The 57,671-nt window shown below is 38.4% G+C and carries 51 protein-coding genes and 1 pseudogene (1 of these 52 running past the window's edge); 19 read left to right on the top strand and 33 right to left on the bottom strand.

Going from position 1 to position 57,671, the window contains the following annotated elements:
* From C1721_RS15475 to C1721_RS15485, 3 genes are all read right to left on the bottom strand, one after another.
* The coding region (locus C1721_RS15475; protein WP_159063605.1) for a Gfo/Idh/MocA family oxidoreductase at positions 1-782 on the bottom strand (782 nt) is incomplete at its 3' end.
* A gap of 294 nt (positions 783-1,076) precedes the next feature.
* Positions 1,077-2,282, bottom strand: coding sequence for an LpxZ family protein (gene lpxZ / locus C1721_RS15480; RefSeq protein ID WP_102409576.1), 1,206 nt, complete (start codon positions 2,280-2,282; stop codon positions 1,077-1,079).
* A 210-nt stretch (positions 2,283-2,492) separates the two neighbouring features.
* On the bottom strand, positions 2,493-2,738 hold the full coding sequence (locus C1721_RS15485; RefSeq protein ID WP_102409077.1) for an RNA recognition motif domain-containing protein: 246 nt from the start codon (positions 2,736-2,738) through the stop codon (positions 2,493-2,495).
* 467 nt (positions 2,739-3,205) lie between these two features.
* Here C1721_RS15485 and C1721_RS15490 point away from each other — a divergent pair, with 467 nt between their 5' ends.
* The 6 genes from C1721_RS15490 (at position 3,206) to C1721_RS15515 (ending at position 7,968) form a co-directional block, all read left to right on the top strand.
* A complete protein-coding gene (locus C1721_RS15490; protein ID WP_102409078.1) occupies positions 3,206-3,907 on the top strand; it encodes a nucleotidyltransferase family protein in 702 nt (233 codons plus the stop codon).
* Positions 3,908-3,924: 17 nt separating this feature from the next.
* On the top strand, positions 3,925-4,782 hold the full coding sequence (locus C1721_RS15495; protein ID WP_102409079.1) for an ATP-grasp domain-containing protein: 858 nt from the start codon (positions 3,925-3,927) through the stop codon (positions 4,780-4,782).
* 31 nt (positions 4,783-4,813) lie between these two features.
* A complete protein-coding gene (locus tag C1721_RS15500; protein ID WP_102409080.1) occupies positions 4,814-5,725 on the top strand; it encodes a CDP-alcohol phosphatidyltransferase family protein in 912 nt (303 codons plus the stop codon).
* Between the two features lie 10 nt (positions 5,726-5,735).
* A complete protein-coding gene (locus C1721_RS15505) occupies positions 5,736-6,458 on the top strand; it encodes an HAD family hydrolase (protein WP_102409081.1) in 723 nt (240 codons plus the stop codon).
* A gap of 96 nt (positions 6,459-6,554) precedes the next feature.
* Positions 6,555-7,361 (top strand): metallophosphoesterase family protein, encoded by an 807-nt coding sequence (locus tag C1721_RS15510; protein ID WP_102409082.1) that lies wholly within the window; start codon positions 6,555-6,557, stop codon positions 7,359-7,361.
* Positions 7,342-7,968, top strand: a complete 627-nt coding sequence (locus C1721_RS15515; protein WP_102409578.1) for a hypothetical protein — start codon at positions 7,342-7,344, stop codon at positions 7,966-7,968. Before C1721_RS15510 ends, C1721_RS15515 begins: the two co-directional genes overlap by 20 nt.
* A gap of 79 nt (positions 7,969-8,047) precedes the next feature.
* Here the strand turns inward: C1721_RS15515 and C1721_RS15520 are convergent, their stop codons facing one another.
* The 14 genes from C1721_RS15520 to C1721_RS15585 all read right to left on the bottom strand — a co-directional run bounded on the left by C1721_RS15520 (position 8,048) and on the right by C1721_RS15585 (position 24,802).
* Entirely contained in the window at positions 8,048-8,677 is a 630-nt protein-coding gene (locus tag C1721_RS15520; RefSeq protein ID WP_102409580.1) for an outer membrane beta-barrel protein, read from the bottom strand.
* A 31-nt stretch (positions 8,678-8,708) separates the two neighbouring features.
* Positions 8,709-9,359: a DUF4136 domain-containing protein gene (locus C1721_RS15525; protein ID WP_102409083.1), complete on the bottom strand. Its 651-nt coding sequence runs from the start codon at positions 9,357-9,359 to the stop codon at positions 8,709-8,711.
* 196 nt (positions 9,360-9,555) lie between these two features.
* Positions 9,556-10,614, bottom strand: coding sequence for an endonuclease/exonuclease/phosphatase family protein (locus tag C1721_RS15530; RefSeq protein ID WP_102409582.1), 1,059 nt, complete (start codon positions 10,612-10,614; stop codon positions 9,556-9,558).
* A 93-nt stretch (positions 10,615-10,707) separates the two neighbouring features.
* Positions 10,708-11,388, bottom strand: coding sequence for a YiaD family glycine zipper/OmpA-like lipoprotein (locus tag C1721_RS15535; RefSeq protein ID WP_102409084.1), 681 nt, complete (start codon positions 11,386-11,388; stop codon positions 10,708-10,710).
* Positions 11,389-11,435: 47 nt separating this feature from the next.
* Entirely contained in the window at positions 11,436-11,762 is a 327-nt protein-coding gene (locus C1721_RS15540; protein ID WP_102409085.1) for a hypothetical protein, read from the bottom strand.
* 259 nt (positions 11,763-12,021) lie between these two features.
* Complete coding sequence (locus tag C1721_RS15545) at positions 12,022-12,501, bottom strand: hypothetical protein (protein ID WP_102409086.1); 480 nt, start codon at positions 12,499-12,501, stop codon at positions 12,022-12,024.
* Positions 12,502-12,512: 11 nt separating this feature from the next.
* The gene (locus tag C1721_RS15550) at positions 12,513-13,064 is read right to left on the bottom strand and encodes a hypothetical protein (RefSeq protein WP_102409087.1); all 552 of its coding nucleotides are present in this window, start codon (positions 13,062-13,064) and stop codon (positions 12,513-12,515) included.
* Positions 13,065-13,083: 19 nt separating this feature from the next.
* Positions 13,084-14,109 (bottom strand): hypothetical protein, encoded by a 1,026-nt coding sequence (locus tag C1721_RS15555; RefSeq protein ID WP_234347532.1) that lies wholly within the window; start codon positions 14,107-14,109, stop codon positions 13,084-13,086.
* Between the two features lie 214 nt (positions 14,110-14,323).
* A complete protein-coding gene (gene clpB / locus C1721_RS15560) occupies positions 14,324-16,912 on the bottom strand; it encodes an ATP-dependent chaperone ClpB (RefSeq protein WP_102409089.1) in 2,589 nt (862 codons plus the stop codon).
* A 337-nt stretch (positions 16,913-17,249) separates the two neighbouring features.
* On the bottom strand, positions 17,250-18,890 hold the full coding sequence (locus C1721_RS15565) for a RagB/SusD family nutrient uptake outer membrane protein (protein WP_102409090.1): 1,641 nt from the start codon (positions 18,888-18,890) through the stop codon (positions 17,250-17,252).
* 21 nt (positions 18,891-18,911) lie between these two features.
* On the bottom strand, positions 18,912-22,310 hold the full coding sequence (locus C1721_RS15570) for a TonB-dependent receptor (RefSeq protein ID WP_234347534.1): 3,399 nt from the start codon (positions 22,308-22,310) through the stop codon (positions 18,912-18,914).
* 163 nt (positions 22,311-22,473) lie between these two features.
* Positions 22,474-23,463, bottom strand: a complete 990-nt coding sequence (locus C1721_RS15575; RefSeq protein WP_102409091.1) for a FecR family protein — start codon at positions 23,461-23,463, stop codon at positions 22,474-22,476.
* 76 nt (positions 23,464-23,539) lie between these two features.
* A complete protein-coding gene (locus C1721_RS15580) occupies positions 23,540-24,046 on the bottom strand; it encodes an RNA polymerase sigma-70 factor (protein WP_234347542.1) in 507 nt (168 codons plus the stop codon).
* Between the two features lie 153 nt (positions 24,047-24,199).
* Positions 24,200-24,802, bottom strand: a complete 603-nt coding sequence (locus tag C1721_RS15585) for an HU family DNA-binding protein (protein ID WP_102409092.1) — start codon at positions 24,800-24,802, stop codon at positions 24,200-24,202.
* 340 nt (positions 24,803-25,142) lie between these two features.
* On the opposite strand from C1721_RS15585, the gene C1721_RS15590 reads away from it, so the two are divergent.
* From C1721_RS15590 to galE, 9 genes are all read left to right on the top strand, one after another.
* Positions 25,143-26,717 (top strand): DUF3078 domain-containing protein, encoded by a 1,575-nt coding sequence (locus tag C1721_RS15590; protein ID WP_102409093.1) that lies wholly within the window; start codon positions 25,143-25,145, stop codon positions 26,715-26,717.
* 101 nt (positions 26,718-26,818) lie between these two features.
* Entirely contained in the window at positions 26,819-27,238 is a 420-nt protein-coding gene (locus C1721_RS15595; protein ID WP_102409094.1) for a SoxR reducing system RseC family protein, read from the top strand.
* 6 nt (positions 27,239-27,244) lie between these two features.
* A complete protein-coding gene (locus C1721_RS15600) occupies positions 27,245-28,177 on the top strand; it encodes a Fe-S cluster domain-containing protein (RefSeq protein WP_102409095.1) in 933 nt (310 codons plus the stop codon).
* 16 nt (positions 28,178-28,193) lie between these two features.
* Complete coding sequence (gene rsxC, locus C1721_RS15605; protein WP_102409096.1) at positions 28,194-29,525, top strand: electron transport complex subunit RsxC; 1,332 nt, start codon at positions 28,194-28,196, stop codon at positions 29,523-29,525.
* Positions 29,526-29,536: 11 nt separating this feature from the next.
* On the top strand, positions 29,537-30,508 hold the full coding sequence (locus tag C1721_RS15610; protein WP_102409097.1) for an RnfABCDGE type electron transport complex subunit D: 972 nt from the start codon (positions 29,537-29,539) through the stop codon (positions 30,506-30,508).
* A gap of 2 nt (positions 30,509-30,510) precedes the next feature.
* Complete coding sequence (locus C1721_RS15615) at positions 30,511-31,146, top strand: RnfABCDGE type electron transport complex subunit G (RefSeq protein WP_102409098.1); 636 nt, start codon at positions 30,511-30,513, stop codon at positions 31,144-31,146.
* Positions 31,143-31,727, top strand: coding sequence for an RnfABCDGE type electron transport complex subunit E (locus tag C1721_RS15620; RefSeq protein ID WP_102409099.1), 585 nt, complete (start codon positions 31,143-31,145; stop codon positions 31,725-31,727). Before C1721_RS15615 ends, C1721_RS15620 begins: the two co-directional genes overlap by 4 nt.
* Before the next feature lie 18 nt (positions 31,728-31,745).
* Positions 31,746-32,318, top strand: coding sequence for an electron transport complex subunit RsxA (gene rsxA, locus C1721_RS15625; protein WP_102409100.1), 573 nt, complete (start codon positions 31,746-31,748; stop codon positions 32,316-32,318).
* 26 nt (positions 32,319-32,344) lie between these two features.
* Positions 32,345-33,385, top strand: a complete 1,041-nt coding sequence (gene galE / locus C1721_RS15630; protein WP_102409101.1) for a UDP-glucose 4-epimerase GalE — start codon at positions 32,345-32,347, stop codon at positions 33,383-33,385.
* Positions 33,386-33,500: 115 nt separating this feature from the next.
* On the opposite strand, the gene C1721_RS15635 is transcribed toward galE, so the two are convergent.
* From C1721_RS15635 to C1721_RS15675, 9 genes are all read right to left on the bottom strand, one after another.
* Positions 33,501-34,748, bottom strand: coding sequence for a DUF1015 domain-containing protein (locus C1721_RS15635; protein WP_102409102.1), 1,248 nt, complete (start codon positions 34,746-34,748; stop codon positions 33,501-33,503).
* Between the two features lie 29 nt (positions 34,749-34,777).
* Entirely contained in the window at positions 34,778-35,701 is a 924-nt protein-coding gene (locus tag C1721_RS15640) for an NAD(P)-dependent oxidoreductase (RefSeq protein WP_102409103.1), read from the bottom strand.
* 1 nt (position 35,702) lies between these two features.
* Positions 35,703-36,770 (bottom strand): 3-phosphoserine/phosphohydroxythreonine transaminase, encoded by a 1,068-nt coding sequence (gene serC / locus C1721_RS15645; protein WP_102409104.1) that lies wholly within the window; start codon positions 36,768-36,770, stop codon positions 35,703-35,705.
* Between the two features lie 133 nt (positions 36,771-36,903).
* A complete protein-coding gene (locus tag C1721_RS15650; RefSeq protein WP_102409105.1) occupies positions 36,904-38,175 on the bottom strand; it encodes a replication-associated recombination protein A in 1,272 nt (423 codons plus the stop codon).
* A gap of 43 nt (positions 38,176-38,218) precedes the next feature.
* Positions 38,219-38,752: a ferredoxin domain-containing protein gene (locus tag C1721_RS15655; RefSeq protein ID WP_102409106.1), complete on the bottom strand. Its 534-nt coding sequence runs from the start codon at positions 38,750-38,752 to the stop codon at positions 38,219-38,221.
* Positions 38,753-38,795: 43 nt separating this feature from the next.
* Positions 38,796-40,922 carry a KamA family radical SAM protein gene (locus C1721_RS15660; protein ID WP_102409107.1) on the bottom strand — a complete coding sequence of 709 codons (2,127 nt, stop codon included), beginning with the start codon at positions 40,920-40,922 and terminating at the stop codon, positions 38,796-38,798.
* A 197-nt stretch (positions 40,923-41,119) separates the two neighbouring features.
* Positions 41,120-44,176: an ATP-binding protein gene (locus tag C1721_RS15665; RefSeq protein WP_102409108.1), complete on the bottom strand. Its 3,057-nt coding sequence runs from the start codon at positions 44,174-44,176 to the stop codon at positions 41,120-41,122.
* The gene (locus C1721_RS15670) at positions 44,169-46,712 is read right to left on the bottom strand and encodes a sensor histidine kinase (RefSeq protein ID WP_159063607.1); all 2,544 of its coding nucleotides are present in this window, start codon (positions 46,710-46,712) and stop codon (positions 44,169-44,171) included. The genes C1721_RS15665 and C1721_RS15670 overlap by 8 nt, the downstream gene beginning before the upstream one ends.
* 625 nt (positions 46,713-47,337) lie before the next feature.
* Positions 47,338-47,919 carry a hypothetical protein gene (locus tag C1721_RS15675; protein WP_234347545.1) on the bottom strand — a complete coding sequence of 194 codons (582 nt, stop codon included), beginning with the start codon at positions 47,917-47,919 and terminating at the stop codon, positions 47,338-47,340.
* Between the two features lie 594 nt (positions 47,920-48,513).
* On the opposite strand from C1721_RS15675, the gene mobA reads away from it, so the two are divergent.
* The 3 genes and pseudogenes from mobA (at position 48,514) to mobC (ending at position 52,155) form a co-directional block, all read left to right on the top strand.
* The gene (gene mobA, locus C1721_RS15685) at positions 48,514-48,876 is read left to right on the top strand and encodes a conjugal transfer protein MobA (RefSeq protein WP_199830416.1); all 363 of its coding nucleotides are present in this window, start codon (positions 48,514-48,516) and stop codon (positions 48,874-48,876) included.
* A complete protein-coding gene (gene mobB, locus C1721_RS15690; protein ID WP_102409113.1) occupies positions 48,855-50,123 on the top strand; it encodes a conjugal transfer protein MobB in 1,269 nt (422 codons plus the stop codon). The genes mobA and mobB overlap by 22 nt, the downstream gene beginning before the upstream one ends.
* A gap of 26 nt (positions 50,124-50,149) precedes the next feature.
* A pseudogene (gene mobC / locus C1721_RS15695) lies at positions 50,150-52,155 on the top strand (conjugal transfer protein MobC).
* 71 nt (positions 52,156-52,226) lie between these two features.
* On the opposite strand, the gene C1721_RS15700 reads toward mobC, so the two are convergent.
* The 4 genes from C1721_RS15700 to C1721_RS16370 all read right to left on the bottom strand — a co-directional run bounded on the left by C1721_RS15700 (position 52,227) and on the right by C1721_RS16370 (position 54,966).
* Entirely contained in the window at positions 52,227-52,610 is a 384-nt protein-coding gene (locus C1721_RS15700; RefSeq protein ID WP_102409114.1) for a hypothetical protein, read from the bottom strand.
* Between the two features lie 291 nt (positions 52,611-52,901).
* Positions 52,902-53,444: a hypothetical protein gene (locus C1721_RS15710; RefSeq protein ID WP_199830417.1), complete on the bottom strand. Its 543-nt coding sequence runs from the start codon at positions 53,442-53,444 to the stop codon at positions 52,902-52,904.
* Between the two features lie 114 nt (positions 53,445-53,558).
* Complete coding sequence (locus C1721_RS15715) at positions 53,559-54,182, bottom strand: RteC domain-containing protein (protein WP_234347547.1); 624 nt, start codon at positions 54,180-54,182, stop codon at positions 53,559-53,561.
* Positions 54,183-54,519: 337 nt separating this feature from the next.
* On the bottom strand, positions 54,520-54,966 hold the full coding sequence (locus tag C1721_RS16370) for a helix-turn-helix domain-containing protein (RefSeq protein WP_234347549.1): 447 nt from the start codon (positions 54,964-54,966) through the stop codon (positions 54,520-54,522).
* On the opposite strand from C1721_RS16370, the gene C1721_RS16375 reads away from it, so the two are divergent.
* Positions 54,952-55,284, top strand: coding sequence for a hypothetical protein (locus tag C1721_RS16375; protein ID WP_234347552.1), 333 nt, complete (start codon positions 54,952-54,954; stop codon positions 55,282-55,284). The genes C1721_RS16370 and C1721_RS16375 overlap by 15 nt on opposite strands.
* Positions 55,285-55,545: 261 nt before the next feature.
* On the opposite strand, the gene C1721_RS15725 is transcribed toward C1721_RS16375, so the two are convergent.
* The 3 genes from C1721_RS15725 to C1721_RS15735 all read right to left on the bottom strand — a co-directional run.
* On the bottom strand, positions 55,546-56,259 hold the full coding sequence (locus C1721_RS15725) for a dihydrofolate reductase family protein (protein ID WP_102409116.1): 714 nt from the start codon (positions 56,257-56,259) through the stop codon (positions 55,546-55,548).
* Between the two features lie 174 nt (positions 56,260-56,433).
* The gene (locus C1721_RS15730) at positions 56,434-57,366 is read right to left on the bottom strand and encodes an EamA family transporter (protein WP_102409117.1); all 933 of its coding nucleotides are present in this window, start codon (positions 57,364-57,366) and stop codon (positions 56,434-56,436) included.
* A gap of 57 nt (positions 57,367-57,423) precedes the next feature.
* Positions 57,424-57,671: the 3' end of a MalY/PatB family protein gene (locus C1721_RS15735; protein WP_102409118.1), read on the bottom strand. The gene runs 922 nt beyond the window's last position; 248 of the gene's 1,170 nt are visible here — the last part of the coding sequence; its start codon lies off the right edge, out of view; its stop codon occupies positions 57,424-57,426.

Genomic DNA, 57,671 nt, shown 5'->3' on the forward strand with positions numbered 1-57,671 from the left:
TGTACCGGGTCTATATAATGCTGTCCCATATCTCCTAAACCGCCACCATCATAATCCCAATAACCACGGAATGTTTGATGTACACGGTGGGCATTATAAGGTTTATATGGAGCCGGACCTAACCAAAAATCATAATCCAGTTCTTTTGGCACTGGCTGTGGTTCAAGGTATTCTTTACCTACCCAAAAGAATTTCCAGTCGAAACCGGTATGTTTGCTGATTGTTACCTTCAATGGCCAACCCAACATGCCACTCTGAACTAATTTCTTCAATGGTTTTACCGGAGTTCCCAATCCATAAAATGGATCTTTAAAACGGAACCAAGTGTTTAAACGGAACATACGCCCGTTTTGCTTTACAGCCTCCATTACCCGTTTACCTTCTCCGATAGTACGGGTCATCGGTTTTTCGCACCAAATATCTTTGCCTGCTTTCGCTGCTTCTACCGACATGATGCCATGCCAATGAGGTGGAGTAGCTATATGGACAATATCGACATTCGGGTCTAGAATTAAATCACGAAAATCATGATAAGCTGCAATCTTTTCATTCACTAGTTGTTTACCCAATTCCAAGTGGTTTTTGTCTACATCACAAACGGCAACCAGACGTGTACCTGCATAATTTACATGACCGCGTCCCATACCGCCGGTTCCGATAATTCCTTTTGTTAATTGATCACTCGGAGCAATAAATCCCTTCCCCAACACGTGACGCGGCACAATAGTAAAGGCCGCAACTCCTCCAAGGGTTTTAAGAAAATCTCTTCTATTTGTTCCCATAGTATTGATTATAATGAATTAAATATTGACTATTATTTAAGGACGGACAAATATAACAAATTTATAGAACTAATATATTATACAAACAATTTATTTCATTGTTCGCATTTAATAAATAAATTTACTAATAAAAAACAGATGATTATTATCATTGTGATTTTTCATGCGAACGATTTATAATTTGTACAAATTATTCGGTTAAAATACATTCGAGAGAAATTCCAATTCCTTTCGGAAGAAAATTTAATTTCTCTCGGAAGAAATATTTATTAACATTAGATTACCATTCTAACACTAGAATTTTTTAATCAGGAAAGAAGGGTTTATTCGTAAATAAATACCGGCAGAAAAACTGGTAGACGGTGCATCATCTGTAGGGGAGCTATATTCTCCTCCCGATTTATAACAAAATAATCTTCTATAAATATCCAAATCTATCCCTATAGAAAAACCTTTTCCAAGACTATGAGAATATTCTGCTCCCCAATAAAGCATCTGTGGGTTATTATATGTAACATCCTCTTCTTTTGTGGAAACGCTTCCATAAAAAGGCAAACCGAACATTGATATAAAATTATGACTTTTAATATACGACATCTTAATCCGAAAATCATGAATATCAGCAGAAGCACGGGCATAAAGTGCCGAACCGCTATCAAACGGCCACAAACTACCAGCCTGTTGATAATACCCCAAACCATCTAATTCCAAATTTACATTTTTAAATATCGGATGATTAATATTCCAGACAACGCCAATACCTGCGGCACCGTTCATTAATGTTTGAACCGAATTTGTCATTATGGTATCAATCTCACCACCTCGATGTTGGGCTAAACCTTGTATTGGCATATAAAAATGGAAACGGGATTCCGGAGTATTAAACTTAACACGGGTAGACAATCCAACCGTAAACGCCTCTTGATGTACATCTTCCCGATAAATAAAACTTTCCCAATTTACCCACATATCAAAATCCAGTAAACGGGAATTATACAAAAGCTGAAGTCCTGTTTCCGGATCTGATGTTAGATTTAATTCCGGGCTGTATAATGGTTCTATTAAATTATGATTTGCCTTTCCGTATAATGTGCCTAATACAATATTCACTCTAGAAATTGCCACTTGCGCACGAAAAAGCAAATAGGCATGAACCCCCTTTTGATTTTTCTCTCCTTTCCATGTTGCGATATCTTGATAAGCCATATTCGGATATTTATCAGCTCCCCAATAACGAAGTAAATGTGCCCCTAATTCCAGTTTTATATTCTGAAGAGGAAAGAAGACCAGTTTCGGTTGTAACCATAATCCGGGCAGAGAATATCCCTTCATTACGGATGTAGAATATTCATTATCTTTGAAAAAACTGATATTATCTAATTCAAATAGTAATTCCCCTTTCCTTTCCGGATTTATCCGGTAATCCGATTTATATACCAAATTATTAATACCTGAAGAATCTATCGAAGCAATATTTGTATCCACATCCTCTGCTTGCATTGAGAAACAAAATAAAGAAAAAACGCAAATCAATATCGCTACAAGCTTATCATTAATAGTATCATAAAATGTTTTCATTCGTCTTTTATAAATTTCATGCAAACGTAAGAAAATACATCAATAAATAAAAACGGGGAAATAGAAGTTTTTTATTCTATTTCCCCGTATAAGTTATAAAGATACGATCTTCTTAAAATATCTTATCTAAAATCAACGTCTTGGAGTTGCTTCCTTTACGACCATTTGACGGCCTTCATATTCTGCTCCGTCTAATTCTTTAATCACGTTTTGAGCCTCAGCATCATTTGGGATCTCTGCAAAAGCAAAGCCTTTAGATCTGTTTGTGTCGCGATCGATAATTAACTTAACAGAATCTACTGTTCCATACTCTTCCAGAATCTGTTGTAAATCTGATTCTCTAACCCTGTAATTCAGGTTACCAATGTAAATATTCATACGAAAATGATATAAAATAAATAATTAAAAAATAAACAAGGGATTGTTTGGTGAAAGTCATTTTCTACAAGAATATATAATCATCGCTGAAAATAAATACCGGGAGAGAAAAACTATATAAACTATCTTTTGTTTACGGAAGCAAAGGAAAGCATAATAAATGAATTACCAACTATAAAAACCAATTCTTTTTCAATAAATACATTTTTTATATCTTCGGGACGTTTTTTCAATATCATCAGGGACATTTGAAAAAAACATCCCGATGATTTCAAATCCCCTTCAACAGAGATATTCAGAATTGTCTATAATTTATAGTACTTTTGACCAATTATTATAAACATACTACCTTTTTTATCCACTAAAAAAGTGTAATTTTGCACGATTATTCAATATCATATATGAGAAATATTCTCAATATTGAATAAGAATGGTAAAATTTATTTGAGGAGGTAATAATATAAAACATGGATTATGCAATAATTGCCGCCGGTGAGGGTTCTCGACTGGTGCAAGAAGGTGTTAAATGTCCCAAACCATTGGTTAAACTAAACGGCACCACTCTAATTGATCGCTTAATAGATGTATTTCTCAGGAATGAAGCGTCATCTATAAGTATTATTGTAAATGAGGAAATGACAGAAGTGCAAGAATACCTGAACGCCTTGCAACTGCCTGTACCTTTTTATTTACTTGTAAAATCAACTCCAAGTTCGATGCATAGTTTTTATGAACTAAGCAGATATTTAGATGGGGATAAAGTATGCCTTACAACAGTCGACACAATTTTCAAAGAAGATGAATTCAGCGGATATATTCATACGTTTCAGAAAGAACATCATCTAGATGGGCTTATGGCTGTAACCGATTTTATTGATGATGAAAAACCTCTTTATGTCAAAACAGACAGAAATTTAATGATCCAGAATTTCCTGGACAAAGCAGACAATAATGAGTGTAAATATGTATCCGGTGGTATCTATTGTCTGAAACGCTCAGGTTTATCGGTATTAAATAATGCGATTGACCAAGGCATGTCCCGCATGAGAAATTACCAACGCCAACTAATTGCCGAAGGGTTAAAACTGCAAGCATATCCATTTGGCAAAATTATTGATGTAGATCACGCAGACGATATTTTAAAAGCCGAACAATTTCTTAAATCATAATAGAAGAAAAATATAAAATGAGCGAATTAGTTATAGCAGGTATACGCAGAGGAAACCAATTTTCGCCTAATCATATAGGTAACGATGCCGCCATCTTTTCATTGGTGACAGAACACTTACGCCATTTAGGTTGCCATGTAAACGAGTATATTGAATCAGACTTGATTACACAAAACATTCAGGAGAAATCCATTTTTAATATGGTACGCGACTGGCAATCCATTCACAAATTACAAAAGATGGAAGACGAAGGTTACACTGTCATTAATTCAGGCTATGGTATAGAAAACTGTACGCGCGAAAAAATGACGCGGCTTTTAATGTCTAATCATATTTCACATCCACGTAGTTTGATTCTGCCAACAAACGAAGACCCTACAAATGAATTGGAAAAAGCCGGATTCTATAACTGTTGGATCAAACGTGGTGACTTCCATGCCATCCACCGTGAAGATGTAACCTATGTTCGTAATCCGGAAGAAGCTAAAAGCATTTTAAAAGAATATGCTATCCGAGGTATTCCTAACGTGGTTATTAATGAACATCTGGTAGGCGATCTTATCAAATTTTACGGAGTTACCAATTCCGATTTCTTTTATTGGTTCTATCCTTCAAACTTACATCATAGTAAATTCGGGTTAGAAATAATAAACGGTACGGCCAAAGGAATACCTTTTGACGAAGCATTGCTTCGTCAAACTTGCAGTGACGCTGCAAAAGTATTAAATATTCATATCTATGGAGGAGATTGCATTGTTTCCGAAGACGGAAGTATCCGTCTAATAGATTTCAATGATTGGCCAAGTTTCGCACCTTGCAGGAATGACGCCGCCCCATACATCGCCAAACGTATCCGGGATTTAATTACAAAATAATCTTTTTTTTTGCAATAACACTATTTTGATCATGAGTGAAAAGAAAATATCTCCGGAATTGGAATCGACATTGAAATCAATGGATACAGAGGAGTTTATTGATATATATTTCTACCGCCCTATCGGTTATCGGTGGGCTTTATTTTTCAACAAATTTGATATTTCGCCCAATAGCATCACAATAGCCAGTATATTCATAGGTATTGCTGCAGGCATTTGTTTTTACTATCAGAATTTGACAATCAATGCAATTGGTATGCTATTACTTGTATGGGCCAATTCTTATGATAGCGCCGACGGACAATTAGCTCGCATGACAGGAAAAAAGACACCGCTTGGACGCATATTAGACGGAACAGCAGGAGATTTCTGGTTTATTGCTATCTATGCTGCCATTTGTTTACGTTTAACTCCTACCTGGGGTATCGGGATATGGATACTAGGTGCAGTTACTGGATTTTTCCATAGCAAACAAGCTGCCATGGCCGATTACTATCGTAATATTCATTTATTATTTTTGAAAGGAAAAGCCGGCAGTGAATTGTCTTATTCTCCCATATTAAAAGAAAACTATAAGAAACTAAGCTGGAAACACGACTTTATCTACAAACTATTCGAAACTTTCTACATTAATTATACAGTAGGACAAGAAAGGTTAACTCCTAAATTCCAGCGAATGATGAATATCATCCGGACAAAATACAACGATGAAGCTCCCGAATGGTTTCGTACGGCATTTAGGACAAAAAGCCTTCCGTTAATGAAATATACAAATATGTTATCTTTCAATACACGTGTAATCGCGTTGTTTATCAGTTTCTTCATTGACATGCCCTGGCTTTATTTTGTATTTGAACTAACAGTATTGAACATTATGTTAGTTTATATGATCATAACACATGAGCGTTTTTGCGAAATATTTAGTAAAGAACTAGAATCTTAATCAGAATAATATGTTTGATTTAGAAAAAGTAAAAGGAATTATATTCGATTACGGTGGAACAATAGACAGTAACGGCATGCATTGGGCAGAAGTCATTTGGATGGCTTATGAATCTATCCATATGCCGGTCTCAAAAGAAATATTCCGGGATGCTTATGTATACGGAGAAAGGACAATGGGTAAAAATCCTTTAGTTCAGCCTAATCACACATTCCTTGACATGCTTCGCATAAAAGCTGATTTACAAATTGAATGGCTAAAAACAAACGGATACATATCAGAAAGCCTGGCTACCACTGAAATTAAAAACCAAATAGCTGGATGGTGTTATGCTTATGCGCAAAAGTCAGTAAATGCTGCCCGCTCCATACTTAACGAATTGTATAAACAGTATCCTTTAGTTTTAGTATCTAACTTTTACGGGAACATAGGCACAGTATTAAAAGATTTTCAAATAGATCATCTTTTCGGTTCTATTATAGAATCTGCTGTAGTAGGTGTTCGTAAACCGGATCCTTTGATTTTTAAATTAGGCGTAGAGAAATTAAATGTTCCAACAAAAAATATTGTTGTCATAGGCGATTCATACGACAAAGATATTGTACCGGCAACAAACATTGGTTGTCAAACGATCTGGCTTAAAAGTATCGGCTGGAGTGCTTATAAAGGCAATGAAACGGCAAGTAGTATTATTCTCGATTTTTCCGAATTGAAAAATGTATTCAAATTATAGTTGATAGTAAACATTCAGACTAATATAGACCGAATAAAGACCTTTTTTCCAGAATATAGTGTTTTAACTTTGTTTCCAAAACAAAATTAAAGCACTATGTTTCTCAACAAACTCCACATTATACCACTACTACTTATTTTGTCGTCTTGTGATTTAATAGACTATCATCCTTACGACGGACGTTTAAGCTCCAGTACAAATACAGATATAAACAATAAAAGTATAAAGCGAATTGAAGCCTCTTGCAAAGACAAAGATATAATCCGTTTTATCATGATAGGCGACACTCAAAGAAGCCTGGATGAAACAGAAGATTTTGTTGAATTTGTAAATAAGCGGAATGACGCCGATTTCATTATACACGGTGGTGACATTGCCGATTTCGGCATGAAAAAAGAATATGAATGGACTGACGAAATTTTATCAAAACTCAATATACCTTACGTTGCCATTATAGGGAACCATGATATTATCGGCAATGGAGATTATGTATACAAAAAAATGTATGGTGATGAAAACTTCTCGTTCATTGCCGGGAACACCAAATTCGTATGTCTTAATACGAATGCTATCGAATTTGACTATTCACATCCGGTACCGGATTTTGGTTATATAGAGAAAGAACTGAAAGACGAAAGACAATACAGCCAGACAATTGTAGCCATGCATGCTCCTCCTGGCTCTGAACAATTTGATAATAATGTAAAAACGGTATTTCATATGTATATAAAGGAATTTCCTTCTCTTTTATTCTGCCTGCATGCACACAATCACAATACTTCTGTGAACGACTTATTTGGTGATGGTATTTTATATTACGGGTGCAGTAATATGGCCAAGCGATCCTATTTATACTATACTCTAACTCCAGATGGATATACTTATGAAGTCATTGAATTTTAAAATACTACTTATTTTATTAGTCATATCGAATTCCACATTTGCTCAGGAAGATATTTATAAAAAAAGAGTAGAGCGTTATCAAGCTGTATGGCAAAAACTCATTCCTCGCTATACTAAATTTCAATTTGCCGGTTCAATGGGTATGTTATCTTTAGGAACAGGATGGAATTATGGGAAAGATCATTGGGAAACGGATTTATTATTCGGCTTAGTTCCCCGTAATGCAGACCGTCATGCTATGGCCACCTTTACACTAAAGCAAAATTATTACCCGTGGAGTGTACCGGTAGGTGAACATTTCTCATTAGAGCCGTTTAGTTGTGGAATGTATTTAAATACACTATTAGATAATGATTTCTGGGTAAAAAATCCGGAAAGATACCCTAAAGGATATTATAGTTTCTCTACCAAAGTCCGCATACATGTTTTTGCAGGACAACACATCACATTACATTTAAAACGTCCCCGTAGATATAATAAATCCATATCTTTATTCTACGAATTAAGTTCCTGCGATTTATATATCATAAGTGCCGCCACCAATAAATATTTACGTCCAAAAGACTATTTAAGCCTATCTTTTGGTCTTAAGCTGCAGATTCTATAATAAAAAAGCGGAAAATCTATAAATAAATTTTCCGCTTTCCATAAACTACATAAAACACTTAAAAGAACAAGCTTTCCTTTTAGAATGCAACACCTAAACGAATGCCCCAGTTATTCAAACCATCAATACTATAATTTAGGACATCCCCTTTATTTGTTGCATAATTATAATAGGCGGCAACATGTAAACCAAACTGCTTCTGTGGTGTGAAATAAATATTCATACCAAGTTCGGGCGCAACATAGAACCCCCAGTTACGATCGTAAACCTTCAACACATTCATATAAGAAGACATTTCACTGTAACTTGCTCCCAAGCCGGCACCTAAATAAGGTTGAAACTGACCTTCCGGAGCGAAATTATAACGGAACACAGCACCAAAAGGTAACTGGAATATAGAATGTTGCTGATCGGCAGTAATTACAGAAGTAGAACTTACCGGCAATGTCTGACGGTCAATATACTTATTGTTTGTATGATAAGACAGGAACAAACCTCCGGAAATATTTGGAGTAAAATAGTAACCACCCTCAAAATGTGCTCCCCAGCCACTTGTTTTATCAGAGAAATCCTGACCAAACGGAGAATTTAATTGCCAGTCAATATTAAAATATGCATTTTTTATAACTTGGGCGCCGGCCAGAGACGGAATCGCTAAACAGGCTACAAGTAAAGCGATTAATTTTATTGATTTATTTATCTTTTTCATAGAACTCAAATTTTTATTAATTCGCATTTATTTATTTCTTAATGTACGGAGATTGTACAAATGCCTGTTCGATTGCACGAACACTTAACTGGATATCTAATTTATTAGAACCAGATAACAGTCCGCTCATATAGGCAGTCCACAAGACAGGTAATTTGGATTCCGTCGCACTTGTAGTCGGAGATTTCAAATCCACCATTTCAACAAGCAAAGAACCCACACTATAACTATACACTACAGGATATGGATAATACCAGTCGCCCCAAGTTGGACCCCAATAACCCGGTCTCCAATATCCGGGATAATTCCACCACCAGTAAGGATAGTTATAACTATCATTATAGTCTGCGAAATAATGTGTATTCTCGACATAAGAAACTTGCAAACCAAGATCAGCACTTTCTTTATCCATTGTACGCTGATAACCACGACCTTGCATTCCACTTATAAGAGTCGTGATAATATCGTCTGCTTCATTGGCTGTCCAATATTGCGGTTTTTCATTGTTGCCAATTACCAATACGCTATCTGGAACATAAAATGTACTAAATGACTCAAAGTTTGCATCCTTGTCGTGATTCGTAAACACTAGAAAATCGTTGTCTAGTTTTGACATATCCGGGTCTTTCTGACAAGATGCCAACAAAAGAACCAACAGAAATAAAGGAAAAATCTTTTTCATTTCATTCAACGTTTAAAACAGTTTATACTATTATTTGTGCTTATATATAAGTCACTATAGAAACAAGAAGAAATAAAAAAAGGTTGTGAAGGTTTCCTTACACACAGTGTTAATTAACTTGCCTGAATATTTAGCAACGTACTTAAACCTATGTTAAACAGCGAAGAATATACTATAGATCAGAAGTCTATTTAATTTATCTACGTAAAATACAAACCACCGGTTTATGGTCACTCCAAGGTAAATCCGGAGAATTATACCATAATCCTTTAAAGTTTTTAGAATATAAAATATAATCAATTCTAAATATGCGTTTCAATTCACGAAAAGTATAACCAAATCCGGTGCCACAATCACGAAAACCGTCCGTTAGATCACCTTTTATATGATGATAAACATAAGAAGCCGGAGTATCATTAAAGTCGCCACAAACAATAATATCACCCGACGCACTATCCATCAACTGACGTAAAAAGTCGGCTTGCGTAGCACGAATTGCAAAATTCCTTTTCATCTGGAAAGCCATTTGAAAGGCGGCTTCCGTACTTTCCTGTGAATTCCGCTCTTCCCTTGCCTGGTATAAACGAGGTTTTACCGCATTCACACTGGTTGTCTGTAAATGATTGGTAAATAGATGAACCGTATCTCCATTTATATCCAATGTCGCCATCATTGATTTATTTGCCGACTCCGGATAATAAATGGGTTCATAATTCAATATTGGGAAACGACTGAAAACAACAAGTTTTCCGTTAGAGCTCGCATTCTGTGTAGAACAGAAATAAGGCATAAAAGAAAATGTTTTAGCTAAGGAATCATCCGGGATAAAAAAATCACCCGGACACTCTTGAAAGCAAACAATATCCGGTCTTTCTCCATTTATCCATGAAACAATCTCCTGAAATGTATTTATGCCATACGAATGAAAATTATTCACATTATAAGTAATAACTTTTATTGTTTGATCATCCGGTTCTTCAATTTCTTTTTTCCAACGAAACTGGAACATTGAAAATATAAAACCGATATTCAGCAATACGGCAGCAACAGAAAGCCATCCCCAATTACTCTTAACAAGCCACCATATTATACCAATAAGAACATTGGCACCCAAAACAGGTAATAGAATTAGCCCGGGAAAAGCAATCCATTCTCGAACATCCGGATGAATATGTCCCGATGCAAAACCGGCAACAGCCAGCAATGCCGATAATACGGTTATTATTATAAGTAATATATGTAAGAACTTCTTCATCTTATCTAATTTCATCTTCCGGTCACAAACAAATAACCTCCGTTCAGTTCTGCTGGAAACGGAGGCTATTTCATAATGCTTTATGCGAACATGTTATTGTAAAGTACCTTGTTTTGCTTCCCGGATCATTTTCTCATTAGGCAAAATCACAATCTCAACACGGCGATTCAAAGCACGTCCTTCCGCAGTGTCATTGGATGCAACCGGATCATGTACGCCTCTACCTTCATAATACATACGATCACTACTAATTCCTTGCAACATCAGATAATCATACACGCTTTTAGCCCGTTTCTCCGACAAAAGCTGGTTGTAATCTATCTTTCCCGTATTATCAGTATAGCCGACAATCTTAATATCGGTATCCGGATTCGCTTTCAGGCTGTTTGCAAAATTCCGTAATGCGCTTTTTGAAGCATCACTCAATGTACTTGAATTAGTAGCAAATAAAATACCCGAATCAAATGTCACTTTCAGAGCTTCGCCATTATTGATGGTTTCAACAGTTGTATTTTCAGGTAAAGTTGCTTCCAACTCTTTCTTTTGCTTATCCATCTTTTTCCCAATTAATGCACCAGCCGTACCACCTACTGCCGCACCAATAATTGCTCCTAACGCTGTATTTCCGGCTAATGCACCAACACCGGCACCTACCGCGGTTCCACCACCAACACCGATAGCAGTACCTTTTGCTGTATTATTCCATGTACTGCAACCAGAAAACACGACTGCCATACTCAGCAGCAAAACAGATAATAATTTAATGCTTCTCATCTTTTTTATTCTTTTACTAAACTATCTTCTGTATATACAACAGTTTATTAATCGAACATGTTGATCGAATCACAGTATTCTAATTCTCCCTGTACAATAAAGACAATGTCTTCAGGCTGGAATTTGCCTACGCCATCTTTCTGTGCATTCTTCGTCACATATTCTGTCAATTCGTCTTCGTCAATATCTATTTCTTTATTATCGTCGGCATTATCATCCAAAAAGCCTTTGTTTTCATAGAATTCATAGATCAGGTCTACAATATAGTTAATATCGTCATCACTGAATTTTCCTTTCAGTTCTTGCGGAAGATAATTCTGGATAAATTTCACAGATTCGTCTTCATCATAAATAAAATCGTTTTTCTCGCTCATAACTATTTTTATTTATTAGTTAATAGATACTGCAAAGATATTGGAATAATCGAGACAACAGCCTTACCCTATACATTTTTTATCGCCACAGGTTCATTCTTTCCGCAGGCAATTGTCACAACACCCACGCCGTGTTCCTTCCATCCCGAAGTATTTGGATATGGTTCGAAATCGAGATAACCGGATTAAAGATAATTGTTTTCCACTAAAAATAAAGAGTGGTTCAGTGGCAACAATGAGGTCTAGAAGACTTTTTTTGTTACCCCAAATGTAAATCCTGCACAGTATTGTCTTTCCAAAAAACAGTAAAATTATAATTTACACCACTATTCCTGTAAAACACAATCTCCCAACTACCGCTGTATAATACAGCCGGTACTATCGTATAGGGATAAAATTTATCCTGCCAGGAGGCATATATTTTTTCTTTATGTTTCTGCTGGCTTTTACAGGACAGCATGCTATCTAATTGCTCAACCATAGGTACCCAGTTCTGCAATAACACCTGTAATTCCAATAATTGCTTAGAGAACGGAGCAGAAATGTCTCCTTCTATCAAAACAAGGGTTTCCACCGAGTAAAAGGGCAATTGCACTGTACCACTCCAAAGATAGCATTTATCCTGCCACCAATCACAAACCTTACAGGTAAAAAGGCCCAAACCTTCCGCTTTATACTCCCTCTTAATTCCAAACAACTCGTTTATCAGTGTCTTGAATGCTTTCAGTACTTTTCCCATTACTTTCTTTTTTAGTCTACACTAACAATGTTATTATGCAATGCGTTATGTCGTATCTTATAATCTAATTCGTTCAATACTCCATCCAATCTTTTTCTATAGACCAAAGTGGTATATCCTTTCTTAAATGAATCACGCAATACAGCAGAACCGTTTACACGTATATATTCGACATTCGTGAAACAGTCAATGTCTCCTATGATAATGATACAGTTTTTTAATTTATCTTTATCAGAATATGGTTTGATATCTGTTTCATGCCCATTTTTATAATACCAGATTCCCTGTATGGCATCTATCGGTAACTCTTCCTGCTCAAAATGAGTTTTACTTATAATGCCTTCATCCGAAAATATAACATCGGTAAACGCCAGTTTATAATACTTGTAAGTAAACCATATCACACTTACGACCGATACCAGCAAAATAAGCACGGAGATAACATTAAGTGCACTGGCAAATAGAAGTACCAAAAAGATAATCAATAAGACTATAGTCAAAATGGCTATAATGATTTCGAGAACTTTACCTCCTGCCATGTGGCTGAATTTTTGTGTGCGCATATTGTTTTATTTTAAGTTTTTATTCTTCGTAATAAGTAAAGACACGCTCAACATAAGGTTTCAGTATACGACCGAGCCCTGTACCTAAATCAACATAATCGTTGAAGTTCTTTGTTTCAATCCAGTTGCCATGCGTATCATAGTCATAGTCCTGAAAGCCTTTGTAGAGTATTTCAAATCCAGGCCGCTCATCAATCGGCCGACCCTGTTCGTCATATTTTTCCTCCAAGAAACCATTGCGGACAACAGCTTTCAGTTTACCATTTGGATAGTATTCACGTTTGCACCAAGACTCCAACTCTTTATTGCCTTCACCGTCAACCCTATATTCTTCCACAACACGGTTACTGTCGCTGTATTCATAGATGAAATGCGTTTCCGGCATATCACGACTCAACAAATCATATACTTGAGTCTGAACCAACAAATCATTCGCATCGTACTCATAGACTGTCTTGCCCGATAACTCTCCTATATTATAAAACTCCCTTTTCTCGACCAATAAATCGTGTTCGTTATAATCATATTCGATCATTGCCGGTTTGTGAATCGTTCCGTCGATCTGTTTCGTCCGGATAAGATTTCCTCTGTCGTTATAAGTATTTATCTCTCCATAAAGATTATCATACACAACTTCCAGCAACTTCCCGTCAGTATTATATTTGCGGACAATCGTACCGTTAGTTCCCGGATAGCTGAGTGTACGTGTATATCCCCAAGCCTCATAGGTATAATCAATCTTTTGAATAGCATTTTCTTGCTTGTCGTATTCGTTATATTGAACAAGATTGCCGTCGATATTGAAGTGTAAATGGCAGTGGTGTATTCCGTCCTCTTCCCATTTATCGCCCTTTTTGAATTTCACGGAGAAGACAGATGATGCATTTTCCGGACGATAATAATAAATATCCAGCGTTTTGACTTTCCCATTCAACCCCATCCTGTTTTTATCATTGTTGACCGAATCTACTACTTGGGGAATATATTTAGGAGGCGACTGCTGACATCCAGTAAACATCGACACGATTAAACTCCCTAAAATCACAAGTACAACTATTTTATCCTTCACGTTTTCTTTGTATTCGTTTAGCGATGAACTTCAAGGTGCAAAAGTATAAAAAGGTTATTACCTGCCCAAAAAGAGACAGTTTTTGTTTTACAATAACTTTTTTAGTTCCTCTGGCTTTTTATCATAAAAAAAGCCCTGCCCCAATTAAGGAGCAGAGCCTCTTGCATATATCAATCAAACTAATACCTGATCAGTTTTTAAATACCAAAGCATCTCCTTCACGATCAATCGTAATCGGATGGTCTTTATTTACTTTTTGTCCCAATATCTCTTTAGAAAGCTCATTGAGCACATATTTCTGGATAACACGTTTTACAGGACGAGCTCCAAACTGCGGATCATATCCTTTTTCAGAAATAAACGCCAAAGCAGCATCGGTAAAGTCCAAAGCAATACCGTTTTGAGCCAACATCTTCTTCACTCCTTCAAGCTGTAAGGTTACAATCTGGCGGATCTCTTCTTCATTCAACGGAGTAAACATGATAATCTCGTCAATACGGTTCAAGAATTCCGGACGAATTGTCTTTTTCAGCAATTCCAATACCTGTATCTTGGTTTCATCCACTACCTTTTCATGGTTCTCCGGTGTTATCTTCTCGAAGTTTTCACGGATCAGGGAAGAACCCATATTACTGGTCATAATGATAATCGTATTCTTGAAGTTAACAACACGACCTTTATTATCAGTAAGACGGCCATCGTCCAATACCTGCAAAAGGATATTGAATACATCCGGATGAGCCTTTTCTATTTCATCAAACAAAACCACAGAATACGGTTTACGACGAATAGCTTCCGTTAACTGCCCGCCTTCTTCATATCCGACATATCCCGGAGGTGCACCGATCAGACGGGTAGCACTGAATTTCTCCTGATACTCACTCATATCGATACGGGTCATCATATTCTCATCATCAAACAAATAATCAGCCAACGCTTTAGCTAACTCAGTTTTACCTACACCTGTTGTACCTAAAAAGATAAAAGAGCCAATAGGTCGTTTCGGATCTTGTAATCCGGCACGACTACGACGCACGGCATCCGCGATAGCAGTAATTGCTTCTTCCTGCCCTACTACACGGGTATGAAGTTCAGATTCCAGACGGAGCAACTTTTCCTTTTCACTCTGCATCATTTTACTCACAGGAATACCTGTCCAACGGGAAACGACATCTGCAATATCTTCGCTATCAACCTCTTCTTTAATCATAGCGGCAGCGCCTTGCATGGTCTTCAATTTGGCCTGCACATCCTTAATCTCTTCCTCTTTCTGTTTGATCTTGCCATAACGTATTTCAGCAACTTTACCATAATCGCCTTCACGCTCGGCTTTATCAGCTTCAAACTTCAAGTTTTCAATATCAATCTTATTCTGCTGAATCTTATTGATTTGTTCCTTCTCGCTTTGCCATTGAGCCTTCTGTTTCGTCTCCTCTTCTTTCAAATCAGCTATTTCTTTATTAAGCTGCTCCAACTTCACTTTATCATTTTCACGCTTAATGGCTTCGCGTTCAATCTCCAACTGCTTGATACGGCGGGAAACTTCATCCAGCGACTCCGGTACGGAATCTATCTGCAAACGCAAACGGGCGGCAGCTTCATCCATCAGATCGATAGCCTTGTCCGGCAAGAAACGGTCTGTTATATAACGTGATGAAAGTTGAACGGCCGCAATAATAGCATCATCTTTAATACGAACCTTGTGATGATTCTCATATTTCTCTTTCAAACCACGAAGGATGGAAATAGCGTCCAGTTCATTTGGCTCTTCTACCATAACAATTTGGAAACGACGTTCCAAAGCTTTATCTTTTTCAAAATATTTCTGGTACTCATCCAATGTAGTAGCACCTATCGAACGTAATTCACCTCTTGCCAAAGCCGGTTTTAAAATATTAGCGGCATCCATAGCCCCTTCGCCTTTACCAGCTCCTACCAATGTATGAATTTCATCAATGAACAAGATAATCTCCCCATCAGACTTTGTTACTTCGTTTACTACGGCTTTCAAACGCTCTTCAAATTCACCCTTATATTTAGCGCCTGCCACCAAAGCTCCCATATCCAACGAGAATATCTGCTTTGATTTCAAGTTCTCAGGAACATCTCCACGAACAATACGATGAGCCAGCCCTTCGGCTATAGCCGTTTTACCAACCCCCGGTTCACCAATAAGAATCGGATTATTCTTTGTACGACGGCTCAATATTTGTAGGACACGACGTATTTCATCATCACGCCCGATTACCGGATCGAGTTTGCCGCTACGTGCCCGTTCGTTCAGGTTAATCGCATATTTTCCCAAAGCGTCATACGTCTCTTCGGCAGACTGACTGGTTACCTTATTTCCTTTACGTAATTCTTCTATCGCTTTACGCAACTCACTTTCAGTAACGCCTGAATCTTTCAATATCTGAGATGCAGTACTCTTTTCTGTAAACAATGCCAGGATGATAGGCTCCAAAGAAACATATTGATCTCCCATTTTTGAAGAATAATCAATTGCCTTCTGCAAAACGGCATTTGCCTCAGTGGACAAATAAGGTTCACCACCGGAAACCTTCGGCAATGAGTCTATCTGGCTATCCAATACACGATTCAGATTCTGGATATTTACACCCAATTTCTGAAAGATGAAATTGGTTACGCTTTCACCCGTCATAATGACACCTTTCAACAAATGAACAGCTTCTATAGCTTGTTGACCATGTTGGGTAACAAGTTGTACGGCTTGTTGAACGGCCTCTTGTGATTTAATTGTAAAATTGTTTAAGTTCATATAGTTATACTCCTTTCTATTCTATTCTTATTTTTAAATCTCACTAGTATTTCTACAAAACGAATACCACAGGCCATTAACTGACATTTTGTCTTAATATTATAAAACAAAAGGAAAGATAGCTGTCCGGGCATCCTTACATGGTGTCATAAGAATGTCGTTTTGATTTGAAAACAATAGAAAGACAGGAAAGGTTTGCTATTTAGTCTGTAAATGGCGATATGTGCTTATCCTGCGGATAACAATATGAACTATGCTCCTTACAAAAAAATAAAGCGCTTCTCATTGGTTTCTGTTTTACCAGAAACCAGAGAAGCAACTTTATTAAGAATCCACTTTATTTATAATTGTCGTTTTGCAATAAAGCCCCTCCTACTTTATCTATCTCAGACTGTGGAATTGGATAAGGCCATGTCTTATCAGAAATATTCAACCCTTTTTCCGAAGCAATACCCTCCGGCGTTCCTGCAAACTGCCTTATCTTATCAACGAAGATATTCCATCGGATCAAATCATAAAAACGTTGACCTTCGGCAGCTAACTCTATTCTACGTTCATGCCGAACGGCTTTTCGCAAATCATCGCTCAGTTTCACTTTATAATTTGCCTCAAACTCCTCCTTTGTAACAGGATCTTCAATATTAAACTCGCGATAAACAGCATAATTATCCACTGGAGATGTGGTTAAAAATGCCCTTTCCCGTATTTTATTCAAAACATTGACAGCTTCTTGCAAATTCTCACCAGATTCAATCAATGCTTCCGCATACATTAATAAAACATCTGCGTATCTTATGTGAAAGAATGACCAGTCTGTTTTTTGTAAACCGGCATCCGGCCTTCTGAAATGATCCACATAATGCTTACGGCTCTGTAGTTTTGTAAAGTTATCATAACCGGTATAATCATGAACCTCCTGATTTCCGTCTTTCTTCATAAAAATATCGCCATGAGATAAAATTGTATGAACCTTTCGAGGATCTTTCGCTTCATATTCATTCACCAAATCATAAGTAGGAACTTCTCCACCCCATCCTCCGGTAGGACCTCTTCCCACAAAAAAGATCAGAGACGGGCTTCCGTTTGAATAAGGAGGATTATAACTATTATAAGTCATAAAGATACATTCTTTAGACTTATATCCTTTTTCCACACTATTAAACAGATCTTCATAATTCGGAACCAATTCGTAAGCTCCCGAATCTATCACTTTCTTACAATCCGATTTTGTTAATTGATAATCTTTATTAAACAATGCCACTCTGGCTCTGAACGCATATATAGCTTCATGAGTTACTCGTCCTAATTCAGAGGTAGGCAGTTTTTTTGCTGAGGGAATATTCGGTTCAGCCAATGCGGTTTCCAAGTCTTTCATTATAAAATCATAAACCTCAGACATCGGAGCACGCGTAATTGTCGTTTTATCTATCGCATTTAAAGGTTTATCAATAATAGGCACATTAGCAAAAATCATCATCAAATCAAAATAATAGTACGCTCTCAAGAAATGAGCTTCCGCTATCCAACGAGCTTTTTCTTCTTTAGAAACATAGGCTCCACCACTTTGAATAAGCGGCGTTTCCAACTTTATATTTTCCAACAGCACATTACAACGGGAAATTGCTACCTGAAAACGATGATTCCAGACTCTTTCCAACAATAATGCTGATGTCAAAGGATTTCCTCTGGCTATATCCGTAATTCTTATCTTATCGGCAGCATCAGATCCTCCTTTATGCATATCGTCTGTTATACAATCAAAAAACTCATATTTAAAACCTTGATATTCGTTCCCTGCCAACATAGGAGTATAACACATAGACAACATTTTCTGGCCGGCATCTTCCGTATTCAGCCATGTATTATCATCTAAAGAACCCAACGGAGGTCTTTCCAAAAACGCATCCGAACAACTAACTGCAAGTAACAGGCTACACACTACCAAGCAGTAACTACTAATATATTTTAATGTTTTCATATCGTCTTTATTAACTTAAGGTTATAATTTCATACTTATGCCGAACATAAACGAACGTGCCTGAGGATACCATCCCATATCAATTCCCATAAATTGTGGATTTGTATTACCTAGTTCAGGATCCAACCCTGAGTATCCTGTAATTGTAAACAAATTTTGTGCAGCAACAAACAATCTCAGATTCTGAACCGTAATCTTCTTTGTCCAACTATCAGGAAGTGTATATCCAATTGTCAGATTTTTCAAACGCACATAAGAACCATCCTCTATATACCATTCCGACATAGTCAGGTTATCACGGCTATTTGCACTAATTGCAAAATTTTCATTTGTACTTCCTGGACCAGTCCAAAACTTATCAAAAATATCCTTCGGAGCATTATACCATCCTGTTCCGGAATAAATATCATACTTTAGAATATTCAAAATATCATTACCAACTGATCCCTGAAAAAATGCAGAAAAATCAAAGCCCTTATATTCAGCCCCCAAAGTCAAACCAAAAGTGAAATCAGGATGAGGATTACCTATCATTGTACGATCTTCTTCTCCCAATTTTCCGTCATTATTCAAGTCTATAAACTTTAAATCGCCCGGTTCGGCCTTTGGCATAATAACCGTATTATCCGGTCCTCCCTTATAATTATCTATTTCCTGTTGAGTCTGAAATACACCATCCATTTTATATCCATAAAAATAACCAATAGGCTTACCCGGTTCAATCATTGTATTCACCTGATTTCCCAAATGTGTCTTACCTGGTATATTAGTACCGCCTCCCAGACTAAGCACCTCATTTCTGTAAGTAGATAAGTTTCCACTTATATTATAACGAAATTCTTGCCCGATCTGTCCTTGGTAATCAACTACAAATTCGAACCCTCTATTTCTCACACTACCAGCATTACTCCAAGGTGTATTCGGTAAACCAACTGATGCCGGAATCGGTACTTGTACCAACATGTCAGAGGTTTTTCTATCAAAATAGTCAATATTAAACTTCAATGCATTATTGAAAAAAGCCAAATCAAGTCCGAAATCCAATTGACGGGTAGTCTCCCATTTCAAATCAGGATTACCAACATTTGAGCGTCCACCGCTTAACCATGGATTTAGCGGTTCTCCTATCATATAATAACGATCATTTGCATACGTAGTCAAATAAGCGCCGGAAGTCGTTATATTCTGATTTCCTATTTCCCCCCACGCAATTCTAAACTTTCCTTGAGAAAGCCAGCTATCCACAGCTTCTTTGACGAAAGATTCTTCACTAAAGTACCATCCACCGGATACGGAAGGAAACACGCCCCATTTATTTCCTGCTGCAAAATTAGAAGAACCGTCCCAGCGTATATTAGCCGTAACCATATATTTGTCTGCATAAGAATAGAAAAGACGGCCAAAATATGAATTTAGTGTCTTAATGGTTATTGCTCCGGATGAAGCAGGATTCTTTGTCGCTGCATTCAGAATCTGCTGGCTTTTATCGTTATTAACCAAACCCTGTTTAGATGTTGTGGTCGTTTCATAACGATTTTTCTCAGCTGACATACCAGCCATTGCAGAAATCGTATGTTTACCAAATTTATCACTATAAGAAAAATAGTTGTCAAAAACCCAATAGTCAGTTTGGGCAATGCTGCGCCCGACTGTTGCATCTGAAATCTGATCTGTTGCATTCAAATAATATTTAGGAGAAAAACTATCACTTGCAGCACGAATAAAGTCTAATCCTATACTGGACTTAAAAGTCAAGAACGGAAGTAATTTCACTTCTCCTGAAACATTAGCTTTCAATTGTAATCCCTTCCATCTATTCTGTCCCAACCGGTCTGTTTGGGCTAATGGATTCGGTTTATTTGAATACAACACACCCGTATATTGAGAAAACGGGTTAGTAGGTTCATAACCATCCATAATCCTGCTCTCTAAAAAATCAGGAATATCCATCAGATTATTACGATATGCAGGAGTAATAGGATCCGCCGTTAATGCAGAAAACACCGTACTTGTATACGCATCATTTTCTTTTGTATTGCGACGGCTTTCATATATCACGTTAGTATTAGAAGAAACCTTCAGCCAACTAAACACATCCGAGTCCAAATTTACACGCCCGGATATACGTTCATAATCGGTTGCTTTAACAATACCATCTTGTTTCATATATCCAAAGCTGGAACGATAACGCAATTTATCAATACCTCCTGACAAAGAAATATTATATGTCTGTGATATTGCATTTGGATTCTTAATCTCATCCCACCAATTTGTACCGGCACGACTACCGTTTCTTTCTAAAAATGTAAGAATTGCTTCCCGTTTTTCAGGTGTAGAGAAGTCATCCAACAAGGGTTTATTAGATGCTTCATAAGCCATATTCTTATACTTCATAAATCCTTCAGCATCCAACATATCATACGTCTTTTCCGCATTCTGAAATCCAACCATCATATCAAATTCCAGAGATGACTTGTAAACGGATTCGGCAGACCCCCTTTTTGTCGTAATCAAAATAACACCATTCGCAGCACGTGCTCCGTATATTGCCTGGGCGGAAGCATCCTTTAAGACTTCCATACTTTCAATATCCCTGGGATTCAACCATCCGATTTCAGTTTGAGGTAATCCGTCCACCACATAAAGTGGGTCATTATTATTGATAGTGCCCACTCCACGTATACGAACCGTCCCCATTGAACCGGGGCTTCCCGAAGTAGAAGTAATAGTAACACCGGCTGCTTTTCCCTGTAAAGCATCTGATGCACTCCTGAGAGGCAGATTAGCTATGTCATCACCTTTTAATTGTGAAACAGCCCCTGTTAAATCTCTCTTTTTCATCGAACCATATCCAACTACCACCACCTCATCCAATGCCTGAGTATCTTCCTTCAGACGAACATCAATAGTATTATCCGGCCCAACCTTTACATCTTGCGTATTATAACCTATATAAGAAACCTGTATTATTCCGCTCCCTTCCATATTAAGAGCAAATTCACCATTGATATCCGTAATAGTTCCATTTGTGGTTCCCTTCTCAATAACGTTGGCACCAATAACAGGAATACCTTGTTCATCACGAATAATCCCAGTGAGTTTCTTAGGCGCACTAGCTGATTTCTTCTTTAGTACGATTTGTTTATTCGCAATTTCATAAGATATTCCCAAAGGAGTAAATAGCTTTGCCAAAGCAGTTTCCAATAATTCATTTTTCACTTGAATAGACACAGGCTGTTCCTGATCTATATCATTATGGTACATGAATGTATAATCTGTTTGTTTCTCTATTTCCGACAATAGTGTTTTCAATGTGGTATTCCGAAAGGATAAATCCACAGTAGCGGTCTGTGCAAAGCTCACCGCCGATATCAATGTCAATATACAGACAATGAATAGCATTCTTCTTAATTTAAACATTGTGAATAGATTTAAGTTAACCGAAAAAATTGTATCTTTGCACAAATAACACTCCTTCTTTACTGTAATACAATACAGTAAACCTTGCTAAACGGAGTATATGTTATGCATTCAGGGTATGAGAAATGGGCGTTTCTCATACCTTTTTTCATCCATAAAATAACTATTTATATTTTAATGTCACCTCCTCTCCTTTTACCTCATACTCTATCGGAGTAATTTTATTTATTAATTGAAGCAATTCCGTCAACGATTCCGTTTTCAAGGTAAACCAATAACGATATTCTTTATTTTCATTCTCTATATGGAATTTAACACCATACCAACGTTCCGCTTTCTTAAATACATCATAGGCATAAGCACCTTCAAAATGTAATTTATTTAACCTCCACGAACTTTCCGTATCTACATCACATGAAGAAACAGTACAACGTAACCCCGATTTTAATATTTCCGCTTTTTCTCCAGGCTTAAGCATCGTCAGGAAAGAGGCATTATTTGCAGATTCCAACCGCACACTTCCCCGGGTCAAAAAAACTTGCACCATACTATTTTCAGGGTAAGCTGAAACATTAAATTCCGTACCTAACACGTTTACATCTACAACATCCGTTTTCACAATAAAACGATGCAATTCACTTTTCACTACATCAAAATAAGCTTCTCCTTCCAGATAAACTTCTCTATCTTCCATATTATATGAAGTTGAATAAGTCAATCTGGAATCGGAGTTCAACCACACTTTTGTTCCATCGGGCAATATTATGTGTGATTTTTGGCCGGAAGGAGCTATAAAAACAGTCTGGGATAAAGGATTAACAATATCATTATTGAAAGATTTCGTAAAATAAGGAATATACAGGCCTATCAGAAAAGCGGCTACTGCTGCAGCAATTGTCCACCGAATATAATATATCTTCTTATCCGGCTTAATATCATTTAAAATTCTTTCCCACGTACCCGATTTACCTTCTTGAAAAACAGATTCCGGCAACGGAGGCAATCCATCCCATTGAAGGTAGAGACTATTCAGTGTATCCTCATTTTCAGGAGAAGCATTCTTCCACTTCTCCAACAAAACACCTTCTTCTTCATTTATTTCTCCGGCAAAGTATTTTGCAATTATCGCATATGGAATTTCGTTATGGTCCATCTTTTTTTCTTCGTTTATTATTAGGACACATAACTATAAGCAAAACCCTTAAGAGGTGTTGTATTTTTTCAAAAGATTATTTTATGACATAATAAGCAGCTACAAATTCTTTAATCCGGCGTATAGCTATTCCCATTTGAGCCTCCACTGTTTTGACAGAGATATGTAAAAATTCAGCTATTTGTTTATATGGCATTTGTTCTTCCTTACTTAATAAGTAGATGTCATGACACCTCGGAGGAAGGGATTCAATAGCTTGAAGCAGCACCCATGCTAATTCTTTCTTATCTATGCAATCATTAGCTTTCAACGTTTCATTTGCATCCTTAGCCCAAACATTCAATATATTTTTCCGGTTTTGTTCATCACGCAGGTGATTCAGCATTTTATTCTTTGCACAAACAGACAGGTATACCTTTAAATTATCTATCGGCTGATGCCGTTCATTCCATAATTTCACAAAAACTTCTTGAACAACATCTTCTATAGTTCCCACATCATGCGTATAGAAACTAAGGTTATGACATAAATAATTGTAGTACTCGTCATAAATTTCACGAAATTTTTTTTCATCAATAACCATTTTAATTTGTATAGTCTTCTATTTCGCAGCCAGGCAAAACATAACCTTTTTTACAAAGGTATCCGATTAAAAAGGCCTAAGGTTATAAAAAGACGTATTTCTCCCTTCAAAAAACGTCAAATATATTCATCCTTAAGGCTTTAGTATCTGTAACTATGCTTCCAGCAACCGGTAATATCGTTGCCTTCCTCTTCCCACCTGACCGATCAAGCCTTGTTCAAAAAGATATTTCAAGTCCCTCAACGCCTGATAACGAGTACACATATTGAAAATCATACAGTCCGTACTGGAAATAAAATTCTTTTCTTTCAGTTTGGTAAGAATATTGTTGCGGCGAACTTCATCGGATAAATACTCACGTTTAGGTAAATTATCGGCCCGCTCCAAAGGCATAACTTTCAATTGTTCTTTCAATTCTTTCGAACAACGGAACGTAACATTATTAAAAGAGATGGATTCCGCGCGTATCTGCTTTGGAGATGTTACCCCTTTCGGGCTCTTTAATGTTACGCCAAAATACCCGATTCCTTCCAATTCCACATTTTCTCCATATTTAAGATGGAATGCCAGGCGTTCGGAAAGAGCAGACAAGACTCCTTTTATATCTGCAGGAGAGAAAGAACTGATGTCACTTATTTCACGGACAAGACGGTCTGCTTTAACAGTTTTAAAACTAACAACTTTAGCATACAACTCCCTGTCCTCGGAAGCTCCTTTGAGAGGTGGTTTCTTATAGAAAGCATATTTTGCGCACATAAACGGAACTATTTAAAAGTTTATACTTGATATATTATCATCAAAGATACAAATTATTATTCTTTTGAGCAAGCCCAAAATCAATTTTGACCTGGCTCAAAATCAATTTCGTCCTGGCTCAAAATTAATTTCGACCTAGGTCAAAAGAATAAATATCCGGATATTTTTTGCTAAATTATGCAATGGATTAAATTAAAAAGAAGGGAACTAAATAAAGCAAGTAGCAATATAAGCTAAATCATCTGAATACAAAGATTGTTATTATGATGTAAAAGATTAGTAGATATAATTCTTTTTGGCTAATTTTGCAACCAATATAGCAAACAATTGTAAATAAATTATGATAATGAAAGGGTACAGCATATCTATTTTATTGGGATCATTATTTGTTGCTCATTTCACTGTAAATGCACAGGAATCTAATATCCTTACAAATGAAGTTATACAACCAACATCAACGCAGGTAACAACAGATACAATCCCTCCTGTAGAAATAGATGATGCAGACCTTGACAAAGTAATAGATTTGCGTTCTCAATTCGAGAAGCAAAATAAAACCTATACAGCACCAACCGCCCCAAGCGCAAGTCTTCTCCGCTTTTTGAAGAAGGATGAATTAAATGTATCGGATGAAGCGATGTATTGGGCCCGTTTGGTTCGGGATGCCTCCACTACTTTTAACGAAAACATGACTTTCAAAGATACAATTATCGTAAACCCATTATTTCTCCCTGTTATTTACAGGGGAGAATACTTGCCAAAAGATTTGAACTTCATAGATAAAGACATTTTTAAAACGAAAAAGCTAATTAAACCTTTAATACAAACCGACACTATCTTTAAAGAAGAGTTGGCCGAACGAAAGTTTGAAGAGCAGGCACATCAATATGTAGAAAATAATTATCCTACCTATTTCCGTTACTCATTGAGAGACCTTCCAAAGGATGTTGTCAAAACAAAAGAAATAGTAAAAAAGACCTATGAAAAGGATCTTGCTTTAAAAATTGAAACCGAGGCTGACCTCAATGACGTTTCCGGACCTAACAAATTCATTCCTTCCAGACGTTACTGGACTTCCGGTTTCGAAAGCACCATACAGTTCGCACAAAACTATATTTCCAAAAACTGGAGCAATGGTGGTAACAGCAACCTGAATATGACAACCCGCCAATACTTCAAATATGATTACAACAAAGATAAAATCCGCCTCACCAATGAGATGGAGATAAAATTAAACATGAACACTCTGCCTAGTTCTATAGATACAGTACATGCTTATAAGGTAAATGATGATGTATTGCGCCTGCATAGCAACTTTGGTTACAAAGCATTCAATAAATGGTACTATACATTAGACTTTACTTTCAAAACCCAGATGATAAAGAACTTCGCTCAGAACAGTGAAAAGATATTGGCCGCATTCCTTTCTCCAATGTCTATCAATATCGGTCTCGGTATGAAATACGACTTGGAAAAGTCATTTAAGGAAAGACATAAAAAATTGAAATTATCAGTAAACATCGCTCCTGTTTCATATGACTTTATGTACAGTACAAATAAAAGCAATAATATGGATCTGGCCCGTCACGGTTTTAAACAGAAAGAGGGAGAAGTTCCTGAAGGAGAAAATCTATATAATAATGTATTGAACCAGATAGGTTCCAAAGTAGAGGCAAATATGGTATTCAGTTTCAACCGCAATGTAAGTTGGACATCCCGGTTTGTGTACTTTACCAGTTATCATCGCATAAACAGCGAATTTGAAAACACATTGAATTTACAGATCAGTCGCTTCTTCTCTACTCGTATAAATCTACAAGTTCGATATGATGACGGCGTAGCTCGTACAGATGACTTCAAAAGTTATTTCCAGGTTAATGAGCTACTTAGTTTCGGATTTAATTACAAATGGTAAGCTTCGATATAAGTATTCTCATAATAAACTTTGTTAATAGTGACATAATATCTAAATAATAACTATTTTTGCCTCGGTTTTGCAATGTCGAGATTACAAATATGAGCAATAACATAAATCATACCGGGGTAATTGAAAAGATAGAAGGAAACCTCGTCTTTGTTAGAATAACACAGCAGTCGGCTTGTTCCGGATGCCATGCCAAATCGATGTGCACAGCATCTGAAAGCAAAGATAAAATTATTGAAGTTCCCGACTATTCCGGTAAATTTTCGGTAAACGAAAACGTTATTATTTGTGGGCAAAGTTCATTAGGGCTTCAAGCCGTATTGCTGGCATTTATCTTTCCGCTGATTTTAATAGTTGCAATCATTGCAACAGGTAACATTTTATTATGGAAAGAAGCCACCAGTGGAATATGTAGTCTTACATTATTAGCAGTATATTATTGTATATTATACTTTTTACGCGATAAACTAAAAAAACGATTCATATTTACTTTGAAAAAACTTAATCAATAACATATCATGATTTTAATTGCCGTTATTTCATTAGGAGTTATTGGAGCAGTCGGTGCTTTGTTTCTTTACGCCGCCTCCAAGAAGTTTGAAGTGTACGAAGACCCCCGTATAGCACAGGTTCAGGAGGTTTTGCCGGGTGCAAATTGCGGAGGTTGCGGATTTCCGGGATGTGCCGGATTTGCCGGAGCTTGCGTAAAAGCCGATACTTTAGACGGACTCCTTTGTCCGGTTGGCGGTGCATCGGTAATGGATAAAGTTGCGACTATCTTAGGTAAAGAAGCAGGAAACGCAGAACCTATGATAGCCGTTGTTCGTTGTAACGGAACATGTTCAGCCCGTCCTCGCACCAACCAATATGACGGGGCACAAAGTTGTGCCATAGCCTCTACACTATACGGAGGAGAAACAGGTTGTTCTTTTGGCTGTCTAGGCTATGGAGACTGTGTAAAGGTTTGTAATTTCGATGCTATTCATGTCAATCCTGAAACCGGATTAGCAGAAGTGGATGAAGATAAATGCACATCTTGTGGTGCTTGTGTAAAAGCCTGCCCGAAGAGTATTATCGAGTTACGGAAAAAGGGGCCGAAATCCCGTCGTATCTATGTAAGTTGCGTAAACAAAGACAAAGGGGCTATTGCCCGGAAAGCATGTTCCAACGCATGTATCGGTTGCGGAAAATGTGAAAAGGAATGTCCGTTCGAAGCAATTACCGTAACAAACAATTTAGCTTATATCGACTACACAAAATGCCGTTTATGTCGTAAATGTGTAGCGGTTTGTCCTACAGGGGCAATCCATGAGTTAAATTTTCCACCTAAAAAAGAAGCAACAACAGAGGCAAAAGCTTCCGCAGCAAAACCTGCTCCGGTAGAAAAAGCACAGGAAGCAAAAGAAACTGTAGCTCCGCAGCAAGAAATGATAAAAGAAAAAATAAACTAAAATAAAATCTAATAGTATGCTCAGGACATTTCGAATCGGAGGTATACATCCACCCGAGAATAAACTGTCTGCCGGTAAAAAGATCACAGCATTGGCTATACCTAAGCAGGTTATTATACCATTAGGGCAGCACATCGGAGCACCGGCAGTAGCTATCGTCAAAAAGGGTGACCAGGTAAAGGTCGGTACGCTGCTAGCTAAAGCCGGAGGTTTTGTATCGGCAAATATCCATTCCTCGGTTTCCGGCAAAGTAAATAAAATAGATAACGCACTTGACGCAAGCGGTTATAGACGTCCCGCTATATATATAGACGTAGAAGGAGATGAGTGGGAAGATTCCATAGACCGTAGCGAAACACTAGTGAAAGATTGCTCCCTTTCGGCAAAAGAAATAGTAGATAAAATCGCCACAGCCGGAATCGTAGGCTTGGGGGGCGCAACCTTCCCTACTCAGGTAAAGCTTACTCCTCCACCGGGAAACAAAGCAGAAATAGTTATTATCAATGCTGTAGAATGTGAGCCATACCTGACGTCCGACCATTCCCTGATGATGGAAAAAGGAGAACAAATATTGGTAGGTGTAAGTCTGCTGATGAAAGCGGTAAATGTGAATAAAGCCATTATCGGTATTGAGAATAACAAACCGGACGCCATTGCACATTTACAAAAGCTGGCAGTTAATTTCAACGGAATAGAAATCATGCCTTTGAAAGTACAATATCCGCAAGGAGGCGAAAAACAATTAATAGATGCAGTTATTCGCCGTCAGGTAAAAAGCGGAGCGTTGCCCATTTCTGCCGGAGCAGTTGTTCAAAATGTAGGTACTGCATACGCAGTATATGAAGCTGTACAAAAAAACAAACCTCTCTTTGAACGTGTCGTTACGGTAACAGGTAAAGCCGTTACTAGTCCATCCAACTTATTAGTACGTATAGGAACACCCATTCAAGCGTTAATAGATGCTGCGGGCGGGCTTCCCGAAAACACAGGTAAGATTATAGGAGGTGGCCCTATGATGGGAAAAGCATTGGTAAGCGCAGATGTTCCGGTTACTAAAGGCAGTTCCGGTGTACTTATTCTAAATAAAGAAGAATCCATCCGCAAACCTATGCACGATTGTATTCGCTGCGCCAAATGTGTAGATGTATGCCCTATGGGACTCAATCCGGCTTTCTTAATGCGCTCCACTGTATTTGAAAACTGGGAAACAGCAGAAAAGGATTATATAACAGACTGTATAGAATGTGGCTCATGTAGTTATACCTGTCCGGCTAACCGCCCGTTGCTGGATTATATCCGTATGGGTAAAGGTAAAGTGATGGGTATTATCAGAGCAAGAAAGTCATAAAAAAGAGCAATATGGAAAACAAATTATACGTATCGCCTTCTCCGCATATACACGGAGGAGACAGCATAAGCAAAAACATGTACGGTGTACTGATTGCCCTTGTTCCGGCTTTCCTAGTATCGCTTTATTTCTTTGGGCTCGGGGCACTGATTGTTACAATTATATCTATAGTATCCTGCCTTGCATTTGAATATCTGATCCAGAAGTTCCTGATGAAAAAGGAACCGACATTATGCGACGGTTCAGCCTTGTTAACAGGTGTGCTACTCGCTTTTAACTTACCATCAAATCTCCCGGCATGGATCATCATAATCGGGGCATTGGCAGCTATCGGTATTGGTAAAATGTCTTTTGGAGGACTTGGTAACAATATCTTTAACCCGGCATTGGTAGGACGTGTATTTCTGTTGATCTCATTTCCGGCACAGATGACTACATGGCCGGTAGTTGACGCATTAAACGTTTTTCCAATGACATATACAGATGCCACTACGGGAGCAACAGTATTGTCATTAATGAATGAAGGCGTTTTAGATAAATTGCCTAGCATAAGCAACATGCTTGTAGGAAATATGGGAGGAAGTTTAGGTGAAGTAAGTGCCATCGCATTAATATTGGGGCTTCTTTACATGCTATGGAAAAAGATCATTACATGGCATATACCAATATCCATCCTTGTAACTGTTTTTGTATTTACAGGCATCATGCATTTGGTTAACCCGGTACAATATGCAAGCCCGTTCGTCCATCTGCTATCCGGAGGCTTGATGTTGGGAGCTATCTTTATGGCGACTGACTATGTAACATCTCCAATGAGTAAAAATGGCATGCTTGTTTACGGTGTAGGTATAGGCATCCTAACCACAGTAATCCGCCTGTTCGGTTCATATCCGGAAGGCATGTCTTTTGCTATTCTGATTATGAATGCATTTACTCCGTTAATTAACAGTTATATCAAACCTAAACATTTCGGAGGGAAGTAAGCATGGCAAAGTTAAAATCAACATTACTAAATATGCTTCTGTCGCTGACTATTATATGTCTGGCAGCAGGAGCAATACTAGCAGGTGTAAATATGTACACCACAGGCCCGATTGCCGCTTCTAAAGCAGCCGCGTTACAAAATGCTATCCGGCAAGTAGTTCCGGAATTTGACAATAACCCGACGGAAGAAGCCTACAAAGCTCCTACCTCCGAAGGTGATTCCCTTACAATCTATCCGGCAATGAAAGACGGCAAATTTGTCGGCGCCGCCGTAGAAAGCAACACGAAGAAAGGATTTGGAGGAGAGATAAAAGTTATAGCCGGTTTCGATCCCCAAGGCAAATTAATAAACTATTCCGTGTTGCAACATTCCGAAACACCCGGTTTAGGTTCGAAGATGCAAGAATGGTTCCGTACGGATAAGAACAAGCAAAGCATAATAGGCCGTTCATTGTCTAACGGCGGTTTGTCTGTGACAAAAGACGGTGGAGACGTAGACGCCATTACTGCCGCTACAATTTCCAGCCGTGCATTTCTGGATGCTGTTAACCGTGCATACAGTGCCTATAAAGGAGGAGCAGACAGTACAAGCGGTGCCACTACTAAAATTAAAGAAGAAGAAGGAGGTGACAAATGAGCAATATGAAAATATTGATGAATGGTATCATCAAAGAAAACCCCACATTCGTTTTATTGCTGGGTATGTGTCCTACATTAGGTACAACCTCTTCCGCGCTAAACGGTATGAGTATGGGATTGGCTACGATGTTTGTACTAATCTGTTCAAACTTTGTAATTTCAGCCCTGAAAAACCTGATACCTGATATGGTTCGTATTCCGGCTTACATTGTAGTTATCGCTACGTTTGTAACCGTTGTACAGATGTGTATGGAAGCATTCGTTCCGGCACTGTATGCCAGCTTGGGATTATTCATTCCTCTGATTGTAGTAAACTGTATTGTGTTAGGACGTGCCGAAGCATTTGCGGCTAAGAACCGTATTGTTCCTTCCATTTTCGACGGTATCGGCATGGGACTAGGATTTACATTGGCACTCACATTACTGGGAGCCATCCGTGAGATGTTGGGAACAGGCAAATTCTTTGGATTCGCTTTCATGCCCGAAGAATATGGCTCACTGATCTTTGTATTGGCCCCGGGTGCATTTATCGCTTTGGGATATTTAATTGCTATTGTAGATAAACTCCGCAAGGCTTGATTATAAAACACGAACAACATGGAATATATACTTATATTTATAGCCGCTGTATTCGTAAACAACGTAGTACTGGCACAGTTTTTAGGAATCTGTCCGTTTCTGGGTGTTTCCAAGAAAGTAGAAACGGCTGCAGGCATGGGAGCCGCTGTTACCTTCGTACTCACTATAGCGACGATTGTAACATTTCTGGTGCAAAAATACGTTCTGGACGTATTTGATCTTGGCTTCATGCAAACAATCAGCTTCATCCTGATTATTGCGGCATTGGTACAGATGGTGGAGATCATTCTGAAAAAAGTCTCGCCGGCTTTGTATCAAGCCCTGGGTGTATTTCTCCCACTGATCACCACCAACTGCTGTATTCTGGGTGTTGCCATCCTTGTAATACAAAAAGAGTATAATTTATTGGAGTCTGTAGTATATGCAATATCAACTGCTATTGGATTTGCGCTAGCTTTAGTTATCTTTGCAGGGATTCGTGAGCAATTAGCTATGACACGCGTTCCGGAGGGAATGAAAGGCACTCCTATCGCATTAATCACGGCAGGTCTGTTAGCCATGGCATTCATGGGATTCTCAGGTATTGGATAATTATTACCAATCTAAATAACACTAGAATGAAGCAGAAGATTTTAGTAGCCGGAGGAACAGGCTACATAGGCTCTCACACTACCGTTGAACTGCAAAATGCAGGCTACGAAGTTGTCATTATCGACGACTTGTCCAACTCCAACGTAGAAGTACTTGACGGCATCGAAAAGATTACAGGCATTCGTCCCGAATTTATCAAACTGGACCTGAAAGATAAAGAAGGTACACGCGAAGTACTGAAAGCCCATCCGGGTATTAAAGGTATTATCCTTTTTGCAGCCAGCAAAGCCGTTGGCGAATCTGTTCAGATGCCATTGAAATACTATCGTAACAATATCGTTACCCTGATTAACCTGCTTGAACTGATGCCTGAATTTGGCGTAGAAGGAATTGTGTTCTCATCATCGTGCACCGTTTACGGTCAGCCCGATCCTGAAAATCTGCCTGTTACGGAAGACGCACCTATCAAACCCGCTATGTCTCCTTATGGCAACACAAAACAGATTAATGAAGAAATTATACGGGATACAATCCATGCAGGTGCTCCGTTCAAAAGTATTTTACTCCGTTATTTTAACCCGATAGGCGCCCATCCGAGTGCAGAAATAGGAGAATTACCTAATGGCATTCCGCAGAACCTAATCCCTTACTTGACACAAACGGCTATTGGAATCCGCAAGGAACTAAGCGTCTTTGGAGACGATTATAATACTCCCGACGGTTCATGTATACGCGACTATATCAATGTGGTAGACCTTGCCAAGGCACATGTTATTGCGATGGACCGTATGTTGCAGAACAAGGCAGACGAAAATGTGGAAGTGTTCAACTTGGGAACCGGACGCGGTGTATCCGTTCTTGAACTGATCAAAACATTTGAAGAAGGAACCGGAGTTAAAGTTCCCCACAAAATTGTAGGACGCAGAGAGGGTGATATCGAGAAGGTATGGGCCAATCCGGAACGTGCAAACAAAGTGTTGGGCTGGACGGCTAAAGAAACACTTGTAGACACTCTGAGATCCGCGTGGAACTGGCAAAAAAGACTGAGAGAACGTGGTATACAATAATTCCACAACTGAACTCAAGTTAGAAACAGGAAGATTATAAAAAGGGCGGAGATTCATTGTGAATCATCCGCCCTCTCTTTTATCATCGATTATTCCCTGTAGGGAAATTGTCCAGTCAGGATAACTTGTGGATGACGAGTCCCGAACGCAACTTGGGTTCAAACCAAGTCGTCTTAGGAGGCATTATATTACCGGTATCGGCAATATCCATCAGTTGCTTCATGGTAACAGGATACAATGCCAACGCAACCTTCATTTCACCACTATCCACACGGCGCTTTAATTCACCCAGCCCACGTATACCACCAACAAAGTCAATACGCTTATCCGAACGCAGGTCTTTAATTCCTAATATTTCATCCAATATCAGATTGGAGGATATTGTAACATCAAGCACTCCTATCGGATCACTGTCATTATAGGTTCCTTGCTTCGCCGTTAGTGAATACCATTTACCGCCCAAATACAGGGAAAAGTTGTGGAGAGCATTTGGTTTATATATCTCAGCTCCTTTTTCTTCGACAACAAAGTTTTTAGACAATTTATCCAAAAACTGAGCATCTGTCAACCCATTGAGGTCTTTCACTACACGATTATAATCAATAATGGTGAGTTGGTTAGCAGGGAAACAAACCGCCATAAAATAATTATATTCCTCGTTGCCTCTATGATTCGGATTTTGTTTAGCCTTTTCTGCACCCACCAATGCGGCAGCAGCCGACCGGTGATGTCCGTCAGCAATGTATAAAGCTGGCATAGCTGCAAAAAGCTCCGTGATACGGACAATATCGGCTTCATCATCAATCGTCCAGAATGTATGACCAAAACCATCCAGCTTCGCAACAAAATCATATTCGGGAGCTTTAGCTGTATATTTTTTCACAATTGCATCCAGTTCAGCATTATCAGGATATGCAAAAAACACGGGTTCAATATTGGCATTATTGACGCGAACATGTTTCATGCGGTCTTCTTCCTTGTCACGACGTGTCAATTCATGTTTCTTGATAACACCATTCATATAATCCGGAACATAGGCGCCAACAACCAAACCGTATTGTGTCTTACCGTTCATCGTTTGGGCATAGACGTAATACATTTCCTTATTGTCTTGTACCAACCAGCCTTTATCCTGAAATTTCAAAAAGTTCTCTGCTGCCTTCTCGTAAACAGCCGGATCGTGTTCGTCTGTCCCCTCCGGAAAATCTATCTCAGGCTTGATGATATGGTATAATGATTTTTCATTACCTTTTGCTTCCTCACGTGCTTCTTCTGAGTTTAATACATCATAAGGACGCGATGCAACTTGTTCTACCAGATCTTTTGGAGGTCGGATTCCTTTAAAAGGTTTAATAACAGCCATAATAAGGTGTGTTTTAAATATTATAAGGATTACTTATTAACACGGAACTTCTCGCAACCGTCTTTCAGGAAACCTTCTATCTGTTTAGCGGCAGCAATACCAGCATTGATATTGGCTTCAGCAGTTTGTGCACCCATCTTTTTAGGAGTAGAGAAATAACGACCGACAAACTTGGCAGCAAACTCATCGTTGGCAACAGGCATAATATCTGTTACGTATTTTAGATCCGCACGTTCTTCCATCAGCTTGATTAACTCAGCCTCGTTAATCACCTCTTTGCGGGCAGTATTAACAAGCACACCACCCTTAGGCATCTTATTTACCAAAGCATAATTGATAGAGTTTTTTGTTTCTGCAGTAGCGGGGATGTGTAACGAAACAACATCACAAATTGTATAAAGTTCTTCAGCAGAAGTGACTGGCTTCACTCCATCAGCTTCGATTACAGAAGCCGGGCAGAAGGCATCGAATGCGAAGATTTCCATACCAAAGCCTTTTGCTATACGAGCAACATTACGTCCTACATTTCCATAAGCATGGATTCCCAGTTTTTTCCCTTTTAACTCTGTACCGGAAGTACCATTGTAAAAGTTACGGACAGCCATTACCATCATTCCAAAAGCTAACTCGGCAACGGCATTGGAGTTCTGTCCCGGTGTATTCATCACACAAACATTATGAGCAGAGGCAGCAGCCAAATCTACATTATCATAACCGGCTCCGGCACGAACGACAATCTTCAAATTCTTTGCGGTATCTAATACTTCCGCATCGATAATATCACTACGGATAATGATTGCGTCTACATCCTTAACAGCTTCCAGCAATTTTGCCTTTTCGCCATACTTTTCAAGCAGGATTAATTCATCTCCTGCTCCTTCTACTACTTCACGGATACCTTTTACAGCTATCGCTGCAAAAGGTTTATCTGTTGCTACTAATATCTTTGCCATATTAATGCTGTTTTTCAAAATCTTTCATACAAGCCACCAATGCTTCTACACTACTCTTAGGCATTGCATTATACAGAGAAGCACGGAAACCACCTACAGAACGATGTCCCTTGATACCAACCATACCGGCAGCAGAAGCAAACTTGCTGAATTCATCTTCCAGTTCTTTATATTCGTCATTCATAACAAAACATACGTTCATAATAGAACGATCTTCTGATGCAACTGTGCCTTTGAATAATTTGTTACGGTCAATCTCATCATACAGAATAGCAGCATTTTCCATGTCTTTCTTTTCCATTGCAGCTACACCGCCTTGCTCCTTATACCATTTCAATGTCTGCAGTGCAGCGTAGATAGGCAATACAGGAGGTGTATTAAACATAGAATCTTTTTCAATATGTGTTTTATAGTTCAACATTGTTGGAATCGGACGATCTACGTGTCCCAATGCGTCTGTACGTACGATAGCCAATGTAACTCCGGCAGGAGCAAGATTTTTCTGTGCACCCGCGTAGATAATATCATATTTAGATACATCAATAGGACGAGAAAAAATATCGGAAGACATATCAGCAACTAAACGCTGTTTTACATTCGGATCTTTACGCATTTCCGTACCATAGATAGTATTATTGGTCGTGATATGGAAATAATCAGAATCATCCGCAATAGTATAATTCTTAGGAATATATGTATAGTTCTTGTCTTTAGAAGAGGCAACAACTTCTACTTCGCCAAACAGTTTAGCTTCCTTTATCGCTTTTGAAGACCATGTACCAGTATCCAAATAAGAAGCCTTTTTATTCAAAAGGTTGTAAGGCACCATACAGAACTGCATGCTTGCACCACCTCCCAGAAACACGACCTCATATCCGGCAGGAACATCCAGTAACTCTTTAATTAATGCACGCGCTTCGTCGTTTACGGCTATAAATTCTTTACTTCTATGAGAAATTTCAAGAAGAGATAATCCCATACCCGCAAAATTTTCTACCGCAGCAGCTGTATTTTTAATTGTATACTCGCTCAAGATAGAAGGACCTGCATAAAAATTGTGCTTCTTCATACCAATGTTATTTTAGAATATTATTAATTTAAGTAACTTGTTTTCAAAAAAACAGGCGGCTAATGTAAGAATTTTTTCTTATTCACCGACATTTTTATATTGATTTTTCAGTTTTCAACATCAATTGTCTGTTTTAATAGCGATCGCCCCAAAGATGCTTCATTTGTTCAATTAGTTTATGTTCAGCCGGATTCTCCTGCCCTACCCAGAAATGCTCATTTAACACTTCCTTAGGAAGGTATTCCTGCTTGACAAAATGATTTTCGTAATCATGTGCATATTTATATTCCTTTCCATAATTCAGTTCGGACATTAATTTAGTAGGAGCATTCCTCAAATGTAAAGGGACAGGCAAATTTCCTGTACGTTCGACCAATTCCAACGCTTTACCAATCGCCAAATAAGACGAATTGCTTTTAGGACTACATGCCAGATAAACCGTTGTCTCTGCCAAAAGAATACGTCCTTCAGGCCAACCAATTTTTTTCAGTGCATCAAAACAGGAATTTGCCAACAATAAAGCATTCGGATTAGCTAAACCTATATCTTCCGAAGCAGAGATAACTAAACGACGAGCTATAAATTCCGGATCTTCCCCACCAGCTACCATACGGGCAAGCCAATAAATTGCAGCATCCGGATCACTTCCCCGAATAGACTTAATAAAAGCCGATATGATATCATAATGCATCTCCCCTCCTTTATCATACGCGGCTGGATTCTCTTGTAAACGCTCTACGACTTTGGCGTCCGTTATTTCTATTTCTTCACTTTCTTCAGCGGCAACAACCAGCTCCAATATATTAAGCAACTTACGTGCATCTCCTCCGGAATAACGCAAGATAGCATCTGTTTCAATAAGTTTTATCTTCTTTTCCTTCAACACTACATCCTCTGTTATTGCTTTATTTAATAATGTCAAAAGATCTTCCTTTTCTAACGTTTTCAATACATAGACCTGACAACGTGAAAGTAGAGGACGAATTACTTCAAATGAAGGATTTTCTGTTGTAGCCCCAATCAAAGTAACCATTCCCGTTTCAACAGCATTCAACAATGAATCTTGTTGAGATTTACTAAAACGATGTATTTCATCAATAAATAATATTGGCGATACAGTATTGAAAAAACGATTGCTTTTCGCCTTTTCAATTACCTCACGTACATCTTTCACCCCCGAACTAATAGCACTAAGCGTATAAAACGGAGCCTCCAGCTTATTGGCAATAATCTGAGAAAGGGTTGTCTTTCCCACTCCCGGAGGTCCCCATAGGATAAATGATGGTACACGCCCCGCGTCAATCATCTTTCTCAACACAGCTCCTTGACCAACTAAATGCTTCTGGCCAATATAATCGTCTAATGTTTTTGGACGTAATCTCTCTGCTAACGGTTGATTCATCATGTTGACAAAAGTCGGATATTTTATTTACTTTTCAAAGAAGAGTTTAATGTTCTTTTGGCTTACGATCAAAAAAAGGATTCTTGGAAGAAGAACTTACAGGAATTGCCATAACACATTTACACTCCCCTAGCATTCCTAAACGCTGGGCTGCCATACCTGCACTAAACATAACGCGAGAGTCTACTCGTAAATCAGCAGCCATTGAACAAGCTGAGCCAATAGCTATTCCCAAATCAACAGAGTTAATTGCACATGGAACTAGCTCAGGCTTTTCATTACAAGTAGGAAAACCACAATGCGCACAATTCAAGCCTTGCACTTTCTGCATCGTTCCGATAATAAGAACAGCCTCAGCACATAATATATTATCAGCATCACGTAACAGAAATTTCATGCCTGTTTCAGCCGACAATTGTATCATTTCTGTTGATAACTTATGTATATCTTCACCCGTAACGACAGCCATCTCAATAATATCTACGCCTTTACCTTTCGGAGCTGTACGTGCGGCAGTCATCATTCGATATGCAGCCTGCAGTACCAGCTCATGTCTAATTTCTCTTTCGTTTCGTATCATTTTCTATTAAATTAATTCTTTAAACTAGGGATAAGATAAACTTTTAATGACTATTGTACAACTCCAAATTTGTCATATTGTCTGTTATCTCAAATGGATATGAAGGGTACTCATAAATGCTAAAACGAGGTTCGGTTATACCTTCTGAATAACTCCATATAGAACGATATTCTTTTATATTTTCTCCCATTTCCTCTAATTGACGCAAATAGGCAGCGATAGATTTATTTTCTTTGATATACACACTCCCCATTTTATTAATGATAGGGCTATGCCGGCGACTCGCATCATGCTCAAACCGAAGAATACGTTTACCATCTTCTGTTAAGCCAACTGTTGTAAAAGTCATACTTTTTCCTATAGCCGGAAGGTTTAAAACACTACGATCCGTAGCAGCAAACAATAGATTATTTTCCTTTAGAAAACCTATTAATTTTTTACCAAACAGACCTTGGCTTCGAATAATAGAATGAAGTTCATTCCGTTTATTCTCAGGAATAACTCCAAATATTTTCTCTTCATATTGCTCTTGCAAAGAACGACTGTTCGGAGTAAATACCGCATAATTTTCATGAAATCCTTTCACAGAGAAAGTATAGTAACAAACAACACCAAGTGAATTTAATGTTCGGCGTAATTTTGCTGTATGTCCTCGCCTAGATGCAGAAACAGTAAACACCAGCTGATTTGTTATTGTCCACCCTGCCGATTGAATAGCTTCAATTGCCATCTTTGCTTCTGAAGTAATTTCCAAAGGAGATTGAAAATGCGTCTGGACATAAAATTGCGTAATACCTATTGTCGATGCTTTTTCCTTAAACTCTTTCAATATTCTTACTAAATCGTCAGTAATACGTAAAGGCAGATATGCTAAAAGACGAGATCCTAATCGAACTCTTTGTAGTTCGGCATATTTTTTTCCATCCGGACGATTTTCATTTGCTTTACGTTTACGAATAGCCATACGATAAACAGCATCCAATATTTTCTGTAAAGTCGCATTCTGGCTCATGAAAGCATCGCCTCCCGTTATCAATATATCACGGAGCTGAGCATCTTCTTCAAAATATCGCATCAAACGACGTAATTTCTGATCCCAAGTTTCTTTTGGTTTCAATGATTCAAAATCAAAACTCAAATGCTTACTCTGAAAATCATACATACGTTGACAAGATGCACAAAGTCCACCACAAGCACGTCCCATCGAATCCGGTATTAATATAGCCACTTCCGGATAACGACGATGAATATTATGGCCTTCTGGCAAAATCCAACCCGCAGCATTCGGTTCTCCCGCTACTACGACATCTTCCTTTTCCCAAGCCTTTATCTCGCCATATGTATCAACTAATTCTTCTGAATAGAGAACATATGAACGAATAGTTTTATCATCATATCCATCTTTACTGGTGTTAAGTAATGAAAGATAATATGGAGTTACAAAAAAAGGCATTCCTTTCTTTTTCGCTCTGTATAAAAGTTGCATTGTTTCTTCTGAAAGAGAATATCCTAAGAAAAAATTTAGTTCCGTGGGACTTTTTATTGCCATTGCCAAATGAAAACGAGCAATATTCCACCATTCAGATACCTGTTTATATTTTTCTTCATAAGTCATTTCCTCTGGAAATTGATATTTTGAAGAAGAAGAATGATAACGTTCTATTTTCCGGATAAGACAACCTATAATACGTTCTTTATTTGCATTTCGTATAGCGAGAATATCCTCATCTAAACCAGTAGGCCAACGATTCATTTGTCTTTTAACTAATGAACGCTCTGGCAAAACTAATTCCGGACGTATTAATAATTCAAACTGATGGAGAAGGTCTATAAATAGGTCTACAGAAACATTTTTGGTTAGTGTCCCTCTAAGAAAGTGCCATAAATAAGAGATTGTAAAAACAGACAATTTTTCACCCGTAGACAATTCATCAATAGAAGTGTTATCGTAATCAATTAAAAGAAGAATCCGTCTGATCATTTTTTGTTGTAAATCTTTGCTGCCATCATCTATCACATTTGTAAAAGAAGAAACATAAGAATACAAAGCTTCCTTAAAAGATTCCACATTATCATTCTTTTCGGCCAGATTAAACAACCATGGAAAATTTACAATGAATTTTTTTCTTAATTTAAAAATATCAGATGTATCAGATTCTCTTTTTACCATACGCTAATTATTTTTTGTTGATTAGAATTATTGAGTAATGCGCAAAGAAACGTTTATCTACAAATATAGTAAATATATTGTCAAAACAGAACTCAGAAAATTCTAAAACATCTTAATTAGCTATTATATACAAACAAAATGTCAGAAGAACGCAGGATTTCTTTAAAACCTGCGTTCTTCTGACTACAATACCTTTTCTACCATTCAATAGAAGGACAATATTTACTTATTGTTGTTTTAAATATTTTCAAGTTAATAGGTTTCGTTATAAAATCTGATGCTCCGGCTTGACGAGCCGCATCCATATCCGAATCAAATACATATGCAGATTGCATAATTACCGGAGTTTCAACATCTAATTTACGAATTTCTTTTAGAGCCTCTATACCTGTCATTTCCGGCATTTTAATATCTAACATAATCAAGTCCGGATGTTTTTCCTTGAAAAGCTCCAAAGCTTGAACACCTGTTTTAGCACGGACCAAAACACAGTATTTTTGCAAAATGGTTTTAAGTAACAAATAATTACTATCCTCATCCTCTGCAATTAAGATAGTAACCCCTTTCGTTGATTCAATCGTTTCTGTATTCATATTGTATTTTTTATGTATTTCGTTCAATTTTACTGGCATAAGACTTGTGTCTTCTTTTGAGGCAGCAATATAAGGAATTTTTACGGTAAAACAGCTACCTACTCCTTCTTTTGATTGAACATCTATGACACCGTTCATCCGGTCCACTATCATTTTACAAATAGAAAGTCCTAATCCAGCCCCTTGTGTAAAATCATCCTTTTTGAAAAAACGTTCGAATACTTTCTGCAAATCTTGTTCAGGAATACCACGACCAGTATCTTCCACAAAGAAACGAAGATAATTATCCGGTTCCTTCGTATAACCAAAAGTTACAGTTCCGCGTTCTGTAAACTTAACTGCATTATTAATTAAATTAGTTATTACTTGATTTAGCCTTAATTTGTCTGTGATAATATAAATCGTTTGCTCCGGTATTTTTTCTATTAATTTCAAACGATCCGGAATGATAACTTGCTGCGTTGTAGCAATTTGATTTATTAATTCATTTACATCACAAATTTCTTCTTTAAATGACATTGTACCACTCTCTATCTGAGCTAAATCAAGAATATCACTAATAAGAGCAAGAAGTAATCCACAGTTATTCTGAATTGTTTCAATAAAAAGTTTTCTTTCTTCTATAGCAAATTCATCTTCAGAAATCAACACATTTGAAAAACCTACAATTGCATTCAGTGGAGTACGAATTTCATGACTCATATTTGCTAGGAAAGCACTCTTTAGTTTATCTGACATATGAGCTTTATTACGGGCTTGTACTAATGCTTTTTGTGTCTCTTTAAATTTCTGGATATTAACACAAATGCCATATACAAAAAGTTCTTTATTTCGATATGATGGTACCACACGGTTATTAAAACGGCATTCCCACCATTGGTATCCTTTTCCATTAAAATCTATACGTATTTGAACTGTACGTTTTTCATTTTCATTATGTAATAATATATTACCCACTTCCTGTAACATACCAATCTCATCAGGGTGAACCATTGTATGAAATTGATCAATCGGTATACTATGCGAACCGTCATCAAATATATTGTAATGAACAAAAAACGAAGAATTTGTAATAATTTTTTTGTTCGCTTCATCATAACGCCAATAATATACATCTCCTGCTCCCATAGATAAAGCAAGAAATTCCTTTTGTGTGAACTCTTCCGTTATATCATGAAAAGTAATAACAGCTCCATATAATTGATGATTCTGATAAATGGCAGATAATACCCCGACTACCGGGAAATTATATTGATTTTCTATTGACAACATCTGACTGGTTTGCTCCAAATAAATTTGCCGATCTTCATTAAATACAGAAGTCAATAAAGTTTTTAAATAATGATCTTTGCCAGGAACAAAAATATCTATTAACGAAAAAATATTTCTTCCTATATAGCTACTTCCATTTCCTTCTAATCCCAGCCAATGTAAAGCAGCCTGATTAATTGCAAATATATTCATCTCCAAATCCACAGAAATAACACCCTCACGTATCGAAGACATAATTACTTTCAAATTCTGTCGATGTTCATTCAATTCCTTTTGAGACTGACGTTTTTGCTTTTTTTCTTTCAGATATAAACCTATCAATAAAAAAGCAACCCGCATAACGATGAGCAAGAGAACAACTGTCACAATTATTATAGAATCACGATACCTTTCTTCAAAAGGCATATTTATAATTTGACTATCAGATGGTAATTGGTCGATAGAAATATTACGTTTTTTCATCTGTTCCCAATCAAATATCGGAACTTGCTTACTAGGAGTTATCGGAAATGCAGAAGCTGGTTTACCGGACAAAATATCTACTGCTATTTTCGTAGCCATGTAGGTCTGATCATAGGGAGAAATCATATATCCACCCAAATATCCTAGGCCAAATCCATCATTATTTACCGCAAAAAAAGGAACTTCCGTGTTTCGTGCTCGTCCGGAATAAAAACTATCCCAAACAGGCATTATACGGGGAATGGTATTCAAAAAAGTGGAGCTCCACATAACAAGCTTGCCTTTTTCCTTATCCATATTATATATCTCCACCTTTTCAAAAACGGAAGAGCTATTTTCTTCGGCTTGCCTTTTAAAATCCTCAAGTGCCAATTTCCCATATAAGTTGTCTTCTATATCCAACATAATTTTATTAGCTGATGGATATAAAGAATGTATCAAGTCCAAACATTTTTTATAATCTGGAGGCGTTATATATCCCGTTACATTTGTACGTCCTTTCAATAAAGAATCACTGTAATAGTTCACGCCACTAAAAACGATTGGAATTTGATATGTTAACTGATGATCAAGTCCCAAAAGAGAATAAGTAGCCGGATCATCACAAACTAAAATTAAATCAATATTCGGGATTCCACCCAATAAAGACTCCAATGCCTTCTTTTCTTCTTCGTCTGAAAGATATTCCGAATCCAAATAAAAGGTTTTTATGGAAACTGGTGTATGATATTTCTTAAAACAATCTTTTATTCCATTATTCAGATCATCTCTCCAAGGACAATCTTTCCGGAATGAATGAATAACTAATATATTATATGGCTCACTTTTTACCTGGTCATTACGGCACGAAACAAAGAGGCTAATACATGTTATTCCAACAAGACTAACCAAAAATAAATATATCGTACGTAATTGTAGTTTACACATTCTCTATTATCTTCCGTTCGTTCATCACTTTACCTTTTCGAAAAGGGATATCTATAATGAAACATGTACCTTTATTAACCTCTGATTCGACATGTATAGTACCCTCCATTCTTTTAACAATTTCCTTACAAATAGAAAGGCCCAACCCTCCTCCTTGCACAAAATCATCCGATTTATAAAAACGCTCAAAAATCTTATCCTTTTCTGTTTCAGATATACCGATTCCTGTATCTTTTACAAATAAATTAATCCTGCTCCCTTCTTCTGCCAGTATATAACCAACTGTTACTTTCCCTACTTTTGTAAACTTAAACGCATTGTCTATTAAATTATCCAACAATTGTTTTAAACGGAATGGATCACTGATAAACGACACAGGTTCTTCTGGTATATCCATTTGCATTTCAATGGAAGTTGGACAATTCGGAAGGTTAGACTCTATAGAATCTCTCACTATATCTGTAAGATTACATGTTTCCTCGCGAAATAAAATACCACTTTCTATACGAGAGATATCTAAGATTTCATTAATTAAATTCAATAATAAACGACAATTTTCATTTATTATATTGATAAAGTCCTTCCGAGATTCAATAGAAAGTCCTTCTTCTTCAATCAATAAAGAAGAAAAACCAACAATTGCATTCAGAGGCGTCCGCACTTCATGGCTCATATTTGCCAAAAACAAGCTTTTCAGACGATCAGATTCACGAGCTTCATCAAGAACACGAACCAATTCTTCCTCTATTTTTTTAAATTTTTCTATATTCAAACATAATCCAAACAATTTATAATGATTTCCTAAAGACGATTTAGGCAATGATGCTATACGATACTCCCACCATTGATAACCCTCTCCATTGAAATCTTGTCGTATCTGAATTGTTGACTTAGATATTTTACCTGAATAAAAGCCCTTTATAGTCTTTTTCCACCATCCGTAATCATCAGGATGAATTATAGACTTAAATTTCTGTATCATAATGGCGTGAAGACCATTATCAGGAATATTAAATGAACGAAAGAATGACTCATCAAACATTACATAATCACCATAGCTATCATAACGCCAAGCAAACACATCTCCGGCAATCATGCTTAACGCTAAAAGCTCTTTCTCCATACTTTCGTCTGTAATATCTCTAAAAGATATAATAGCGCCATCTAAATTACCGTCTTTAAAAGTACAACTAACACTTCCGGACACCGGGAAAACCCGCTTATCAGCTGTCACAATAACTGCTGTATCATTCAATTTGCGGCTACTCTGTTGTTGACTCAGATGTTCCATCATATTCTGCAAATAAAAAGGATTTCCATCCTCCTGTATGTAAAATAAATTACGAACATTTTTTTTAATGTAAACATCCGGACTTCCATTCAACTTCAGCCATTTCAGTGCAGATTCATTCATAGAAAGAACATTGCCTTTCCGGTCTATATATACTACCCCTTCTTCAAGAGCCTCAATTGTAATTCCTAATTCCAATTGCTCTTTAGATAGCTTTTGTTGTACCTGTTTCTTTTTTAACGCCTCTCTCTTATACAGACGTAAAAGTATAAACATTAAAATAACAATAAATAAAGCAGATGATATTATACTTGCCCAAATTGCCTTTTTATATTTTACCCCAAACGGCATATTAGGAATAATACTATCCTGCGGTAAAGAATCCAAATCTATTTTCCAATACTTAAGTTGTACCCAATCAAACACCGGATATTGTTTACTGGCTACTATTGGAAAATCAGAAGCCTTCGCACCGCGAAGTATTTTTACCCCTATGTTTGTAGCATCATAAGTCTGATTATAACTCGGTGTCATATACCCTCCTATACGACCATCTCCAAACCCTTCATTATTAACCATGAGAAAAGGAGCCGTTCCCATACTTGCTAAAGACGAATAAAAGGGACTCCACTTAGGTAATATACAACAACTATGAAGACGATAAAATAAAATCCATTTTAACATGCGCGCCTCTTGGCTATCCACCCGCTCGATCCGTATATGTAAAGGATGAGGCATAGATCCCAAAGGATGAATAGTATCCGTTTTACTATAAGAAGGAAAAGAATTATAAATAGTTGCAACTTCCGGTAGTTGTTCAAATTGTTGCCGAGCTTCATTTGCGCTCATTTTCCCTAAATACGTATCTTCTGCAATAATTGCTATATCATCAATTCTGCCAAACAACCTTTCTGCCAAATTATAACATTTCACAAAATCCGGCTTTGTCGTAAAACCTGTTACATTTGAGTGTCCTTCCAAAACTCCATTATTGACATAATCTACCCCACTAAAAACAATAGGAACTTTATAGGTAAGAGGATGTTTTGTTGCTAATAATGAAAAAGTGGCTTGGTCATCGCACACTAGTATTAAATCGAGTGGTTTATTGTCGTACCCTTGTAATAAAAGACTTAAAGTATCTAATTCTTGTTGTGCAGAAAGAAATTCTGCATCCAAATAAAATGTCCGCACATCAACCGACATATTATTATCTTTAAAACAATCATAAACACCCTTATTCATCTCATCCTTCCACGAAAAATTCTGTTCGAAAAAAGAATGAATCAACAATACGCGATATTTAGGAGTCTCTTTCCTGGCAAATATAAAAAACAATGCTATGCCAATAAAAAGACTAATAACGAATAGGAAAGCAAGCAACTTCTTTCGCTTGAAATATCTATTAAACATTAAAGTAATAATTGCTTATCGTAAACACAAACATACAAATTATATTTGAATAAAGAATTGATTATCCTAAATTTTCAAAAATATATAAACTAATAAATAAGTATATACGCCTAAAATTACATTCTATACTCTATCTAAAGATCATAATAAATAAAAAGACCTTGCAAGTAAAAACTCACAAGGTCTTCTTTTCTACAGCGGAGAGATAGGATTATGAACCTTTTCTCTCCAAGTTCCTTATTTACAAGGTTATAAAAATGTCAATTTTACTCTTAGTAATGTTTTAGTAACTGAAGTTTGTCTGATTCAGTCTCACATCGTCTTCATGGTGTCTATTCATCTAACATTACTATACAAAGGTAAGAATTTAATTAGCACATCAAAGCCTTCTAATAACTTTTTAACAATCAAATCTCAAAGAAAACATTTGCTTGAAATAAAAATCCTCCTATGAAATCTACTTTTTTATTACCTTTTCTTCCTTTAGTTGTTTTAGTATATCCATTTTAAATTTGGAAAAAGGTCTATTAAGAAACAAATCTTTCTCGAACTCAATTCCAAAAATCATTCTGTAGGCATCTCTCACTGTTACTCCTAAATCTCTAATAGTATTATGAATAAGTGGCTCTATGTAATCCTGACTGTTAGCATTAGCTAAATCCATTATATCCTGAAGTTCAAATGGAACATAAGCATTATAAACTTCTTGGGTATGAAATAATCTTAGTGTATTTTTTATCTTGCTACGCATCGTAGCATCAGTTGATTCAATAACTGTATTTACAGCATAATGTCCATCAGATAAAGGGATATATCTAAAATTGAAACCAGCCTCATCATCAATATATGGATGTATATAATTATCCAAATCCATCTTTTTTTTATGTTTAAGAGATGAGTTACGCAGTTTGCATGATGGTATCAAGTTGAAATATGAAAGAGTTAGATCAGGATACAAGGATTGGGGTAACCAATGATCAAATTCTGGGCGAATCAAGCCTTCAAACTCTCCTGCATTCGATTGCTCATAAACAGTCAATGTGTATGTCCTATTACAATATGTACAAGTATTTGTACCCATTTTCTCTGAAAGAAAATAACTCAAAATCTTATTTTCAGAAACATGTGCATCATAGTTAAAGAATAAATTTACTGCTTGTATTTCATTTTGTACTTTATCAAATGCTTTACGTCGCTCAGCCTACTTCTTATCCAAATTGTGAGTTTCAATTTCCTTTTCTTGTATGTATAACTCCCATTCTTTCTGATCAAAAGGGCTTATTATACGCTTGAATAGTTCTTCATGCAAAAAAGTAGCTCTTGGGGTTTGGCTACAAGAAATTGTCTAAACTGTTCTTTTGTTAGGTATTTATACGTTTCTGTATGTGTGCAACTTCCACTATAATTTCTTTTCCCTTCCTTATTAAATAGTCTAGGAAATGTTCTGAAATAATAATCAGCATATTCTTCAGCTTTCTTTATATCAGGTTTCAATATCCACATCTCTAATTTTGTTTAAAAGCATTAATCTCTTCTTGTAAACGCATTTTTATTATTGGCTCCTCAATTATATCTACAAAATTTTCAAGGAATTCCCAATCCATAATTTTTTCTATATCTTCAGCACTGCGTGATGGTGCGTTTTGATGACGAGGAACACGCCCGTTTCCTCACCATGTACGAGCAGTCGGGCGAGTATGCGAAAGCGGTTTTTATCAAAGCCCGTGTGTTCGGGGAGGAATTTAAGGTCATTAAAGTAGATAATACCTTTCCCGAATACTACGCCAGACTCTCCGATCTGAACGCCCAATTCCGCAGGATCGGAGTGAATTACAACCAAGTTGTAAGGGAACTTAAGAGCCATTTTTCCGAGAAAAAAGCGATGGCATTGCTTTATATATTGGAAGAAACCACCCGCCAGCTTGTATCGGTGAGCCGTGAAATTATAGCATTGACACAGAAATTCGAGCAGGAATGGTTGCGAACATCAATGTAGGAAACTCCCTGTACGGTGCGTTGGCATATAACGGGCAGAAGGTAAACGAGGGCGAAGGCAAGCTGCTCGCCTCCAACAAAATCCTTGATAATGGTACGGGAACGGTGGACATTGCCCGTGCCACAGCAGATTTTGAAAGGTATCTTCCTGCCCGTATGCGTACCGAGAAACCTGTTATCCACATCTCTCTGAATCCGCATCCGGAAGATAAGCTGACCGATACGGAGCTTACCGACATCGCACGGGAATACATGGAGAAAATCGGTTACGGCAATCAGCCATACATCGTGTTCAAGCACGAGGACATTGACCGCCACCACCTGCATATCGTTTCCATACGTGTGGGTGAGGATGGCAAGCGGCTCAACAACGACTACATCCACCGCCGGAGCAAACGGGCGACCAATGCGCTGGAAAAGAAGTACGGGTTGCACCCGTCGGGAAACAGTAGGCAACGGTTGGAACAGGGAGCATTGAAAAAGGTGGATGTTTCCAAAGGCGATGTGAAGCGGCAGGTCAGCAACGTCCTCAAAGCCCTCTCAGAAACCTACCGATATCAATCGCTCGGTGAATACCGTGCCTTGCTGTCCCTCTACAATATCACCGTAGAGGAAGCACGGGGCGAGGTACACGGCAGGGAATACAGAGGTTTTGTCTATTCGGCGACGGACGGTGCGGGAACCAAGACCAGAAATCCGCTGAAAGCCTCCCGCTTCGGAAAGTATGCCGGATATGAAGCCTTTGATAACCGGTGTACCGCCTCCCGAACCGAAATAAAGAAAAAGGAGCTTGCAGGGCGGACAAAGGCTATCATTCTCGCTACACTCCGACAAGCATCGGGCAAAGATGAACTTATACGAGTGTTGGAATCCAAAGGGATAGATACCGTATTTCGGGAAACCGATACAGGCAGAATTTACGGTGCGACCTTTGTCGACCACAACACCGGTTGCGTGCTGAACGGCTCACGCATGGGCAAGGAACTCTCCGCAAATGCTTTGCAGGAATGGGTGGTTGCAGCAAGCAGTCCGATACCGACGGGAATAGGTACTACCGACCCGTCACAACATACCGGAGAACATGAACCGTTTGCGCCGTTCACGAAACAAGTCCATGAACCCGGCGAGGATTCTGTAACCGGAGGTATGTTCGACCTGTCCATCATACCCGGCACTGATCCGGAGGAAGAAGCGTTCCGCCGGAAGATGCAGCGGAAGAAGAAAAAAAGAAAAGGCAGGGGTATTTAATTGTAGAATTTTAAAATAAAATCAGTATGTCACAACAAGAAGACGATTTGAGGGCATTGGCGAAAATCATGGATTTTCTGCGTGCCGTGAGTATATTATTTGTGGTAATCAATATCTATTGGTATTGTTACGAGGCTATCCGCTTATGTGGAGTAAATATTGGGGTAGTTGATAAAATCCTTATGAACTTCCACCGCACGGCGGGGCTGTTCGGCTGTATCATTTACACCAAACTGTTCACCGTCCTGTTGCTCGGACTGTCCTGTTTGGGTACGTCGGGCGTGAAGGAGGAAAAAATCACATGGACGAAAATCTGGACGGCGTGGGTTTCGTGTTTTTCTTTCTGAATTGGTGGATATTGTCGCTGCCATTGGGTATAGAGACGAATACCGCTATCTATATTTTCACGATGGCGGTCGGCTATATCTGCCTCTTGATGTCGGGGCTGTACATAAGCCGCCTTTTGAAAAACAACCTCATGGATGACGTGTTCAACACGGGAAACGAATCCTTCCAGCAGGAAACAAGGCTCATTGAGAACGAGTATTCCGTGAATTTGCCGACACGCTTCTATTACAAAAAGAAATGGAACGATGGCTGGATTAATGTTGTAAATGTTTTTCGTGCATCCATCGTGTTGGGAACTCCGGGCAGCGGGAAGTCATTCGCCGTGGTAAACAACTATATCAAACAGCAGATTGAAAAGGGATTTAGTCAATATATTTACGACTTTAAGTTTCCCGACCTCTCGATGATTGCCTACAACCATTTGATTAATAATCAGGACGGCTACAAGGTAAAGCCAAAATTCTATGTCATCAACTTTGATGATCCCCGTCGTTCGCACCGTTGCAATCCCATTCATCCGGATTTCATGGAGGATATTACCGACGCTTACGAATCGACATACACCATCATGCTCAACCTCAATAAATCATGGGTGCAGAAGCAGGGCGACTTCTTTGTGGAATCACCTATTATCCTGTTCGCCGCCATCATCTGGTACTTGCGAATTTATCAGGGCGGTAAATACTGCACGTTCCCCCATGCCATCGAACTTTTGAACCGCCGGTATGAAGATATTTTCCCGGTTCTGACCTCATACCCGGAACTCGAAAACTATCTCAGCCCTTTCATGGATGCATGGCTCGGCGGAGCGGCTGAGCAGTTGCAGGGGCAGATTGCATCTGCCAAAATCTCGCTTTCAAGAATGATTTCACCGCAACTCTATTGGATGATGTCCGATAGTGAGTTTACATTGGACATCAATAATCCCGCAGAGCCGAAAATCCTCTGTGTGGGAAACAACCCCGACAGGCAGAACATATACGGTGCGGCTTTGGGCTTGTACAACTCCCGTATCGTGAAGCTCATTAACAAGAAAGGGATGCTTAAGTCTTCCGTTATCATCGACGAGCTTCCCACCATCTATTTCAAAGGATTGGATAACTTGATTGCAACCGCCCGTTCCAACAAGGTTGCCGTTTGTCTGGGCTTTCAGGACTTCTCGCAGTTGGTGCGCGATTATGGGGATAAAGAGGCGAAAGTCGTGATGAATACCGTAGGTAACATATTCAGCGGGCAGGTAGTGGGTGAAACTGCCAAAACGTTAAGTGAACGCTTTGGCAAGGTGTTGCAGAAGCGGCAGAGCATCACCATCAACCGGCAGGATAAGTCCACCTCCATCAATACGCAAATGGACAGTCTTATTCCACCGAGTAAGATTTCAGAACTTACGCAGGGTATGTTTGTCGGCTCCGTATCGGATAACTTCACCGAGCGTATCGAGCAAAAAATCTTCCATGCCGAGATTGTGGTGGATACCGACAAGGTGAAGCGGGAGGAGACCGCCTATAAGAAAATCCCCATCATCACCGATTTCACCGATGCAGACGGCAACGACCGCATGAAGGAACAGATACAGGAGAATTACAACCGCATCAAAGCAGAGGTGAAGCAGATCGTTTCGGATGAATTGCAGCGCATAGCCAATGATCCGGAGCTCTCACACCTGTTACAGCAAAAAGGGTGATTCCATCCCCTATATATAATAAGGTATAGAAACAACGACGGCAATAACCTCAAAATTACTGCCGTTGTTTTCTATTCTGCGTCTTCCGCATCCAATTCTGCAATTTCAATTTGTACCTCTTTAACCAGCTCATTCCAAAGGGTGGTAAAGGATTCATCTATTTTAAAACGGACAAAAAACACATCTGTTGTATCTTTATTCAAGCGGTCTATGATCTTTTGCCGTTGTTTATTCTCCGGTTCATGACCTTTACGGCAGATATAATCAAACAGGATTTCGCGGAGCCAAATACGTATTTCGTATTGTGTATCTTCATCAAAATCAGCGTATGTCTGTTCTTCGTATTCTTCTTCATTTCCATCAGGCGACGGCTTTGCCCGAAGGTCGTCCAATATACTTTGGGCAAACTGCCCTGACTCCTTATCGGCATATTTTTTAGAATACTTTTCCAGCAATTCCCAGTCCTAACGGGAAAGGGGGTATTTGCCCAATACCCTTTCCACGTCCCGAATCCGCCTCATATCTGTTTGGACTTCGGCGGACAGGGATTGGCACTCTTTACAGATATGCACGGCATGACCTTTGCCGCTGAACCGTTCATTGGCTTTTCTTTCTCCGCATATCTTACAATAGTGTCCGGGACTCTTTTTTTCTTCTTTACCACGGGCTGAATGACTATCTTTTTGCAAAAATATTGAAATTCGCATAAAACCGAAAATATCAATCATTGATTGCAATCCAAACAATTATTTTTTCTTGCTGTGCCGTCTGTAGCACTTGTCTCCGGCAGCATTAAGTATAAAATTTTCTGTAATTTCCTGTTTGGCATTGTTAAGCATCGGATTGGCAATGGAGAATTTACAAGTAATTTCCTTTGCCAGCACGGTTGTCTCCGCTGCATTTTTATACGCGTCGGGCAATTTCACCGAAGTTTTCGCAAGCGAATCCACAAGTTCCTGATTCTTGTCTATCAATTTCTGATAGAACTGTTTCATCGAATTGAATCGCTCCTTTTCCATACTTTCCTTGTTACGGGCGATACTTTCGTTGAGCGTGGCAAGGCGTTTTGACTTTTCAGAGTCAAACTTCTTCGTCAGAAAGGCAACACTATCCTTGACTGTGATGTCCGTCGGATCTCCCATCTCGATTACTTTGAATTGTAAATCAGTCCACGTCCCTTTTTTGTCCGTTTGCACAAAATCGGCAATAGCCTTTTCGTATTTACTTTGTCCTCCACAACTTGTAAGCAGCGGTAATACTACCGCCATCATTACTAAATTTCTATTCATATTATTTTACTATTATTATTTCCACACACTTTTATTTAGGGCATATAAGTTTTTATATGCTGGCAAATATACGCAAAAAAACAAGGGTAACCGTAAGTTTTTCGGCACTTAATCTTACTTCCGCTTCCGTTCTTTCTCATCGTCCTGCTCCATCCGTTTGTTCAGCCGTTCCCGCATCTTGTCTAAAAAACACGTGCGGCTTTCGTTCTTGCGCCGCTTCATATCCGTATAGGTACTGTAACAATCACGGATGTCGATGTTCAGGAGAATACCCACAAAGGCGGCTAACTCATGTATCGGGGTTTCCCCGTTGTTGATACTGCCCATTTCACTGAGTCCGTACACTATTTCCACCAATTCAATGGCACTGCCCGTCCATTGATAGGAGCCTTTAACCTTTAACAGTTCGGCGGACATATCTTCATTGCCATTTTGCAGGTAAGTATGCTTCACTGATAAGAAGGCGTACAGCATCTCCATTGCCATAATGCGGGCGACAAGGCGGTCATATCCCGTGCCGAACTCCGTTTCGTCGTCTAGATGGCACACATCCACATCAATCATATTTTCTTGTCTTCCACGCAGGAAGTAATAGTTGTCCATGTAAGTGGCTCCGCTACGGTAATATTGGAAAAACGCCACATGGCGGTCAAAGAACATTTTCTGTTCCTCCTGCTGTTTTTCATAATAATCGTCCAGCTCTTCCTCACCCGGAGGTCGTTGGCTCTCGATACGCAATATATGGTGGAAATAGAATAGCGGCCCCAGAATCCGGGGCTTGTACTGTTTGAAAAAGGCGATTTCTTCGGTATCGCTCTCAAAGGGTCGGATTGGACAAACACTTTCAATTCGGTCAGCTTTTCTTTCAGGAAAATAAGCATTGTCTTACAATCCCTGATGATATGATTCCCGTTCAGGTCGATGGCAGCTATCCGATTATCCACCTCCTGTATCATTTCTTCACATTTTATCTGCATTAAACATTCTCTTTGATTTCGGGCGCAAAGTTACGAATATCAAGCGGATAGCTATTTATTGAAAACAGACCATTCTGTTAGTATTTTTAAGTAGGCAGCTACTCTTTGTCGGAAGATTGCAAATATTGTTGCCGGATATTACTCGGCGTATCTCCGATATTAGCTTTGCAGAAACAGTTGAATTCCTGCGGAGAAGAAAAATTAAATTCATCAATAATATCGACGAAGGAGATATAAATTTGTGATAGGCGGAACTTCACATTTTCCGCACGTTTCCGTATCAACCATTGATGGACGGATACACCGAACTCGTTCTTGAATATCCGGCGAAAGGTATGCACACCATAGCCGCAAAGCTCTGCCAATTCATCCGTATTGTTGGCTTTACGGTAGTGTGTCATTACAAGGCTTCGGAATGGTACTTGCTCGTCGGTCATCGGATGAAAAAACGACTGTAACTCTTCAGAATCATAATAGCGGGTGAACACCCATATCAGTTCCTTGTGTTTCAGCTTCCACAGGTCGAAGTCGTGCGTTTCGTCCATGAGATAGGAAACGATTCCGGCCATGAGGATTTGCAGGGAATCTGGGATGGTGAGTTTGCAACAATATACTTTGGATTGGATATGGCGGTGCGAGTAGAGATAGGCAAGTATGCACTTTTCACTCTGGCAGACTGTGTTGTTGAATTTATGCACCAGCAAAGTTACATCGCTCAGGGCGATGCCGCTACATTCACTTCCACGGGGAACGAACATCACTTCCCCGGCGCACAGTATTTCGTCATGGAACAGCGTGCTGCTTATCCGTGCGTGTCCGCTACGGCAAAATATCAGATAGTTGATTTCGTGTCGTCGTTATGAACCATTTCTTCTTTCTGATAGTTTTTCACCTCAAAATGGCAGTCAATCGGACTTTCATCGCAAAACGGCGGTCTATGCTTCATATCCATTACTTATGTTCAACTATTGTTTTTCTTTATTGAACTCGCCGAAAGAATACCGGACCAGGACAATTGGTATAAATTGAAAGGCTCACACATGCTTTCATTTAATAATCCCGGCAAGAGCCATACAAAAGAGGTTTGCCGGGATTCATCCGTTTTTAATCAGCGATTGCTAACTCTATACTTTATACCTCAACCAGACAGAGCTTCCCTCCAGTTGCTTAACTTCCAACAACCTAAAACCTTTAGCCAGGTCAGTGGTAAGATTATCCTTTGTCATAAACAGAGTCTGGGTTTCCCTTGAACCGTCGGCTGCCGGAGCGATAACGATGCTTAACTCATCGCAAAAACCTGCTTGGATAAAAGACCAGTTGAGTACGCCGCCACCGCCAAGCATAAGCATTTCTATATCAAACAACTTTTTTAGTTTACTCAGCAGGATTTCATAATCCAATTTATCTTCACCGGCAATAATATAAGAAATACCAAGCTTGCGCAAGAAGGCTTTATACGCATTACTTGTCTGTGATGTCAAAATCTCAATCACCTCCGCAACTGTATCTTCGTATGTTAGTATATGTGATTTCCAACCAAGTCTTCCGGACAGGTCGATAGAGACATAATACATATCGCTTTTCCTTGCGACAAAGTCACCTTCGGGAACAACTGCCGCATTCTCATCGAGCACAGGTTTTTCGTAGAATGTGAAATTATCGTCTGTAGTGACTCGCCCGGACAACCACCCCTGATGTTTATAATAGGGTTGTTTGCCAAAAGCTATGTTATAGAATTCTTGGATAGCTTGCTCTCCTTCGGGAATTTCCATATAATTCCCCATAATTTTCCCATCGAGGGATGTCAGCATGTGACAAAAAATATAAGGTCTGTTCATATCTGATTTATAATGTATTTAAGAAATTATTATTTTGAGATGAAACGTTTTCACCTTAACCCGGGAAAATTTACAATGTAATAGCCAAGGATGTATGAAAACTTTAAGGTAATTGAGATGAATGCTATTTATCTTGTTTTAAATTCCGGAAAAAGGCAAAAACGTTTTTTATTATTATGAGGAACGGTTTCTATGTTTTCTGCCAATCAACATTACTCCTAACAAAATAAGCAACAGGCCGGACATCTGGATCAGAGTTACCTTTTCACTACCGATAAAGACTCCCAATAAAACAGCTATGAACGGATTCACATACGCATGGGTGCCAACCTCTGCCGCCGGACGGACTTTCAACAACCATACATAAGCTGAGTAAGCAAGCAAAGAACCAAATAAAATTAAATAGACAAGTGAAAGCCAACCGACAGATGATACACTGCTCAACGAAACATTTGCCAGGTCCTTATTGAAAAGAGAACATGTCCAGAACATTCCGCCGGCAAAAAGCATCTGCCAGGCCGAACCGGCAAAAGCGTTCACCTTTTCCTCCCGTGAAGACCGGTATTTGGCATAAAGTGTACCTGAAGCCCACGAAATACATCCGAAAACCAATAGTAAGAATCCCCGTTCGCTATGAGGTAAAAGCCATTCTGAACCGAGCTGTTCCATGTAAAGCATCGCCACACCGGAAAACCCCATTATTCCTCCTGCTATTGTAAAAAAGCTACCGAAATTAGACTTCCACATAGGAACATCCAATAATAAAATCCAAAGTGCAGTGGAAGAGGCGATGATAGCCACAAAGCTGCTGGTTACATAACGTTGAGCCAGCATAACTACCGCCATATCGATGAACAACAATATAATACCACTAATGGCCGAACGCATGACAAGGCTTTTCCTGAATACTTGTTCCCCGCGTAAATAACAGATACCGAGCAGGATCAATCCGGCAGCGGTAAACCGTAACGCACCCAGCAAAAAGGGAGGGAAATCCTTCAACGCCACGCCTATAAAGAAATAGGTAGAACCCCAAACAACATAGATCAGGAAGTAGGCAATGATAATGCCTGCCAGGCTCCCGTCAACACGATTCTTTCTTTCCATCTTTGTCTTTTTTTACTTGAGTTACGTTACGGTACAGTGTGTGCAAATTCAATGATATCAGATCATTGTTTCTTTAATCCCCCTCTTTAACCGGTCCAGACCGTCTATCAGCACCTGCCGGGGGCAGGCTATATTCAGGCGGATAAAATTTTCACCGGCTTCACCATACATGCTTCCTTCATTTATCCAGAGCTTTTCTTCTCTCAGCAGCGTTTCCGCAATTTCCTTCGAGCGGCGTTTCAGTATCGAGCAATCCACCCATACCAGGTATGTGCCTTCCAGCATCACCACCGGGAAGCCCGGGA

Source organism: Parabacteroides bouchesdurhonensis (assembly GCF_900186615.1).
GTDB classification, from domain to species: domain Bacteria; phylum Bacteroidota; class Bacteroidia; order Bacteroidales; family Tannerellaceae; genus Parabacteroides; species Parabacteroides bouchesdurhonensis.

Bases quoted from the DNA above. Each gene is read 5' to 3' on its own strand.
- lpxZ (WP_102409576.1), bottom strand. From the start codon at position 2,282: ATGCAAGCAGAGGATGTGGATACAAATATTGCTTCGATAGATTCTTCA.
- C1721_RS15485 (WP_102409077.1), bottom strand. From the start codon at position 2,738: ATGAATATTTACATTGGTAACCTGAATTACAGGGTTAGAGAATCAGAT.
- C1721_RS15490 (WP_102409078.1), top strand. From the start codon at position 3,206: ATGGATTATGCAATAATTGCCGCCGGTGAGGGTTCTCGACTGGTGCAA.
- C1721_RS15495 (WP_102409079.1), top strand. From the start codon at position 3,925: ATGAGCGAATTAGTTATAGCAGGTATACGCAGAGGAAACCAATTTTCG.
- C1721_RS15500 (WP_102409080.1), top strand. From the start codon at position 4,814: ATGAGTGAAAAGAAAATATCTCCGGAATTGGAATCGACATTGAAATCA.
- C1721_RS15505 (WP_102409081.1), top strand. From the start codon at position 5,736: ATGTTTGATTTAGAAAAAGTAAAAGGAATTATATTCGATTACGGTGGA.
- C1721_RS15510 (WP_102409082.1), top strand. From the start codon at position 6,555: ATGTTTCTCAACAAACTCCACATTATACCACTACTACTTATTTTGTCG.
- C1721_RS15515 (WP_102409578.1), top strand. From the start codon at position 7,342: ATGAAGTCATTGAATTTTAAAATACTACTTATTTTATTAGTCATATCG.
- C1721_RS15520 (WP_102409580.1), bottom strand. From the start codon at position 8,677: ATGAAAAAGATAAATAAATCAATAAAATTAATCGCTTTACTTGTAGCC.
- C1721_RS15525 (WP_102409083.1), bottom strand. From the start codon at position 9,359: ATGAAAAAGATTTTTCCTTTATTTCTGTTGGTTCTTTTGTTGGCATCT.
- C1721_RS15530 (WP_102409582.1), bottom strand. From the start codon at position 10,614: ATGAAGAAGTTCTTACATATATTACTTATAATAATAACCGTATTATCG.
- C1721_RS15535 (WP_102409084.1), bottom strand. From the start codon at position 11,388: ATGAGAAGCATTAAATTATTATCTGTTTTGCTGCTGAGTATGGCAGTC.
- C1721_RS15540 (WP_102409085.1), bottom strand. From the start codon at position 11,762: ATGAGCGAGAAAAACGATTTTATTTATGATGAAGACGAATCTGTGAAA.
- C1721_RS15545 (WP_102409086.1), bottom strand. From the start codon at position 12,501: ATGGGAAAAGTACTGAAAGCATTCAAGACACTGATAAACGAGTTGTTT.
- C1721_RS15550 (WP_102409087.1), bottom strand. From the start codon at position 13,064: ATGCGCACACAAAAATTCAGCCACATGGCAGGAGGTAAAGTTCTCGAA.
- clpB (WP_102409089.1), bottom strand. From the start codon at position 16,912: ATGAACTTAAACAATTTTACAATTAAATCACAAGAGGCCGTTCAACAA.
- C1721_RS15565 (WP_102409090.1), bottom strand. From the start codon at position 18,890: ATGAAAACATTAAAATATATTAGTAGTTACTGCTTGGTAGTGTGTAGC.
- C1721_RS15570 (WP_234347534.1), bottom strand. From the start codon at position 22,310: ATGTTTAAATTAAGAAGAATGCTATTCATTGTCTGTATATTGACATTG.
- C1721_RS15575 (WP_102409091.1), bottom strand. From the start codon at position 23,463: ATGGACCATAACGAAATTCCATATGCGATAATTGCAAAATACTTTGCC.
- C1721_RS15580 (WP_234347542.1), bottom strand. From the start codon at position 24,046: ATGGTTATTGATGAAAAAAAATTTCGTGAAATTTATGACGAGTACTAC.
- C1721_RS15585 (WP_102409092.1), bottom strand. From the start codon at position 24,802: ATGTGCGCAAAATATGCTTTCTATAAGAAACCACCTCTCAAAGGAGCT.
- C1721_RS15590 (WP_102409093.1), top strand. From the start codon at position 25,143: ATGATAATGAAAGGGTACAGCATATCTATTTTATTGGGATCATTATTT.
- C1721_RS15595 (WP_102409094.1), top strand. From the start codon at position 26,819: ATGAGCAATAACATAAATCATACCGGGGTAATTGAAAAGATAGAAGGA.
- C1721_RS15600 (WP_102409095.1), top strand. From the start codon at position 27,245: ATGATTTTAATTGCCGTTATTTCATTAGGAGTTATTGGAGCAGTCGGT.
- rsxC (WP_102409096.1), top strand. From the start codon at position 28,194: ATGCTCAGGACATTTCGAATCGGAGGTATACATCCACCCGAGAATAAA.
- C1721_RS15610 (WP_102409097.1), top strand. From the start codon at position 29,537: ATGGAAAACAAATTATACGTATCGCCTTCTCCGCATATACACGGAGGA.
- C1721_RS15615 (WP_102409098.1), top strand. From the start codon at position 30,511: ATGGCAAAGTTAAAATCAACATTACTAAATATGCTTCTGTCGCTGACT.
- C1721_RS15620 (WP_102409099.1), top strand. From the start codon at position 31,143: ATGAGCAATATGAAAATATTGATGAATGGTATCATCAAAGAAAACCCC.
- rsxA (WP_102409100.1), top strand. From the start codon at position 31,746: ATGGAATATATACTTATATTTATAGCCGCTGTATTCGTAAACAACGTA.
- galE (WP_102409101.1), top strand. From the start codon at position 32,345: ATGAAGCAGAAGATTTTAGTAGCCGGAGGAACAGGCTACATAGGCTCT.
- C1721_RS15635 (WP_102409102.1), bottom strand. From the start codon at position 34,748: ATGGCTGTTATTAAACCTTTTAAAGGAATCCGACCTCCAAAAGATCTG.
- C1721_RS15640 (WP_102409103.1), bottom strand. From the start codon at position 35,701: ATGGCAAAGATATTAGTAGCAACAGATAAACCTTTTGCAGCGATAGCT.
- serC (WP_102409104.1), bottom strand. From the start codon at position 36,770: ATGAAGAAGCACAATTTTTATGCAGGTCCTTCTATCTTGAGCGAGTAT.
- C1721_RS15650 (WP_102409105.1), bottom strand. From the start codon at position 38,175: ATGATGAATCAACCGTTAGCAGAGAGATTACGTCCAAAAACATTAGAC.
- C1721_RS15655 (WP_102409106.1), bottom strand. From the start codon at position 38,752: ATGATACGAAACGAAAGAGAAATTAGACATGAGCTGGTACTGCAGGCT.
- C1721_RS15660 (WP_102409107.1), bottom strand. From the start codon at position 40,922: ATGGTAAAAAGAGAATCTGATACATCTGATATTTTTAAATTAAGAAAA.
- C1721_RS15665 (WP_102409108.1), bottom strand. From the start codon at position 44,176: ATGTGTAAACTACAATTACGTACGATATATTTATTTTTGGTTAGTCTT.
- C1721_RS15670 (WP_159063607.1), bottom strand. From the start codon at position 46,712: ATGAATAAGGGTGTTTATGATTGTTTTAAAGATAATAATATGTCGGTT.
- mobA (WP_199830416.1), top strand. From the start codon at position 48,514: ATGGTGCGTTTTGATGACGAGGAACACGCCCGTTTCCTCACCATGTAC.
- mobB (WP_102409113.1), top strand. From the start codon at position 48,855: ATGGTTGCGAACATCAATGTAGGAAACTCCCTGTACGGTGCGTTGGCA.
- C1721_RS15710 (WP_199830417.1), bottom strand. From the start codon at position 53,444: ATGAATAGAAATTTAGTAATGATGGCGGTAGTATTACCGCTGCTTACA.
- C1721_RS16370 (WP_234347549.1), bottom strand. From the start codon at position 54,966: ATGGACGAAACGCACGACTTCGACCTGTGGAAGCTGAAACACAAGGAA.
- C1721_RS15725 (WP_102409116.1), bottom strand. From the start codon at position 56,259: ATGAACAGACCTTATATTTTTTGTCACATGCTGACATCCCTCGATGGG.
- C1721_RS15730 (WP_102409117.1), bottom strand. From the start codon at position 57,366: ATGGAAAGAAAGAATCGTGTTGACGGGAGCCTGGCAGGCATTATCATT.